At 41.0% G+C, this 57671-nt stretch carries 52 protein-coding genes (2 of these 52 only partly in view); 19 read left to right on the top strand and 33 right to left on the bottom strand.

Annotated elements, in window-relative coordinates:
• The 5 genes from PTQ21_RS10215 to PTQ21_RS10195 form a co-directional block, all read right to left on the bottom strand.
• On the bottom strand, positions 1–1031 hold the 5' portion of the coding sequence (locus PTQ21_RS10215; protein WP_269053490.1) for an ABC transporter ATP-binding protein. The gene continues 811 nt to the left of window position 1, outside the view; only the first 1031 of its 1842 coding nucleotides appear in the window; the start codon lies at positions 1029–1031; the stop codon falls past the left edge of the window.
• On the bottom strand, positions 1012–2775 hold the full coding sequence (locus tag PTQ21_RS10210; protein WP_274569742.1) for an ABC transporter ATP-binding protein: 1764 nt from the start codon (positions 2773–2775) through the stop codon (positions 1012–1014). The genes PTQ21_RS10215 and PTQ21_RS10210 overlap by 20 nt, the downstream gene beginning before the upstream one ends.
• Before the next feature lie 307 nt (positions 2776–3082).
• Positions 3083–3958, bottom strand: coding sequence for a hypothetical protein (locus PTQ21_RS10205; protein WP_274569741.1), 876 nt, complete (start codon positions 3956–3958; stop codon positions 3083–3085).
• 368 nt (positions 3959–4326) lie between these two features.
• On the bottom strand, positions 4327–5061 hold the full coding sequence (locus tag PTQ21_RS10200; protein ID WP_063565963.1) for a nuclease-related domain-containing protein: 735 nt from the start codon (positions 5059–5061) through the stop codon (positions 4327–4329).
• Positions 5062–5308: 247 nt separating this feature from the next.
• Positions 5309–6202 (bottom strand): NAD(P)-dependent oxidoreductase, encoded by an 894-nt coding sequence (locus tag PTQ21_RS10195; protein WP_269053487.1) that lies wholly within the window; start codon positions 6200–6202, stop codon positions 5309–5311.
• Between the two features lie 196 nt (positions 6203–6398).
• Here PTQ21_RS10195 and PTQ21_RS10190 point away from each other — a divergent pair, with 196 nt between their 5' ends.
• From PTQ21_RS10190 to PTQ21_RS10180, 3 genes are read left to right on the top strand one after another with little or no spacing between them, the layout of a single operon-like run.
• Positions 6399–7535, top strand: coding sequence for an endospore germination permease (locus tag PTQ21_RS10190; protein WP_274569740.1), 1137 nt, complete (start codon positions 6399–6401; stop codon positions 7533–7535).
• Positions 7492–8997 (top strand): spore germination protein, encoded by a 1506-nt coding sequence (locus tag PTQ21_RS10185; RefSeq protein ID WP_269053486.1) that lies wholly within the window; start codon positions 7492–7494, stop codon positions 8995–8997. Before PTQ21_RS10190 ends, PTQ21_RS10185 begins: the two co-directional genes overlap by 44 nt.
• Positions 8994–10157 carry a Ger(x)C family spore germination protein gene (locus PTQ21_RS10180; RefSeq protein WP_274569739.1) on the top strand — a complete coding sequence of 388 codons (1164 nt, stop codon included), beginning with the start codon at positions 8994–8996 and terminating at the stop codon, positions 10155–10157. Before PTQ21_RS10185 ends, PTQ21_RS10180 begins: the two co-directional genes overlap by 4 nt.
• Before the next feature lie 154 nt (positions 10158–10311).
• Here PTQ21_RS10180 and PTQ21_RS10175 read toward each other — a convergent pair whose 3' ends face one another.
• The 3 genes from PTQ21_RS10175 to PTQ21_RS10165 form a co-directional block, all read right to left on the bottom strand.
• Entirely contained in the window at positions 10312–10641 is a 330-nt protein-coding gene (locus tag PTQ21_RS10175) for a hypothetical protein (RefSeq protein WP_063565967.1), read from the bottom strand.
• A gap of 192 nt (positions 10642–10833) precedes the next feature.
• Positions 10834–11205, bottom strand: coding sequence for a hypothetical protein (locus PTQ21_RS10170; protein ID WP_274569738.1), 372 nt, complete (start codon positions 11203–11205; stop codon positions 10834–10836).
• A 29-nt stretch (positions 11206–11234) separates the two neighbouring features.
• On the bottom strand, positions 11235–11381 hold the full coding sequence (locus tag PTQ21_RS10165) for a hypothetical protein (RefSeq protein WP_274569737.1): 147 nt from the start codon (positions 11379–11381) through the stop codon (positions 11235–11237).
• A gap of 97 nt (positions 11382–11478) precedes the next feature.
• On the opposite strand from PTQ21_RS10165, the gene PTQ21_RS10160 reads away from it, so the two are divergent.
• Both PTQ21_RS10160 and PTQ21_RS10155 read left to right on the top strand, forming a co-directional pair.
• Positions 11479–11823: a hypothetical protein gene (locus tag PTQ21_RS10160; protein WP_063565969.1), complete on the top strand. Its 345-nt coding sequence runs from the start codon at positions 11479–11481 to the stop codon at positions 11821–11823.
• Between the two features lie 239 nt (positions 11824–12062).
• Entirely contained in the window at positions 12063–12593 is a 531-nt protein-coding gene (locus PTQ21_RS10155) for a hypothetical protein (protein ID WP_063565970.1), read from the top strand.
• Between the two features lie 106 nt (positions 12594–12699).
• Here PTQ21_RS10155 and PTQ21_RS10150 read toward each other — a convergent pair whose 3' ends face one another.
• Together PTQ21_RS10150 and PTQ21_RS10145 are read right to left on the bottom strand one after the other, a co-directional pair.
• Positions 12700–12996, bottom strand: a complete 297-nt coding sequence (locus PTQ21_RS10150) for a WXG100 family type VII secretion target (protein ID WP_274569736.1) — start codon at positions 12994–12996, stop codon at positions 12700–12702.
• A 40-nt stretch (positions 12997–13036) separates the two neighbouring features.
• Positions 13037–14404, bottom strand: a complete 1368-nt coding sequence (locus tag PTQ21_RS10145; protein ID WP_274569735.1) for a lipase family protein — start codon at positions 14402–14404, stop codon at positions 13037–13039.
• 170 nt (positions 14405–14574) lie between these two features.
• Here PTQ21_RS10145 and PTQ21_RS10140 point away from each other — a divergent pair, with 170 nt between their 5' ends.
• On the top strand, positions 14575–14820 hold the full coding sequence (locus PTQ21_RS10140) for a hypothetical protein (protein ID WP_274569734.1): 246 nt from the start codon (positions 14575–14577) through the stop codon (positions 14818–14820).
• Positions 14821–14857: 37 nt separating this feature from the next.
• Positions 14858–15190: a DUF1433 domain-containing protein gene (locus PTQ21_RS10135; protein WP_274569733.1), complete on the top strand. Its 333-nt coding sequence runs from the start codon at positions 14858–14860 to the stop codon at positions 15188–15190.
• 42 nt (positions 15191–15232) lie between these two features.
• Here the strand turns inward: PTQ21_RS10135 and PTQ21_RS10130 are convergent, their stop codons facing one another.
• The 5 genes from PTQ21_RS10130 to PTQ21_RS10110 all read right to left on the bottom strand — a co-directional run bounded on the left by PTQ21_RS10130 (position 15233) and on the right by PTQ21_RS10110 (position 19149).
• The gene (locus tag PTQ21_RS10130) at positions 15233–15484 is read right to left on the bottom strand and encodes a hypothetical protein (RefSeq protein ID WP_274569732.1); all 252 of its coding nucleotides are present in this window, start codon (positions 15482–15484) and stop codon (positions 15233–15235) included.
• Between the two features lie 245 nt (positions 15485–15729).
• Positions 15730–16011, bottom strand: coding sequence for a hypothetical protein (locus tag PTQ21_RS10125; protein ID WP_099855497.1), 282 nt, complete (start codon positions 16009–16011; stop codon positions 15730–15732).
• Between the two features lie 295 nt (positions 16012–16306).
• Positions 16307–17605 (bottom strand): galactokinase, encoded by a 1299-nt coding sequence (locus tag PTQ21_RS10120; protein ID WP_274569731.1) that lies wholly within the window; start codon positions 17603–17605, stop codon positions 16307–16309.
• A 163-nt stretch (positions 17606–17768) separates the two neighbouring features.
• On the bottom strand, positions 17769–18380 hold the full coding sequence (locus tag PTQ21_RS10115) for a hypothetical protein (RefSeq protein WP_274569730.1): 612 nt from the start codon (positions 18378–18380) through the stop codon (positions 17769–17771).
• A 28-nt stretch (positions 18381–18408) separates the two neighbouring features.
• Positions 18409–19149, bottom strand: a complete 741-nt coding sequence (locus PTQ21_RS10110; protein WP_274569729.1) for a hypothetical protein — start codon at positions 19147–19149, stop codon at positions 18409–18411.
• 135 nt (positions 19150–19284) lie between these two features.
• On the opposite strand from PTQ21_RS10110, the gene PTQ21_RS10105 reads away from it, so the two are divergent.
• The 4 genes from PTQ21_RS10105 to PTQ21_RS10090 all read left to right on the top strand — a co-directional run bounded on the left by PTQ21_RS10105 (position 19285) and on the right by PTQ21_RS10090 (position 22357).
• Entirely contained in the window at positions 19285–19749 is a 465-nt protein-coding gene (locus PTQ21_RS10105; RefSeq protein WP_274569728.1) for a hypothetical protein, read from the top strand.
• 199 nt (positions 19750–19948) lie between these two features.
• Positions 19949–20875: a DUF2268 domain-containing putative Zn-dependent protease gene (locus PTQ21_RS10100; protein ID WP_274570473.1), complete on the top strand. Its 927-nt coding sequence runs from the start codon at positions 19949–19951 to the stop codon at positions 20873–20875.
• The gene (locus PTQ21_RS10095; protein ID WP_274569727.1) at positions 20850–21617 is read left to right on the top strand and encodes a MerR family transcriptional regulator; all 768 of its coding nucleotides are present in this window, start codon (positions 20850–20852) and stop codon (positions 21615–21617) included. The genes PTQ21_RS10100 and PTQ21_RS10095 overlap by 26 nt, the downstream gene beginning before the upstream one ends.
• Positions 21618–21685: 68 nt before the next feature.
• The gene (locus tag PTQ21_RS10090; RefSeq protein WP_274569726.1) at positions 21686–22357 is read left to right on the top strand and encodes a metal-dependent hydrolase; all 672 of its coding nucleotides are present in this window, start codon (positions 21686–21688) and stop codon (positions 22355–22357) included.
• A 70-nt stretch (positions 22358–22427) separates the two neighbouring features.
• On the opposite strand, the gene PTQ21_RS10085 is transcribed toward PTQ21_RS10090, so the two are convergent.
• From PTQ21_RS10085 to PTQ21_RS10065, 5 genes are all read right to left on the bottom strand, one after another.
• The gene (locus PTQ21_RS10085) at positions 22428–22754 is read right to left on the bottom strand and encodes a nucleoside triphosphate pyrophosphohydrolase (RefSeq protein WP_274569725.1); all 327 of its coding nucleotides are present in this window, start codon (positions 22752–22754) and stop codon (positions 22428–22430) included.
• A 228-nt stretch (positions 22755–22982) separates the two neighbouring features.
• Positions 22983–23486 (bottom strand): hypothetical protein, encoded by a 504-nt coding sequence (locus PTQ21_RS10080; RefSeq protein WP_338020323.1) that lies wholly within the window; start codon positions 23484–23486, stop codon positions 22983–22985.
• 8 nt (positions 23487–23494) lie between these two features.
• Positions 23495–24529: a WXG100 family type VII secretion target gene (locus PTQ21_RS10075; RefSeq protein ID WP_274569723.1), complete on the bottom strand. Its 1035-nt coding sequence runs from the start codon at positions 24527–24529 to the stop codon at positions 23495–23497.
• A 161-nt stretch (positions 24530–24690) separates the two neighbouring features.
• Positions 24691–24921 carry a hypothetical protein gene (locus tag PTQ21_RS10070; RefSeq protein ID WP_274569722.1) on the bottom strand — a complete coding sequence of 77 codons (231 nt, stop codon included), beginning with the start codon at positions 24919–24921 and terminating at the stop codon, positions 24691–24693.
• Between the two features lie 187 nt (positions 24922–25108).
• A complete protein-coding gene (locus tag PTQ21_RS10065) occupies positions 25109–25528 on the bottom strand; it encodes a HEPN domain-containing protein (RefSeq protein ID WP_274569721.1) in 420 nt (139 codons plus the stop codon).
• 192 nt (positions 25529–25720) lie between these two features.
• On the opposite strand from PTQ21_RS10065, the gene PTQ21_RS10060 reads away from it, so the two are divergent.
• The 6 genes from PTQ21_RS10060 (at position 25721) to PTQ21_RS10035 (ending at position 32399) form a co-directional block, all read left to right on the top strand.
• On the top strand, positions 25721–26068 hold the full coding sequence (locus PTQ21_RS10060; RefSeq protein ID WP_274569720.1) for a helix-turn-helix domain-containing protein: 348 nt from the start codon (positions 25721–25723) through the stop codon (positions 26066–26068).
• A 194-nt stretch (positions 26069–26262) separates the two neighbouring features.
• The gene (gene dndB, locus PTQ21_RS10055) at positions 26263–27357 is read left to right on the top strand and encodes a DNA sulfur modification protein DndB (RefSeq protein WP_338020314.1); all 1095 of its coding nucleotides are present in this window, start codon (positions 26263–26265) and stop codon (positions 27355–27357) included.
• Positions 27358–27432: 75 nt separating this feature from the next.
• Positions 27433–28851: a DNA phosphorothioation system sulfurtransferase DndC gene (gene dndC / locus PTQ21_RS10050; RefSeq protein ID WP_274569718.1), complete on the top strand. Its 1419-nt coding sequence runs from the start codon at positions 27433–27435 to the stop codon at positions 28849–28851.
• A 17-nt stretch (positions 28852–28868) separates the two neighbouring features.
• Positions 28869–30875, top strand: a complete 2007-nt coding sequence (dndD, locus tag PTQ21_RS10045) for a DNA sulfur modification protein DndD (protein WP_274569717.1) — start codon at positions 28869–28871, stop codon at positions 30873–30875.
• Positions 30872–31249 (top strand): DndE family protein, encoded by a 378-nt coding sequence (locus PTQ21_RS10040; protein WP_076332997.1) that lies wholly within the window; start codon positions 30872–30874, stop codon positions 31247–31249. Before dndD ends, PTQ21_RS10040 begins: the two co-directional genes overlap by 4 nt.
• 16 nt (positions 31250–31265) lie before the next feature.
• Positions 31266–32399 carry a cysteine desulfurase family protein gene (locus PTQ21_RS10035; protein WP_274569716.1) on the top strand — a complete coding sequence of 378 codons (1134 nt, stop codon included), beginning with the start codon at positions 31266–31268 and terminating at the stop codon, positions 32397–32399.
• A gap of 36 nt (positions 32400–32435) precedes the next feature.
• Here the strand turns inward: PTQ21_RS10035 and PTQ21_RS10030 are convergent, their stop codons facing one another.
• The 11 genes from PTQ21_RS10030 to PTQ21_RS09980 all read right to left on the bottom strand — a co-directional run bounded on the left by PTQ21_RS10030 (position 32436) and on the right by PTQ21_RS09980 (position 51986).
• On the bottom strand, positions 32436–33719 hold the full coding sequence (locus PTQ21_RS10030) for a hypothetical protein (protein ID WP_274569715.1): 1284 nt from the start codon (positions 33717–33719) through the stop codon (positions 32436–32438).
• A gap of 29 nt (positions 33720–33748) precedes the next feature.
• The gene (locus tag PTQ21_RS10025) at positions 33749–35038 is read right to left on the bottom strand and encodes a DGQHR domain-containing protein (protein WP_274569714.1); all 1290 of its coding nucleotides are present in this window, start codon (positions 35036–35038) and stop codon (positions 33749–33751) included.
• A gap of 67 nt (positions 35039–35105) precedes the next feature.
• Positions 35106–40328, bottom strand: coding sequence for a DNA phosphorothioation-dependent restriction protein DptH (dptH, locus tag PTQ21_RS10020; RefSeq protein WP_274569713.1), 5223 nt, complete (start codon positions 40326–40328; stop codon positions 35106–35108).
• Positions 40309–41697 (bottom strand): DNA phosphorothioation-dependent restriction protein DptG, encoded by a 1389-nt coding sequence (gene dptG / locus PTQ21_RS10015; protein ID WP_274569712.1) that lies wholly within the window; start codon positions 41695–41697, stop codon positions 40309–40311. Before dptG ends, dptH begins: the two co-directional genes overlap by 20 nt.
• Positions 41698–41701: 4 nt before the next feature.
• The gene (dptF, locus tag PTQ21_RS10010) at positions 41702–43483 is read right to left on the bottom strand and encodes a DNA phosphorothioation-dependent restriction protein DptF (protein ID WP_274569711.1); all 1782 of its coding nucleotides are present in this window, start codon (positions 43481–43483) and stop codon (positions 41702–41704) included.
• Positions 43484–43918: 435 nt separating this feature from the next.
• On the bottom strand, positions 43919–44299 hold the full coding sequence (locus PTQ21_RS10005) for a hypothetical protein (protein WP_274569710.1): 381 nt from the start codon (positions 44297–44299) through the stop codon (positions 43919–43921).
• A 34-nt stretch (positions 44300–44333) separates the two neighbouring features.
• Positions 44334–45461: a hypothetical protein gene (locus tag PTQ21_RS10000; protein WP_274569709.1), complete on the bottom strand. Its 1128-nt coding sequence runs from the start codon at positions 45459–45461 to the stop codon at positions 44334–44336.
• A 446-nt stretch (positions 45462–45907) separates the two neighbouring features.
• A complete protein-coding gene (locus PTQ21_RS09995) occupies positions 45908–49045 on the bottom strand; it encodes a DUF3427 domain-containing protein (RefSeq protein WP_274569708.1) in 3138 nt (1045 codons plus the stop codon).
• Between the two features lie 231 nt (positions 49046–49276).
• The gene (locus tag PTQ21_RS09990) at positions 49277–49936 is read right to left on the bottom strand and encodes a hypothetical protein (RefSeq protein WP_274569707.1); all 660 of its coding nucleotides are present in this window, start codon (positions 49934–49936) and stop codon (positions 49277–49279) included.
• Between the two features lie 395 nt (positions 49937–50331).
• Positions 50332–50814 carry a hypothetical protein gene (locus PTQ21_RS09985; protein ID WP_274569706.1) on the bottom strand — a complete coding sequence of 161 codons (483 nt, stop codon included), beginning with the start codon at positions 50812–50814 and terminating at the stop codon, positions 50332–50334.
• Positions 50814–51986, bottom strand: coding sequence for a WXG100 family type VII secretion target (locus PTQ21_RS09980; RefSeq protein ID WP_274569705.1), 1173 nt, complete (start codon positions 51984–51986; stop codon positions 50814–50816). Before PTQ21_RS09980 ends, PTQ21_RS09985 begins: the two co-directional genes overlap by 1 nt.
• 309 nt (positions 51987–52295) lie before the next feature.
• Here PTQ21_RS09980 and PTQ21_RS09975 point away from each other — a divergent pair, with 309 nt between their 5' ends.
• The gene (locus PTQ21_RS09975; protein WP_274569704.1) at positions 52296–52682 is read left to right on the top strand and encodes a VOC family protein; all 387 of its coding nucleotides are present in this window, start codon (positions 52296–52298) and stop codon (positions 52680–52682) included.
• Positions 52683–52810: 128 nt separating this feature from the next.
• Here PTQ21_RS09975 and PTQ21_RS09970 read toward each other — a convergent pair whose 3' ends face one another.
• Entirely contained in the window at positions 52811–53278 is a 468-nt protein-coding gene (locus PTQ21_RS09970; RefSeq protein ID WP_274569703.1) for a DUF4362 domain-containing protein, read from the bottom strand.
• A 313-nt stretch (positions 53279–53591) separates the two neighbouring features.
• Between PTQ21_RS09970 and PTQ21_RS09965 the strand changes: the two genes are divergently transcribed.
• Positions 53592–55052, top strand: coding sequence for a stalk domain-containing protein (locus PTQ21_RS09965; protein WP_274569702.1), 1461 nt, complete (start codon positions 53592–53594; stop codon positions 55050–55052).
• Positions 55053–55183: 131 nt separating this feature from the next.
• On the opposite strand, the gene PTQ21_RS09960 is transcribed toward PTQ21_RS09965, so the two are convergent.
• On the bottom strand, positions 55184–57671 hold the 3' portion of the coding sequence (locus PTQ21_RS09960) for a glycoside hydrolase family 2 TIM barrel-domain containing protein (RefSeq protein WP_274569701.1). Its footprint extends 992 nt past the window's final position; 2488 of the gene's 3480 nt are visible here — the last part of the coding sequence; its start codon lies off the right edge, out of view; it ends in the stop codon at positions 55184–55186.

Raw genomic sequence — 57671 nt, 5'->3', positions numbered from 1 at the left:
TCTGCCCCGGCAATCGCAGACAGCAACGTATTCCACTGGTTGGCCAGATCGTTGAGCGGACGGGTAAACTGACGGGCATATTCTACGAAGATGATAATCACGCCGACTGTAACGGAACCTTGAATCGCCAAGATCCCGCCGATGCCTGCGACAATCGCAAAGCTCAGGTTGTTCAGGCCATTCATCAGCTTTGGAATAAAACCGGAGATGGTCTGCGCCCAGAAACCGGACAACCGGATCTTCGTATTTCGTTCCTCAAAACCGCGAATGACCCGCTCTTCCTGCGAGAAAGCCTTGATAATCTTCTGTCCGGACAATGTTTCCTCAATGTACCCATTAAGTTCGCCGAGATTACGCTGACGTTGTTTGAACAACGGCCCGGTTCTACGCGTAATCCAGCGCATGCCAATGGCCATCAGCGGTACCACGATAAATGTAAGCAAGGTCAGCAGCGGACTTAACCAGAGCATCACGCCAAACGTTCCGATCAGAGTTAACACACTGGAGAAAATCTGGATGGCCGAGCTGTTCAGCGTACCGCTGACATTCTCAATGTCGTTGGTAACCCGGCTCATGATCTCCCCCTGCTGACGCTTACCGAAGAATGGAATCGGCAATTTGTGCAGATGGGAGAACAGATCATACCGCATGCGGAATACGGTCTCCTGTGCAATTTCAATCATCCAGATATTTTGAAGCCATGACGACAAGGAGAAGAGAACATAGACTGCCAACAGGCCCAATAAAAATGTCGTCCAGCTGGAACTCGTTGCTTCTCCATCAATGAATTTATCCACAGCTACACCGACCATATAAGGTCCAAGCAAAGCGAGCGCGGAACTGGCAAATACCATCAACAGCACCATCGTCAGCTTGACCTTGCGACGGGCCAGATACGCCCAGATCCGGCCTAACGTACCGGACCAGTTCTTCGCCCGTGCCTTCGGCTTACGACCTCCACCTGCCTTCAGCGTCTCGGGATCAATCGGCGGTGGGGGCTGACGGAAAGGTTCAATGAATGCTTTGAACATGTGGTGTACCCTCCCCGTATTGTGATTCATAGATTCGGCGATACAATTCAGATGAATCCATCAGATCCTCATGTTTCCCCTGTCCAATCAGACGCCCATCGTCCAACAACAGAATCAGATCGGCAGAGGTGGTTGAACTGATCTTCTGCGTGATAATAAACGTTGTACACGATAACTCTTCCAGTGCACCCAGCAGCCTTGCTTCCGTGGCGACATCAAGAGCACTTGTACTGTCATCCAGAATCAAGATGCTTGGACGACGAATCAATGCACGAGCAATCGAGAGCCGCTGTTTCTGTCCACCTGACAGATTGACTCCCCGCTGACCTAGCTGTGTATCATAGCCATTCGGCAGGTTCTCAATGGTCTCGTGTATCTGGGCACGCCGCGCTGCTTCCTTAATCTCTTCGAGCGTTGCGTCCTCCCGGCCCCAGGCGATGTTATCGCGTACTGATCCGGTAAAGAGGACCACTTCCTGCGGCACATAACCAATAGCTCCGCGCAATGTGGAAATGTCCAACCGTTCTGCATCGTTACCATCTATACGAACCTCGCCTTGATCTTCGGTATAAAGCCTTGGAATGAGCTGTACCAGTGAGGATTTACCAGAGCCTGTCGCTCCCATGATGGCGATACGCTCGCCTCGTTTGGCTGAGAACGTAATGTCTTCCAGCACGGTAATTTCACTGCCTGGATAGCTGAATCCTACACCCTGAAAATCAACTGCACCCTGGATAACAGGATTCCCTTTCATAGCTTGTGCAGAACGATCTGTATTCAATGTTTGTGCTGATTCCGAAACTTCCTCCGTGTCAAAAACTTCGTTAAGCCGCTGTGCCGAAGCACTCGCTCTGGAGAAGGTAACCAGAATCCAGGACAGTGCAGACATGGCGCCAATGGTGCGAAGCAGATAGTTAATAACTGCGACGACTTCACCCACGGTTGCACTTCCGGTAGTGATGTCACGTCGTCCAAACCATAGTACGGCGATGATACAACCATTCATCATGAGCAGCATGAATGGCATCGTCGTCTCCGTCAAGCGCAGCGCGGAGATCGTGCCCTTCATCAGCTTGCCGCTATATCCGGCAAAGCGTTCAATCTCGTGGCCCATCCGGACGAAGACACGGATTAGCCGAATGCCTGCCAGATTTTCCTGGATGACTCCGTTGACGGCATCCAGTCTGCGCTGCACATTGCGGAACAGCAGCGCTGCCTTTTTGATCATCCAGATGACAAACACGAGCAGCACAGGCACCATCACAACGAGCAGCAGACCCAGCTTCGGATTTACCACAACCGCCATAATCATGCTCCCAATCACCACCAGCGGCACACGTGTCATGAATCGCAGACTCATAAACACCGTATCCTGCACCTGTGTAACGTCCCCGGTCAATCGGGTAATCAGGGATGATGTGGCAAAACGGTTAAACACCGCATAAGAGAACGCTTGCACTTTATCATACAGCTTCTCCCGCAGATCGTAACCGAAGCCGAGACTCGCATGTGACGCAAAAAAAGAACTCGCAATACCCGCGACAAACGCCACGACGGCACTGCCCACAAGCACCCCACCCCATAGCCAAACCACTGACAGATCTCCTTGCTGGATACCGTTATCAATGATCTTCGAGATCAAATAGGGTTGAGCCAATTCAACCGTCAATTCAATCAGCATCATGACCAGTGCTGCGATGGCGGCGACTCGATACTTCTTCAAGTAGTACAACAGCTTGATCATAACCATTCCTCCGGCCCAGAGCGTTTAATCTTCGTGACGATTTGGTATGTTCACGCAGCCAGCTCCGTTAGTCTCTTTCCATAACTCTATGTAAAATTTCACGTATCCAATACGCTTATTATATCGCATTTTGAACCTTCAAATCGCTAATATCTTCTTTCCTTCTGATTATTAACCTGAAATAGGCGGTGAGAGAACATGCATCTGCAACAAAAAAACCTGGGCAGACTGCCCAGGTGCGATGATTTTGTTTTCGATTGAAATGTTCCAGTTACAGCAAACTTACTCTTACAACGACAGATCACATTTATTTGCCGTACGTCTGTTCCAAACGTTCTTCTTCATTGGTGGACAGCAAAATGTTTAGCAGCCCCATCACGTTATTCGCTTCTGTTCTGGCTTCCGTATACTTCTCGGCAAATGCAGCTTCGTCCTGTTCCGGATCTATTGCAGCCAGTTTGGCCCACGACTCGCGGGCTTTATCGTAAAGTTTCGTTAAAGTGATGTCATACGTATGCTGCGCGACAGGTGCCATGGAGTCGAACTCCGCTGCATTCTTGAAAAATTCCATCGAGTCCGTAAAGGACTGACTGGTGTAATCCTTGTTCTTCATGGCATCCTCCGTAAGTAGCAGCGCCTGACGAGAGATAAACAACGTCTTTACCATGGCACGCTCCAGATTGGTTGCTTCTTCCCATGATACATAGGACACTTCTGGTGCCTGAACGGTTGTGAAAAAAGGAAAGGCATCATCGATCAAACGCTGTGAATCGGAATGGATTGGAATACCTGTGTTCATATTCACTACCGCATCACTATAGTTGGCGATATTAATATTTTTGGAGCCTTCTTCACTTACCCTGCGTACCGGATGATCATTAAGCGGCACACGGATATAGCCAAGCTTGTCCGCATACTTCTGCTTCAATTCCTCCAGTGTAGAGTCCACTCCGATCTTGCCTTCTTCAGATGAAGCCCCTGTTGTATCGGAAGTTGAGGAGGTGTCCGCAGAGTCTTCAGCATTCGTATCTGCAGCCGACGAGTCAGCCGTCGATGTGTCCGAGCTATTGGTCGCTGTTGCTACTGTACCAGCATCCTGGAATGGCTCCTTCGTTGTTGCTTCCTTCGCCCCACCGCCACATGCGGTCAGAACGGCAACCAAGCTGAAAATGGCCGTAAACATTTTGATTCTATGATTCCATCTCATATCGTATAATCTTCCCCTTATCTTCTGTATGTACCTGTATTACATCCACCTCTACTTCAATCCATGAACAGTTCACTCCATAAATATCCTTTCGGATAACATAGATAGATCACTATGAAATCTGGTCTTTATTTTATCATAAGTTAAATACTGGGTGTATAAGACAATGTGCCTGCATGCTCATGCTCATGCTACATTTCTGCCTGTCCTATTCTCACTTACGGAGAGAACAAAAAAACACGGTCATCCATGAAGGACAACCGTGTTGATAAGTCTGACTGGCTATGTTGCATTATTCGTTTCAATTCATCGCGCATGGATGTTGCCACAGATTCAGATTCCTCTTATTTAATGCCTTTCGCCTTCTCCATATGATCAGCCCGAATCTGGGGATCCGTGGAATTGACTGCGGACAGCATGTTGTAGATCGCCTGAATATCCTGTTCTTTATACAACGTTTCGGGGACTTCGGTCTCAAGCCTTTCCGTTTTGCGCAGAATGGTCTCCACCAATTCATGATCATAGATAATCAGTTCATCCGAATTGACATATCTCACAGCGGGATCAACACTGATCCGGCAGCGATTGGTGAAGGTCACCATGGAGACGAGACGAACCCTTTTATAATCGCCGAGGTGTGCCTGAATGGCCTCCACATGCCCTCGGTGTTGCATCAATGGGTTGTACATCTTGATTCGGCTGCTGCTGACTGTCCAGTTGGCCTCTCTTCGGCCGCCACGAATCTCACCCGTCGTCAGGTTTCGTGTCTCAATCACGAATATTCCCCGCGGACCGATGACGACATGATCAATCGATGAGTAACCCGAGCGGGACTTGGTATTGGCAACAAGCAAGTCGTTCAGCACTTTGTATTCACCCGGAAGAGCATGCAGCTGCTGGGCAGTGCTTGGTTCCTCTGGCTGACGGGTCCAATCTCCATCTGATTTCGTTTTTTTGCGTCTACTGCGGACCATACGCGTGGGAATGGGGGCCGTTGACGGTAAAGATGAAGCGGAAGCTGTGATCTGGTTCGCGAGCTCTGGCTGTGACTTGAACAGAGACAGGATTTTTTTGAACATGGGCAAGCTCCGTTCTATGTAGTGTGGGTTTCGCACATCCATTATGTATACTTCTATTACTTATGTCGGATAAAGAGGGGCAAAAATAAAGGGAAGAGGACCAAAAATCCATTGTTCAACTAAAGTATATACCAATATTTAACCAATACTGTGACTTTAGACGCATACGGGAAGGAGAATTTTTATAAAAACAGCGTATTCCTTTCTATTGAAGAAAAAGAACACGCTGTTGTCTTGGTTGTGAGGATTAAGCCTGTAAATAATATGTGTAAAGCACCTGTGTACCCTTCTCATCCAGACCGTTGCTGGATATTTCCTGATACAAGGATTCAGCCAAGGCCAGCCCTGGCGTCTTCATACCCATGGCTTTGGCAGATTCGAGAGCGATACCCATGTCTTTGATAAAATGTTTCACATAGAATCCAGGCTTATAATCGCCTGCGATCATGCGCGGACCGAGATTGCTAAGCGACCAGCTTCCGGCTGCACCGGTAGCGATGCTTTTCAGCACATTCTCCGCGTCCAGACCGGATGTCTTGGCATAAGCGAGTGCCTCGCAAACACCCATCATGCCTGAAGCAATGGCGATCTGGTTGCACATTTTGGTATGCTGTCCTGCTCCGGCCTTGCCTTGCAGCACAATATTGGTGCCCATTTGCTCGAACAACGGACGAACCGCTTCAAAGGCCTCCGTACTACCACCTACCATAATGGACAGTTTGGCATCCCGTGCACCGATATCCCCACCGGAAACCGGTGCATCCAATGCATGCAGTCCATTAGCCTCCGCGGCTTCATAGATCCGTTCAGCCAGCAGTGGACTGGATGTGGTCATATCAATCAGGTACGAGCCCAGTTTGGCGTTTGCCACGAGACCATCCTCACCAAGATAAATCTCCTCGACATCCTTCGGATACCCCACCATCGTGATGATGACATCACACTCGGCTGCCAGTTTGCCTGGTGTGTCATGCCATACGGCACCTTCCTTCACCAACGCTTCCGCTTTGGCGGCCGTGCGCGTATAGACATGCAGCGGATAGCCTGCCTGCTGGATGTGCCCTGCCATGCTTTTGCCCATAACGCCTGTACCGATAAAGCCAACTTTCGTCTCTCCAGGTGCCTTCGTTGTATTTGTCATCGTAGGTTTCCTCCTATTTCTCTATACTTCGTTTGGAGCTTGTCTTCTAAACTTGCTATATCTGTATGTTAATGCTTTCTGTCTCTTCCGTCTATCTTGTTTCGTCTTCTATTGTTCAAAAAAATAAAATAGGAATCGAAAATCCATTTCCTGTACAACCTAACGGAAACTTCCTTGAACGGAAAGGAGGATTCCCATGAGCCGTGAAAAGGGAGAAATCACGATATGGCTGTCCTTTCCCATCATTTTGTTAAGTGCAGGCCTCGTGTGCCATGTTCTGTCCATTCCAGCAATTCTGGATTATGCAGGCAGAGATGGCTGGCTATCGGTAGTCGCTGCTGCTCCCTTCTTTTTGTTATTTCTATGTATGATGTTCGTTATTATCCGGCGGGTACGCGGACAGCGTTTGACGGACTGGATCACGCGGGAATTTGGCGCAATTCCTTCATGGATTTTCCGTATCACTGCCTCACTCATGCTGCTTGCACTTGGATCACATACCTTATATGAAACAACAAACTGGACGGTATCCACCTATCTGCAATTCACCCCACCCTATGTGCTCGCAGGCGTGGGAGCACTGGTTGCTGCCTGGGCGGCTGCCAAAGGTATCCGTTCCATTGCCATGACTTCAAGTCTTCTGCTTCCGTTCGTGATCCTGCTTGGATATTTCGTGATGTCCGCCAACATGAAATATAAAGACTATGGTCAGTTGTTTCCCATCATGGAATATGGTTCCGGCCCCGTCCTAAGGGGCATGATCTATTCGCTTGCTGGACTGATGGAAATCTGGATCTTGATGCTGTTCCAACACGATATCAAAAGTAAAATTCGCTGGTGGCATCTTCTGCTGCTCGGGTTATTCATGCTCAGTATGGCGATTGGTCCAACGCTGGGAGCCATCGTTGAGTTCGGTCCGGAGGAAGCAGCAAAACAGCGAAATAGTCCCTATGAGCAATGGAAGCTGGTGAATATCGGGAAATTGCTCCAGCACGTGGATTTCCTGTCCATCTATCAATGGCTAAGTGGTTCATTTGCCAGAGTGGCGATCTCCATCTATCTTATCGTCGATCTGCTCGATTTTCGCAGACCCAAGAAAAGGTATGTTGCCGTCCTAATCGTCACCTTCATTATGTGCGCCATAGCTGTACAGTGGTGGAGAATTGATTACGTTGACTATTATGTAAACCATATTCAATTTCCCGTGATGCTCGCTTATGTATCCACGGTTACAGTCCTGTTGACCCTCGCCGCATTCATACACAAAAAAGATAAGGAGGCTCCCGCTCATGCCGCTCACAACCACACCAAAGAAGAACCCCCATCTGGCTGAACCATTCCGAATCAATGAGCATAATCTGACGACGTTTTTTGCAGGTTCAGACGATGTGATCATCAGCAGCCATATGATTGGGGAGTCTCCGCAGCAGATTGTCATTGTGTATTGCAGCGGTATGGTCGACAGCAAATCCATATATGATATTATTCTTCCCGAATTGACGCGAACGTACGAGAGTACTCACTTTGTTCGTGCATCGGATATTGAGAAGTCCATTACCTTGCAATGGACAAGTATAGACATACAGAACAACCCACTGGGAAAGGAACTCATGTCCCTGCGGGTGTTTGAGGGACATATGCTCATCTGCATTCCTTCCATCCAGAAGATGTGGAGTATGGATATATCCAACATACCTACACGGTCGCCGGATGAATCCACCACTGAAGTATCGATCCGCGGATCACGAGATGGCTTTATCGAACGACTTTCAGTCAATATTGCATTAATTCGTACACGCCTGCGTACGGCTGAATTAGCCTGTAACATTGAATTAATCGGTTCTCGCTCCGTGACCAAAGTCGCCCTGATGTATATTAAGGACATTGCCAATCCCGAACTGATTGATGATGTCAAGAATCAGCTGCGCAAAATCGACATCGAGCGCATTATGACCGCTAATGAATTGGAGGAATTATTGTCCCCTTCCAAAGTCACATTGTTTCCGGTAACCCATTACACGGGCAGACCTGATTTTGCGGCGGAATGTCTGCTGAACGGTCGTTTCGTCATTATCGTGGATGGCAATCCCAGTGTCATCATCGGACCCGTTAATTTGTTTCTGCTTCTCAAATCACCCGAGGATGCCAGCTTCCCGTTTCTTCCGGTGAATGTGGGCCGCATGCTGCGTTTTATCGGGCTATTAATAACCGTATTCTTGCCTGGTTTCTATATTGCGCTGACTTCTTTTCACATGGACCAGCTACCCTTTCCGCTTGTAGCTACGATCTCGGTTGGGCGTATGGGTCTACCTATGGAGTCTGGTGTGGAAATGTTTCTCATTATGCTTCTGATGGAGCTGTTCCGGGAAGCAGGAGTGAGGCTTCCCAGCGCCATTGGTCAGACGCTGACCGTTGTTGGAGGATTGATTATTGGGGATTCGGCCATCCGTGCAGGCATGGTTTCCCCGCTCATGATTGTCGTCATTGCCGTAACCGTAGTGGCCGGCGCAACGATTGTGAATCAGGTCATGACCAGTTCTGTTCTGATTCTGCGTTTTTTCTGTTTTGTATTGGGGGCATCCCTTGGCATATACGGGTTCATTCTGTCCATTATCCTGTTCCTGATCTATCTGACCGATCTGAAATCGTTCGGCATTCCTTATCTGACGCCGCTCAGTCCGCTTAATTTCAAACAGGCACTCGCCTCCTTGTTCAAACTTCCGAAAGGATGGATGAAACGTAGACCTGTCTATCTGGAAACGCAGGAGCCGCGTAAAGAAGGGAATGAGCGATGAAGCGGCTTATACAACGATGGTTGCTAGGGCTGCTAAGTCTCTCTCTTTGTTTCGTGACCAGCGGGTGCTGGAGTGCATATGAGATCCAACAGGTGGATTATGCCAAAGCGATCGGGATCGATTACAAAGACGGGTTGTACCATATGTATGTTCAGAGCATGGACTTTACCAGTGTAGCCAAAAGCGAAAGTTCAACCAAAACTGCGGAAGCTCCACCTGTATGGGTTGGACATGCTTCGGGGAAAACATTGAATCTGGCGGTAAACGAACTGTTCCGAAGTTCCCAGCTGCATATCGCCTGGGGCCATGTGACGGCCATTGTCATGGCCGAAAGTATCCTGACAAGCAAGCATATTAAGGAAGTGTTTGACATGCTTGGACGTTTTCCGGAATCACGTTACACAACCTGGGTATACGGCACTCGCGATCCACTGGAAAATATTCTGAGTGCCACGTCCATATACAATTTGTCGCCGCTGGATAGCATTCTGCATAACCCTCTTCCCTCGTTCCTGGAAGAATCGCTGTTTCCTCCGGTGCTCAGTTTCAAACTCATTGCCACCCATAACAATGCGTCCACGACAACTTATCTGCCTTGCATCACCTTGAACAAGGAGCACTGGTCGCAGAACAAAAAGAATTATGAGCTGTTTATGATTGACGGTGCTTTTTTTGAAAGAACCGGGGATGACTTTGAATATTTGCCCCATAGCAAGCTTCCTGGATTTCACTGGTTACTTAAGGATATGCGGCGTGCGCCATTGATCATTGAAAACGAAGGAACCATCTATGGCGCGCTCAGCGTTGGTTTGCCCAACGTCAAAATTGTACCCGTCATTCGTGGGAATGAGGTTCATTTCAACATCGATGCCAAATACCTGACCGCCTTGTATGAATATCTCAGCCCTGTTTCCTATGACGAGATGGTCCGATTCAGCGAGAAGACATTGCGGGAGCAAATCTTGCAAACGTATCGTGAAGGTCTGAAACGTGGGGTCGATGTCTATGGACTTCAGGAGAAGGTTTATCGCAAAAATCCAAGCCTGTGGCGCAAGCTGTCCAACAACGGTACAAAGATGATCCTGACGGAAGATTCCATTCAGAAGCTGGACATTCATATTACCATTCCATATACGGGAAAATTCCGTAGGAAAGTGTAGCCACAGAAAATCCCCTACCGTATGAAACGGATAAGGGGATTTTTTGGTTGATGCTGCAATTATTTTGTGTAGGGGTTGAAACGTTTCATAACATTCGTCAGATCATCTAATCTTCGTTGTCCAGGGATGTATGCAAATGCAACCTTTCTTTTCTTTAAAAGCTAAATTTTAATCCTAAATATTCAACTACGATCCATGAAACAGGCCAAAGTAATGGAACATGAACGACCCAGTAAGGGGCTTTATATCGCCCGTTCTCGTAACTAATCCCACAATAAAAAATCGCGAATAATACACCCAAAGGATAGGTGAAAAGAATTTTACCCATTAGATCACGGGAAGTATCATATGTGTGTGGATACGGTGCCGATAAGGACATACCAAGTCCAAAAAGAGCCATAGGCCAAATAAACAAAGTAACTCCATATAAAATCAAAAATAATAATAAATAATTGTATAACTTCTCATTTTTTCTCTTGCTCATATGCCCTCCTGATTGCCTGAACGTAATCTCCCAACTTGAATAACCTTATCAGAAGATTTTACAGGATGGATATGGAAATATAAATAGTTTATTCCTTACTGATTAATAAAAAGACCTCCAACCATACAGGTTAGGAAGTCATTAATGATGTTAAATTATCGTATTTACCCTATGCAGCGACCGTCTATCAGACTATTTTCCATTCTGCCTATAGTACTCCATTATTCGCATACGTGTGGTCAAAATCAGGGTCTGTGGCAGTAGCACCACAAATATAAAAAGCGGCACAATCATCACCAGATGAGCGGCAAAATTCTCTGCACCAAACGATGGTTTGGGAAGCTCAATGAAGTACCACCAGCACGGGATGGCAACCAACCAGGTCAGTCCAGTCGAGATGAACATATCCTTTACATCACTCCACAGAAAACAGAACAACGCGACAAATACAATTGGAACAGTCCAAGAATCTAATATTGGCCCCCAGCTCTGGAAGACAAAGATAATGGCAGGATACAAAAGATTAATGGTCCATCGCCAGATCGGATTGTGGTAGATAAACATAATACCTCCTTGCTCGGCAAGTGCACTGATTAATAAGGAGACGGCGCTTTACGCCGATCTTCGTGGTCTGCTTCTTCCATCTTCCTTATATATCGTTTTAATTGCTCTTTGTGTTCTTCTAACTCTGCTAATTTGGATGTAGTCCCTTCAAGAAAAGTCGACATTTTTGCAGACAAGTTTACTGCAGACTCTCCCTTCCAATCTTGCAGCCTTCCATAATATGCACTAAAGTGTCTTTAGAGTTTATTTCCATAAAAGGAGAATTAATGCCCTATGAAAATAAAACCTGTAGCTCTGATCTTACTTATTTTTTTATTTTTATTAGGAGGATGTTCAAGTATGTCTACCTCAGATAAGCAAAATATTTTAGAAACAGCTACACCAATAAGTGTTCAGTACATAAAGAAGTACTACAATGCGGACTTTATTGTAACAAGTCATGATATTGACGACCCTTCCATCCATTCACGCCTATACCTTTACGGTCATGTTCCAGGACATGAGGATGAACGTATTACCGTTTCCTATAATTATGATACAAAGGAGGTTCTCAGTGTAGAAGGACCAGGCTGGTTTATAGATAGCCGAAATCCGAAAAAGGAAGTACCTTCTTCCTGAGAAAAATCTGCAAAGAAATACACCGATATATTTACACTTCGTTATATAAGATTGGGAGAAAACCTCCCAATCTTTTTTCTTTCAATCTCAATGAGCTAAATATATGGAGTGCTTATAGGACGTTCTTACCAGTCTGATCAGAGATATGCTTATTTCTGGGAAAGAAATGAAGAATATAAGCATGATTATGGATATTATAGCTCATACTACCTTCAGGAAATTATTGAAGGAGTGACAACATGAGGTTAAAAAGCATTATCGCCGTTGGAACGGTGTTAACTTGCTCGACTCTGTTATGGGGATGTGGCAATGCCAATATGAACCATGCTTCGGAGCAGAAGGAGACCGTTCAAACCGAGAGTTGGAACGATCCCAAACGACTGGAGGCTTCCCACCTGGAAGCGTTGGAACGGATGGAAAAGGATCATATTCATCGTATGGTTTCGCTGAATGCGAGCATGGATGAAGACAAAGTAATGACCACCCTTGAACGATCCACCCAGAAGCTGGAGGAAATGAGACCGCTCGCTGAAATGCTGCAACATGAGGGCCATCCAACGCTGTTACAACGAATTCAGGAGATGGCTGGAGATATTCAAGGCTCGAAGGAAGTGGTTGCTGAGATGAAAAAACTGCCTCAGGACGGTAAAATTAAGATCCAGTCTGAAAATTCCGATTCCTTGCACCACATCAGCAGTTTTCGCGATTACCACCAGTACATGCAAGAAAAGATTCAGACTTTGAACAAGGCGAAGTCAGCTACACATTAATCAGTATCGGCAACTCAGATAGCATTGCTCCACTGTTTAAAAAACAAACCATAATAGTTAGGTGGGAAGGTTCATTCCTATCTAACTATTTTCTTGTAAAGAGGTATTACTCTACCCTGCTGCGATCCCTGCGATCTTCTCTGTCCGCTTCCTCCATTTTACGAATATATCGCATCAGTTCTTCTTTATGAGCTTCGAGTTCATTCAGCTTTGCAGATGCCCCATCCATAAATGACTGCATCTTATGTGTCAGCTCTGTTGCAGATGTACCGATCCAGTCTTGCTTCAATCGGCCATGAATGGAGCGCATTTTCTGTTCCTGCTGCATGAGCCGTTGCTGCAACTGCTCACATTGCTGAACAGCCCTTCTTAAATCAGACAAGGATACGGATATTCTGCCCATTTCTCATTTCCTCCTGTTAGTCCTTCTATGTAGAAATGCATTAGTGTTGGTCTGCGATTACAAAATCTTCTCTTTTACGTTCAATATATTCAGCAATTTCGCTGATGGATTCCTGATACCAACGATTGATTGCTTGTAACGTTGCTGTTGCGTTATAGGCGATGGGTGTAAAGGACTGACTTTCGCTGGTAGATATATGTGTCTGAAACATCTGAATCGAAGCCTGGGCATCATTCGAGAAGCCACTTAAACTTAGCCTCATCTCCCTAGCAGCCTGCGCTAACTCTTCCGTTGTTAATTGAATCTTGCCCCCGCCTTTACCACTAACAATTCCTGTAGCTGCTGCGATCAACGGAGGAACAATACCTGCCATCAAATTGGAGAAGGTGGCTAATGCCTCCTGATGGGCCGTCCACCTAGGAGAAATATCAATGGTTTCACCAGTGTTCCGGTCTATTAGTGGTCCTTTTAGATTTCCATTCTCATCAAACTCATATTGATCCATGGAATGATACCCTTTGCCTTCGTCCTTCGAGAATGAATCAAAAAATCTTATAATATCACCAACATGAAGCTTGTCCAGATCCACACCTATTCTTACGTCATGAACTAACATGGGCGAGCCTGCACCCAGAGGCTGAAAAGGAACCTTTAACTGAAACTGAAATTTCCAATTCTGATACATCGCATTAGCGGTGTCAAAGTCCTGACCCTTATACACGGTACTTCCTACGTGCCTGTCATATTCACTTATTCCCCCAGCCCCTACAGAATCATTGGGATGAACCACGTTAACCATTTTGTTATCAAAATGACCCTCATTCACCTTGGACAAACTGACATCATCCAGGAGATTCGTTACACTAGGAGCACTATACGTCATCCCAGACACATCCTGACGAGCAGCTACATATTGAGCTAAACCGCCACCCAGGGAATGACCCGTCAATGAAATGTCTGAATCAGGGTACGCCTCCTTCACCGCCTCATACAATTCCTCAGCTTGGTGAAACTGATTATTTTCCCAATCCATGTTATCCTTCATAAGCTTGAAGGGACTATTTTTAAATATATTATGACGTTCTGGATCGGTTATCGCATCTTCAAGCCTTCTGGTTCTGCCACCTACGACATCGAAGGCATCTGTCTCAATATCAGCTGCTTTTCCAATAATACCTTCAGGTTCAGTACCTCTATAACCGATGATAACTTGATTTGTTTCTTCATTTCGAAAGATAATTGAATCGAAGCCCGAATATTTTTTATGCAGCGTGGCTCCTTCTGGTTCAACTGCTTTCCAATCTTTATATTTAGCATCTTCCGAGATAACGGTACCCACAGAAATGTCATTTTGGTAAGCAATTGTCGATATTTTATGATATAGTTCATCACTGATGTAATCCTGCATAACCAACCTCCTAATTCAATGCATTTTTATTCTTATATGTAATCTGGTTTAAATTAAGTGTCTATAGTATATTTATACCATCATATGAAAGCCGAGGTGCTAATGATTTGAAAAAAAGATTACTTTTCTTTTTAACCTTGGGACTAATTTTTACTATTCTAGGAGGGTGTATGTCTACTCAAGAGAAAGAAATTCTTGCTGATGCAGAGCAGTTTGCCCATAAATACTTATTGGATAATTATGGGTTGGAGGTTGATTTTACTGATCATAAGTTTTCACCAGTTGATCTCGATAAATCTGTAGGAATACATGGCCATGTCAAGGGAGACGATGACCAAAAAGTATTTGTACTTGTAAAATACGATCCTCTGAAGGTAGAAACGCTTTCTCTCCCTGAAGGAACGGACAAGAAATAATACATCACATTTCATTGGTACGGCAAGGAGTAATGAAGTGAATATTCCTAATAGAAAATATCTTACATTAGCGTTCTTGTTTATATGGTTCATTTTTGCTTTCATCGTATTAAGCGGATGTATGTCAAGTGAACAAAAAGACATCCTTCAAAAAGCCGAAGAAGCAAGTCTCACTTACTTTAAAGAAAACTATGGAATTGATGTAGAATTCACAAATCATAAATTCATTCCGGCTGACTTATCTCAAACGGTATCATTGACGGGATATGTGAAAGGCAACAAAGATCAAGAAGTATTCGCTATGGTGGATTATGATACCTATGAAGTCAAAACAGGTTCAGTGCCTGATCATATCAAACCTCTTAAATAAATCGATTCATTTCTCACTAAGAAGTAAGATATTGTTTAGAATTTATTTTTTCTTTTGTTTAAGCAGTTCTTTGGGGACAATGGCTGTTTGGAATTCAAACGTATCATAATCAATAAGAATAGAGATTTCCGTTTCTTTGTCTTCTTTGACATGTCCGCTTAGACTAACATTGTGACTAAGATCTTTTGGCATGAACTTATGATCTGTAAACTCAACTTCCGTATTGTATTGATCTATGAAATACTGTTGACCAATTTCTGTGGCCTGTTCAATGATTTTGTTTTGATTGGGCATAGAATTGCATCCTCCAAGGATAAGTAATAGAAGTATAGATATCATAGATAAACATTTAAGCTTTTTAAAAATATTATTCACCCCCTATATATGTGAACTTATACCAAAAGAAGTAGAATCATTATAGTGCATCTTTGGCCTAATGAAGTTATTAGGCAGTGAATGTACACATAATTCCTCCATACCCACTGCCCTCACTTTAACATGCTAATCATTCAAAGGTATTTACCCTAATATTCCATTGTTCATTCCACCCACAAGGATACCCATATAAAAATGCTGAACAACATTACTGGCATAAGCGCCCCAGTGGCTAACATGATCCAAAGTGTTACTGGCCTTACATTCAGGAAGTATTGATCAAACCAGTGAAATCTTTCTTTCCGCCATTTGGCAAACTTGAGTTGCCTGATCATACGCTTCAACATTTTCTGCCGCTGCTTTCCTTCTTCCACTTCTTCCAGCGTACGTCGCAACTCGTCATACAAACGCGCCTCTTCCTGCTCAGCCAGTGTGGTTGTCGTCATTCTGCATCCCCTCCCTTACCTAATTAACACGGAAACACGTCCAAAGTTTGGAATTATATAGAGAACTGAACTTAAGATTGCTCACGTTCCACAATCATCTTCGCCAACTCCTGATCTGAAGTTATTAATAACGGACCGTTCCCTCAGAAAAAGTCGAGAGCGAGCTATCTCTCCTAATGTAGACAACAAAAAGCGATCCTCCTCCATGACTAGCGTCAATCTGGAGAACCGCTATAATGTACTGTTTAATACTACTTATACAGGTTAAACATCGCAGTGTGTTACACCGACAAGATTAACCCACGTTTTCGATTAATGTGTTCAAACATACCGCACCCTGCGCACGTACATTAACCACAATAATTGGCGTATTCAGCATACCGTGCATCCAGGACATATACTCCTCAACCTTTTCGTTGGGAAGAATCGTCAGAATGACCCCTGCAAATCCACCGCCGTGAATACGGCAAGCGCCATCACCCAGCTTTTGTAGATAATTTTCAGTTAACGCCAGTGCGATACCAATCTCCTGTTCCTTCACCGAGCCGCTCTGGTATACATTCTGGAGCCACTTCCAGGAAGAATTCCCGGATGCCGTAATCAGATTCAGGAAATCAGCAAAACGCCCTTCCCTCAAGGCCTGTACCTGACCGTCCACCCGATTGTTTTCCTCCAAGAAATGCAGCGCACGCAGTACCGCACGATCCCCCGCTGCTTCACGTACCTGTTTGAGATTGGCATACATCGCCTCGGCCGTAATTTCTCGGACATACTCGCTGCCCAGCGCTTTAGCAACCGCTCTCATCTCATAAGGAACTGCAGCATAGTCCTCAGTCAGATCCGCGTGATTCCCACCTGTGTTTACAATGACCAATGAGTAGCCGTTTTGTTGGAAATCCCATTGTACAGGCTCAATTACAGGCTCGGCCGGATTCTCAAAATCAATCGCAATCAGCCCACCGTAGGCACAAGCCATCTGATCCAGCAGACCGGATGGTTTATTCCAATAGTTGTTCTCCGCATACTGACCAATCTTGGACATAACCACCACATCCAGTGATCCATCATTGTAGAAATGATTCAGAATCGTACAAATCAGCATCTCGAACGATGCCGACGAGCTCAGCCCGGACGCCGAGAACACGTTACTGGAGATGTACGCCTGGAAGCCGCCCACTTTGTATCCGAACTGCCCAAATCCCGCAGCCATACCACGGATCAACGCCGTAGTGCCGTCGTCCTCAGCCTTCGGTGCCAAATCTGTGAGATCGATTACATATTTCTGTTCATAGCCTTCTGAATAAAAGGTAATTACCGAATCCGTCGTTGGCGCAGCCACCGCTATCGTATCCAGCGTAATACTGCCCGCCAGCACCTTACCATGGTTATGATCCGTGTGGTTGCCCCCAATTTCGCTACGTCCAGCCGCGCTGAACAATTTGCTGCCCTCTTGTACGCCAAAATACTGTTCGAATGATTCATTGAGCTTTGTGTAACGTGCTGTCTGTTCTTCTAGTTGTTGCTGACCGTACATTTGGACAAGCAACGCTTGGCCTGAAGTGGATTGGATCAGTTCCAGTGGTTGTGTAGTCATTGATAATCCTCCTATGGATATGCAGCATTTATTCTTTTGACGTAAATGATGAACAATACGGGGAACAATTTATGCCCCTTTACTCTCCCATTATCTCAGCTTCGTTTCGTAAAAGGTAGGGTAGAATTGAAAGTTTGTAAGCGTTTTTTGAAGACATTTTATCTTATTTAATAGGTTTAAATTTAATCTGATTAATAATAAATTCATTGTCGACTTTATCGAAGGTATACGTGATATTGAAGTCACACACATATGTAGGAGATATACCAATAGAGCCTGGAAGACTTAATTTAATTTTGTGATTATACAATGTATAAATAACAACACCACCGAAAGCAAGCTCATCTTGATTATAGTCTGGTGCTGGATCGAAATCATAATTGAAATTATCTACTTGCCCTTGTGAAATCACTGTAATAGCTAATGTACCATCATCATTTTTAGATATACGCGATTCAATATGCTCAGCAACAATATCCTCATAACGCTGTACTTTAATTTCAGATAAGTTATCGGAGTTAACGACATGAATTTCATAGTTATCCAAGCCTGTCCCTCGACCAGTCTGAATGATTATTACAGCCTCTTCCTTACCATCACCGGTAAGATCGGTATAAAATAACTGCGGCTTCGTTCCCGAATGATGAGAAATGCTCCAATCAAAATCTTTTGCGCGCCCATTTATATCTAGAGTTACTCTTTCAATTGCATCTTCAGTTTCTTTAATTGCATAAAGTTTTACCTGTTCATCCTCAGAAGATCCGATTAATTTCAATTTTGAATTTGTTTCTGATTAACAAAAATTAATCCAATGAATTTAACCGAATGGTTACCTTCCTCGTTTCACGATCATTGGAATCAAACCAATCCTTAATTACGTTATATTCACTTGTTTCTAATGCTGCTGTTTCAATCGTGAAATGGTTATTGTCCATCCATTCATAAGAGATGATGGGCCAGGTTGGTTTCAACATGAAAGCTTCTTCCAAATCAGTTGATGTATATGGGATGATTTCTAATTTTTTGAGATCCACGGCAACAAGGATTTGTCTCTTAACCAGACCGCCTTCATCATAAGCATATCGAATTAACACCTGCTGATAGTCAGAGGAAAGTTTATAATCTTGTAAAATGCCCTCAGGCATCGGCAAGCTATGCGTCCCTCTATCATCAGTTTTCACCAAAAGGGTATAGCAAGCTTTGTTTCCACAGCCATACTTCAGCATTGAATATGTTTCCGAAGAAGGCACCTCCAATACTTCCACATGTGTACGATCTATTTCAGTTTGGAAGTCCTGTTCGTTCATCAGGTAGCGCCTATACTCTGGGACGTCGTTAAGAGGTAATTGCAGGGTTGCTTCTTCATTCGTGATTTCAATGATATTGGGTAATGAAGATGCCTTGTTATACAAGCCTGAAGAGTTGGTATCGTTATCATTTTCCACCTGATATGCGGGAGGTTCTAACCTAGAAAACCATATCATAATTACCGCTGAAGTAACGAGTACTATAACTAGTAGCAAAAAGAACATTTTCTTTTTCATAGCACTCCTCCTTCGTGCATGGTTTCGATCCAGAACCAAATGGATTATACTACAAAGATATCCATTTTTGGTGTCAGATCGGTTTCAATGTTATTTTCATGAGATAACCCACTATTCAGGTTAAGAGGTGAATCTATGAACGTTATTTTAAACAAACAACCAGATAAACGTCGTATAAACGTAGCGATGCTTATGTATCTCGTACTAATGATTTTATTTTATGGCATTTATGTTTCCTTGGAATCGGATCGGATAGCTCAATCACAACAGTGGACTTCCGGTGGTTCCATAAGCGACCAAGCGATCGAGTCAATGAGTCAACTGGGAAGATGGACGTCAATCACTGAATCGCTGTTTCTGATTCTTTTCATACTCGTGATGATCATGATGATTACGCGGAATCGAAGTAATGTAAGAAGATTACTCCCTTTTGCCTTATGGAATGTCGCTTTGTTTGTTGGGGTTGGTGCGGTCAGTTTGGTGGGTTCACAGGTCACGTCAATGTCCGTTGGCAACCTGGCACAACCCATTATCGTACCTGCGTTTCTATTGGCTGCGTTGTTCATATATGTGGTTTGGGGATTAATGAAACGTGGATAACGTGTGTGAGGCGATTATAAACGTTCAAAAACTTTGGTTTTTTTCTCCATAGATATCTGGATTGCAGCCAATTTTTTTTACAACTTATCTTAGAATCGGATCGATTAATGCACTTAAACGTATCGCAAATTCCTCCTTGACTGTTACGTAAGGTCATACTTGATAATGGGCTCAAGTTCACCTAAAGGAGAGATTAATGATGAAGATTACCGCGTTACGCTCAGATAAAATCTATAAAGAGATCATCAAGGCTGCACCTGATGACAAATTGGAGTTATACCGCGAGCACATGATGAGTCCTTTCATGAACAAATGGAACATTCAACAGATTCCATTTCGATCAAGCGAGCCTCACGGCTTCGACGTGATCATGATGAATAACTTTATGAACATCGCTCCCGCAGATATCACGACCGAGATTAACGAATCGTTAGCAGCGATTTCGTCTGAAATATTTTGGCAACAGTGTCATGAAGCCGTTCGTACGAGTCTATCTACCTTTACAGATCATGGGATTGAGCTGTCTGTCTCCGAATATCTATATACGATTTTGTTAGGCGATAAGAACAGTCCATCACTCACCATGAACGAAGGCATCAGCGGAGATGGTGGAATCCCAGGGTATATTATTGTGAACCTGATCCCCAATAGGTATACTCTACCTCGTATTCAATCCGTGTTATCCCATGAATGCAATCATAATGTGAGATATCAATATATCCAGTGGGATCCACAGATTACGCTCGGGGAAATGATTGTTAGTGAGGGGCTGGCCGAGAGCTTTGCGACATCCCTGTATGGAGAAGAGTTGCTAGGCCCCTGGGTAGCCAAAACGGATATGGAGACTTTGAACACCTTCATTAAACCAAAAATGAAAGACCAGTTGCATGTCACCGGTTTTGACCAGATTAATCCCTATCTATACGGCGATGGACTTGCAAGATTGCAAAACTTCATACCCGTAGGTATGCCCTATGCGGCCGGCTATGCCTGCGGTTATCACTTAATCCAATATTATTTGAACAAGACAGGTACACCGATTACCGAAGCAACCATCACTCCGGCAAGTGTTATCCTTGCTGAAACAAAGGACTTTTGGAATGAAGACACCCTATTTCACCGTTAAAGATATCATTCAGATCACTGGAATCACCAAACGCGCATTACATTATTACGATAAAACAGATCTATTAAAACCGAGCAAAGTCGAAGACAATGGCTATCGGTATTACGATCAAGAGGCACTGGGGAATCTGCAGATGATTCTATTGTTTAAAGAAATGAATTTCTCATTAAAAGACATTGCAGCCATGATGCAACTCTCCAAAGAAGAACAGAAAGATATCCTAAGAAAGCACCGCAGCACACTCGTTCAACGCAAACAAAAGCTCGAAACCATCATCGATCAGTTGGACGAGTATGTGGATGGGACGATTATCTCTCATCTTCATCTGTTTGACGACTCTTCCATTCTGTCCATTCAAGAACAATATGAATCCGAGGCGAAGTTTGTATATGGAGACACCGAGAAATATCAGGAATTTGAAGCCAATGTGAGCGAGCTGTCTGCGGATGAGCAAGAACAAGCTTACCAGCAGTTCTCGATTAACATGGAGCAGGTATTTCGGGAATTGGCGAAGCATCAGGATCTGTCCCCTGCTTCTGGTGAGGTGCAAGCGTTAGTGCGTGAATGGAAGAGTTGCTTGGAACAGTTCATGGTCTGTGATGCTGAGATTCTGAGGTGCATCGCAGAAGCCTATACGACGGATCGTCGCTATGTGGGTTATTTTGATCAGTTTGGCGATGAGGAATTTGTGAGGTTTTTGTATCAAGCGATTATGGTTTATGTGGAGGGGGAGGAAAAGTGACTTTGTGTGAAGTGAGAATCCATCACTAAAAGAATTAAATGTATGAATCAGGCTCAGGAGGTAACTCGATGCAAATGTTTCTTCATATGGCTATACACTTGATTACGGGCGGAACAATTCTATTACTTTTTCTAAATAAGCGGTTATCTCTTACTAAAGACTATATAATCACTATTGTTTTGGGATCTATTATTGCTATCACTCCTGACATCACTAAGTACTTTGGTGATATATTGTTACATTCTCTTGCTATGGTTCCCTTAAATGGAGCTGCATATGGCTGGATCATCTATAAAACCTTAAACGTTCGGTTCTTCTGGGCATGGATAAGTACGATGGCCACATTATTCATCGGGCATCTTCTTATAGACTTTCTTGGTAATGGAATTAATTTGTTCTATCCTTTTACGAACCAAGAACAGAATTTCGCGATCTTGGGATCAAATAATGAACTCATCATTTCTGCGTTGTTAGCCCTTGCCACTGCAATCACATTAATTTATAAAAAGGTTAAACCCATTGCAATAGTTTCATTAGTACTAGCGGCTTCATTTGTTGTAAGCTTAGGAATTTCTAATGCAATAATAAACTACTCTTTGCAACAACGTTACTCTTTCAAAGATCCACAATATATTATTGTCTATCCAGATAATACCCCATTTCAATGGAACTATTATGTAAGAATTGATGAACTCACTATTATTTCCGGCAAAGGAAGTTATTTCACAGTGACAAAATAATCCCGGACGCATGATGCATCCGGGTGATCAGTTCATCAGCCAAGTTATTTGTAATGAGTTGAGTTTAACGTTAAGCTTCGTCGACATCGATCAGATACACCCGTTCCTGGAATCCACCGCGCTCCTCGGTTTTGTCAGCCCGCAGCTTATCCAGCTGCGCCGCATTCGCCCCGTGTACCTCTGCCAGCGCTCGGATCACTTCGAGCATGTCGGCCAGTTCTTCTAGCGCTTCCTGATCACTCGCTGCACTCATGTATTCTTCCGATTCTTCGCTCAGCTTTGTTTTTAATTCTTGCTTATATTCCTCCGGGTCCAGAATGCGTGTGCGGCATTCCTTACTGCTGGATGTGATGATATTTGGAATCTTGTCCCGCACCAATTTGTTGTATGTAGGCATGTGGTATAACATCCTTTCTGCTTTGGAGGTTTTCCAGCTTCACGTCAGAATCTCCCTTTTTGCCATTATACCCTTTGCTATGGAAGGAGCTAGGTTAATTTTGTAAAGTGGTTGGGATGGAACGAGGAGATAAAAATAACCCATGACTACTCGTATTCGAGTTGAAATGGGCTTTCTGCCATTATTAATGTCTAATTGTTCTGCATCAAAATCTGGTTCAGAAGGATTCTAAGCCAACATTTTCGAGACAATAACATTCGTATCCATCATTTCTTTATCAATCTCGATCAAGCAAGTGTCATCATCCATAGCTGGTTCATAACCGATTCTAACCTTCTCAATTGCATACTTGTTCTTAATATCAAGAATATACTCTATTAACTTCTGAGCTTTTAACGCTGTCTCTGAAGTTTCTCCGCTGAACAATTCCTCTTCAGGAAAATCAATTACAATATCTCCAGATTCCTCATCAAATGAAAATACAATCATCACGTCGTTAAAGGTATGGCCCAGGTTAAGCTGAGACAATAATATATTCCCCGTTCCCTTAGGAGAAAGAATCTCTTCAAGGCTCTCTATTTGCTGAAATTCAATATCGTTTTCACTACGGTTATCATAAAAGTGAGAACTTTTGATCCGATCCACCTGAATGTTCAAATCATTTTTAATGAATTGATCCAGATTATTTTTGTTAAAATCAATTAAAATGATTTCTAAACTTTCCAAATTCACAACCTCCATCATTGATCGATAAATCCTTTGAATGAACCATCTTGGTTAAGCCTTGCTCCGCGACCATCAGGTAAATTCTTTTCGAGGAAAGTAATACCTCTATTATTTGTAATTTTCTTGAATTCACCTGGAGCATCAAGTATATCCTGTAAATGCTTTTGAGCTACTTGATTAATTTGTTCAGGCCCACCTCTAACTCTTCCCCATATATCTGGGTTTCGCCCTGCGTGTTTCTGCAAAGCATGTCCTACAACGGTTTCTCCACCTTTTTTGGGAGCAGTAGCAGAACTAATAACGGTATCTCTGTTAAATATCACAGGGTTTACACCATTCAAGTTATCTAGCTTAGACTTTGGAAACTTCAATCCTCCAGTCGGAACCTTATAACCCCTATTATACGTTCCAGTAAAAGCCAACACGAGCTTAGCAGTCTGTAAACCTCCTATAGAAACTGCTGCTTGCCATGCTGGTATGGATTCTCCAGTTACGGGATGATGACCTTCCTTAAATGCATTGATCTGTTCATCATATATATCTCCACCACTAGACTCCGGTTGCTTCGGTCCAGCCCTCATTTCCTCATAGGTACCACCCTGTTCCCAATACTTAACAAACTCCTTTTGCCCTGGCATCCCATCCTCTGCTTCGCTGGCAGGCATGTTAACTCCAAACAAAGGATTATATACCATTCGTCTTTGTTCTTCTGTGTTACCTATATTATGGTTCATCATTGTATGGGCAGCAATCTGTCCAGCAACAGCTCCCAAGCTCACCTGTTCCTGATCTGCTTGTTCGAATCTCTCGGCAATCGCGAACAGATCTTGGGATGACTTAACCATACTTTCCAGTGCTAGATCCAGTACAGAACGTGACTGTTGAAAATCATAGAAAAACCGTTCCTGCGTTGCTCCCGCCCACTGAGACTCGATGAATCCGATCCGTGCGGTCAGGTCATTACGTATACCCTCCAACTGCTGCCTACCCTGCTCGATCTGTCTGGATACATGCAGCAGCTGCTCTGGTGTTACTTTAATTGTACTCATATCATTCTCCGCCGTTAGAATTAGGATTTTACCATGTTAGCAGAAGCTTGGTGTATATACATCCTTCTAACATCCTGATTTTTCCTTTCTCACCCTAACAATATCTCCAACAACGTACTTCATAGGTCCTAATTTAAAGGAAATCTTCTTAATCTTTTGATTTAATAGAAAATAATTAACAAACACACCAACGGGCACGCCGTCAACAATGCCGCTGCAAAACTGATCTGTGCCGCGACTCGTCCTCCGGTAAACTCTTGCCGTGAAAAGAACATCCAGATCGAGAGGTACGTAGCGCCTAGTGGAAATGAAATTATCCCTTTAAACGTACTCGGTTCCATATACCCATGCATCATGCTTTTACCAATGAGGATTAGAGTAACCAATTCCAATATAGATAATATGAAAAACGCGATAGCAATTACTCTTTTCAAAATGTACACCTACTTTCCAGATGCAAAGCAAAGAGCATCCTTTGTAATCTCTGCATCATATATCCTTTATTTGGATGATGTCATCTTGTAAACGTAACATAGATCAATCAAACATTTAACCGAAATGATCAATTAAAAAAATATCTTACTCTGATGAATTATCATTCAATCGAGTGGCTAACTCGTCCAATATCTCTTCTGTTCGTTGAAGAAGCTTTTCGATGTTGTTCAGTTCTAGTGGCTGGTCATGTGGGTAATCTGCTAGGGATGACATATGTTGCATCGTACCGATGAACAAAGCGATATCCAATCCGGGTTCAGTGTCCGTATGCACTAGTGGCAAGATTTCGTTCATGGTGAGTTCCTTGGGTGGATGTGCTGAGTGATACTTATAGATATATAGCGCCTTGATCATGGAGGCTAGAGCCCAATCGCAGAGAATGAGGCAGGCTTTGAACTGATTGTGATTACGCATAATTGCAGCAAGTTTGATGTGATACTGGGAAAGTCGTTGATATTCAAATTCATCATTCTGCCGATTCGTGTAGGAGTAAGCGTGATTCAAGGTAATCAACTCCTCAATATTTTAGTTTAGAATCCACACTACATTTGAACACTCTGCATAATTTTTTTAACTTTTGGGCAAGATACAAACAAATATTACTACATAGTAGTTTTAAATACAAATTACTTATTATCTATCGGTTAATTAACGATGATTCTTTCTCTACACTTCTAATTAAAGAGAGGTGTTCATATGTCCGAACTTTTAGAATTAGTGGGCGCGAGAATAAGAGATCTAAGAAAATCTAGAGATCTGTCTCAAGAAGCATTAGCTGAAAATGCGGGGTTTAATCCAAGTTACATTGGTTTTATTGAACGAGCAGAACGAAATATATCTTTAAAAAATCTTGAAAAGATTGCTGCCGCTTTAGATGTCGGGGTATATGAACTGTTTACATACGTTAAGGAGCGTGAAGATCTCTCGCAGGATGATTCCAATATTACTAAGATCATTTCTCTATTAAGAACCCATGAACCTAAGCACATTTTAATGGCGCTTAATATAATTACTGAAATCTTCGATACTTATGATAAAAACTAAAATAACGAGGAGCACGCCGATCGTAAACGACCGGAATGTTACCTCGTTATTTTCATTATTCCTTCATCTTTTATTCACGTAATTACGTACTATATTTACTTTATTATGTAATTTAGACATTGAACATTTGTTCGTCTTACGATAAAATCAATATACATTCTACGTTATTACGTACGTAAAACAGGAGGATGCCTATGAACTTTAGTTATAGTTTTCCAGCGATTCGCGGGATCCAAGCTGGAAGAGATTTTTATACAGTAATGTGCCCATTGAAATTAATACCTAGGATATTCCTTTTTGATGAGGAGGAAATTCCGGCCGACCACCGTGCACAACGGCTAATGAATAAATCAAGAATTCCGGATATTACGAACTATATTCTTGAGAATCCTAAAGATTATATTTTCTCTTCGTTAACTGCATCAGTAAACGGCGAGCTAATTTTCCAGCCACAATCAGAAGAGTTTAAGGATCTTGGTTATTTAAATATTTCTTTAGATGCTCAATTTCTCATTAATGACGGTCAACATAGACGTGCAGCTATTGAAGAAGCTCTCAAAATTTCGCCTGAACTTGGTGACGAAACGATATCCGTAGTATTCTTTCATGACCTTGGACTTCTGCGCTCTCAGCAAATGTTTTCGGATTTGAATCGTCATGCAGTGAATACCACATCTTCAATCGGAATTCTATACGATCACCGTGATCAACTATCTTTGATCACTAAAAGTTTAATTAATGAAATTCCTTTATTGGAGCGATATACGGATCGTGAGAAAGTGTCGTTGTCCAAAAATTCTCCTAAATTGTTTGCTCTGAATCACATTTTCAATACGATCTGTAAACTGTTAGGTAAGCGCAAAGGTGAGTTAATCTCAGAACCCGAGAAAAAATTTGTTTCTGAGTTCTGGGCTCTACTTTGTGTTTCTATATTGGAATGGCAAGATGTACTCAATAAGCGAACCTCGCCAAGAGATCTTCGTATTGGTTCGGTTGTAGCGCATGGTGTATTTCTCGAAGCTATTGGTATAGTCGGCCACTATCTTTATCGTTATCATGCAGATCAATGGGAATTGTACGTAAAAGAACTATCCAAAATCGACTGGAGCCGCGATAATAAAGCGGATTGGTTAGGCCGTGCTTATGGACAAACCGGACGTATTAACAAGACAAATGAGACCATTCAATTGACTGCAAATCTCATAAAATTTAAACTAGGGCTCCCCTTAACAGAAGCCGAGCAGAAAATTGAAAATAAAATAAAAGAAGGTACATCTACTGATGTTTAATATATTTAATACTGGAAGCAAGTTCGTTGAAGCCAAAGAACTAGTCAAAGAAGTCTATTTAGCAGATGAGAAGCCTTGGGTCGTAGGTTTCAGTGGGGAAAAGACTCAACGGCAGTTGTACAGCTAGTCTTTCAAGCCTTATCTGAGCTAGAACCTTCTCTTCTGAAGAAAAAAGTGTACGTCATTTCATCAGATACTCAAGTAGAAACTCCTTTAATTATAGACAAAATCACGCGAACTCTTGGACGCATACAAAATAAAGCACTCGCTGTAGGTTTGCCTATTGAAACACACAAGGTACGTCCAAAAGTTGAGCAAACCTTTTGGGCCTCTATTATTGGAAAAGGTTATCCTACTCCTCGTCAAAAGTTCAGATGGTGTACGGATCGTTTGAAAATCGAGCCTGCTAACCGCTTCATTCTTGATAAAGTAGATCAGTTTGGTGAAGTGGTTATGTTACTAGGAGTTCGAGATTCCGAAAGTTCTACAAGAGCAGGAGTAATGCAGTCTCATACTATAGAAGGTTCAAATTTAATGCGTCACTCTACACTTCGAAACGCATTTGTTTTTGCTCCGATCCGCTCCTACACTCTTGATGATGTATGGGAATTTTTATTGCAGTATGAGTCACCATGGGGCGATGATAATAATGAACTGCTTCAGCTCTATCAAGATTCAAGTAGTGAATGCCCTCTCGTAGTAGACAAAGAGATAAAAGAAAGTGCAGGTTCTTGTGGAAACAGTCGTTTTGGTTGTTGGACATGTACAGTTGTTAATGAAGATAAGGCGTTGAGCGGATTTATTAATAACGGTGTAGATTGGTTACGTCCATTATATGATTTTAGAAATTTCCTTGTTCAAATACGTGAAGACCGTACGAAAAGACAAAAACATCGTATGAATGGCGAAGTCTATCTGACAACAAATCTAGGTGGAATAGATCCTGATGATTTGAGTCACCCTAGAATCTACAAATCTGAAATGAAACATTATATTGAAGAAAATAAAATTAACCTAGCATCTGTGGAGGAATTGGATATTTTGATCATTGATGATGAGAATCCAGATGCTCTTCCTAAACGTTTTGGCGTCGGTCCTTTCACAATGAAAGCTCGGGAAGAAATTCTTCGAAAATTATTACAAACTCAAGAAGAAATTCGCCAAATGCATGACCCTAACGTTGAATTAATCACATTTGAAGAGCTTAAGGCAATTCGGAAATATTGGCATGACGACCTACAGTGGGAAGATCGACTTCCTCTGATCGTCGAAGAAGAAACAGGTATAGTTTACGATTGGCATCAAAATGATCGTCCTGTATTCAAAGAAGACCAAGTTACCGATCTTGAATCTCTTTGTCAAGAAGAAGGAGTCAACCTTAACCTTCTTAAAGAATTAATATCTGTTGAGAAAGAATACTCTGGTGTAAAAGTAAGAAGAGGACTATTCCAGGCATTTGATAAAACACTCAGACAAGATTTCTTACATTTATAAAGGTGGATAAATAATCAATGCACATTCAAAAACTCGCTCTCCGAAATATAGGTGCTTACTATGGAGAGCTCAATAAATTTGATTTCCGTACAACGGCTAACCGTAACGTAATACTACTTGGTGGGAAAAATGGTGCTGGTAAAACGACAATACTAGAATCTTTAAGAATCGTTTTATTTGGCTCTATGGCATATGGTTTTGTTACTGAGAATGAACCCTATTATCGTAAAATTAGAACATTACTTAATCGTAAAGCAATTAATGAGAATGTGACTGACGCATTTCAGATTACTCTTGATTACAGTTCCACTGAGGATTTCGAATTACATGAATATTCATTAGTAAGAAGCTGGCGAATAAAAAATGATCGTATTCGTGAGAGTTTTGCAGTTAAACGTGATAATCAATTCTTATCTGCTCAACAAACTTCTGATTTCCAGAGTCGATTACGTGAAGAAATGCCTCCAAAATTATTTGAACTTTGCCTTTTTGATGGTGAGGATATTTCGCGTATTGTTTCTGAAGAAAAAATTCCAGAGTACTTGAAAGAGTCAGGTAAGATTCTATTTAATCTGGATCTATTCGTAAATTTGGAAAAGGATCTGAACACATACCGAATACAATATGCTCAGCAAAATGCCAGCGCAGCAGAAGAAGTTGCTCAGTATGAAAAACTCGAGATGGAGATTGATCAACTCAAAGCAACAATCGACGAAAAACAACAGCTTACAGTGCTGCATGAAGAAGAGATAAACAATCTGAATGATGCTATTAAACAAGATAAAAAGGATTTCGAAATTCACGGTGGCTTACTTCAGGAAAAAAGACAAGAAATTGTTTCTAGAATAAACGTCATTGAGAACAACCGCAAAACGAATTCAGAACATGTACGGCATTTCGTCTCATCTCTTCTTCCCTTCTTTATAGCGAGGAAACAACTCAGACAAGTATATGATCAGTTAAATGGAGAAAAACAATATGAGTCATACGATTATGTTGCAAACTCACTAGTAGAGGAAAAGCTAGCTTCTCTTCTTAATAATGTACTTGGGCCAAGTAAAGAGGTTGATGAACGTGAAGTGACATCTGTATTTGAAGGTCTACTGAATTTAATAAAACCCGATCAAACCAAATTAATTCATCGTGCATCGTTTGAGCAGCGTAGCGAGATTCATAATTTGAATAAACAAATTCAAGCACTTAATGTAAGTGAATATGTTAGCCGTTTTGATGAAAATGCTATCTTGTTAAAAGAATCTCAAGAATTAAGGACTCAATTAGAAACGAATGATCAAGCCAGCGAATTCAAAGAACTTCTGGAACGAATTGAACAGAAAACAAAACAAGCTGAGCAACATAATATGATGATGGAACAAATTGAGTTTGAAATTCAAGCCCTGTCTGAAAGCTTGCATGCAAAAATACTGCAAAAAGAAAAAGTAGAAGACAAGATTAGAGAATATCATAAATCTGAAAAGTCATATGAAATGACTGAGAAATTACTAAAAGTTAGTCAACGTTTTAGAGAACGCCAATGGCGTAAAAAACTTGATGATGTTGCTAATGAAACTGTGCGTATGATTGACGTACTCTTCCGTAAGAAAGATTTCATAAAACGAATTCATATTGACCACACGACTTTCGAATTAAAGCTATATAACTTGATGAACCAAGAAATATCAAAAGAACGTCTTTCTGCTGGCGAAAAAGAAATGCTGATGTTAACAGTAATACTAGCTATGTTTAGAGTGTCAGGTTGGAAACTGCCGTTTGTATTCGACACCCTCATGGGAAGACTTGACCAGGACCACAAAAAGTCTCTTATTCAACATTTTATCCCGCGTTGTGGAGAACAAGTCCTTATGTTCACAACAGATTCTGAAATCACTTCAGAACAGTTTCATGTGATTGAAGAAATTACGGCTCGTTGTTACACGCTAGAATATGATGCCTCTCAAGAGAGTGCAGTAATTGTGAAAAACCGCTACTTTGATATCGTTAGAGAGGCGGGACAAAATTCATGAATTTTACATTAAAAACATCCAAATATGCTAAAGAGACACTAACACAACTTCATGCCTCAACCGGTATTACTCCCAACATTTTGATCCGGTATGCAGTTGCTCTATCTCTGAGAAATAATGACTCAAGTAATCCAATAGTACCTATTACAAAAGATTTTACAGATGGTCTTGTATTGAATCGGAGCACAGTTACAGGAGAGTTTGATTACGCCTTTCGTGCAATGGTTACACAAGCCGCTGGTCGCGAATTAACAGATGAAGAATTCTTCCCTTCTTATTTTAACGCTCATCTGGAACGCGGCATACGCACTTTAGCTTCAGAGTATAAAAGCGCAGGAAATTACGAAAAATTCATTCGTAATTTGTTAATCTAACGAAAGTAGTGATCCCATGTTATACCTGGATAATAGCGCCACAACTAAGATCCATCCTGAGGTTTTGGAAGCAATACTTCCCTATCTTCAAGAGGAATATGGTAATCCATCCAGTAAGTTTTATTCTCTGGCAGAGAACGCTAAAAAAGCTGTAGCCACAGCACGTGAACAAGTCGCTCAACTATTAGGATGCGATCCAGACGAGGTTGTATTTACAAGTGGAGCTACTGAAAGTAACAATATGATTATTAAAGGTGTAGCTGATTATTACAGTCATAAAAACAATTCTTCTAAGTATCTACTAACCTCTTCTGCTGAACATCCTTCTGTAATTGAGACAGTAGAGTTTTTGGGTGAACGTGGTTACAAAAAGAAGTTCCTTGACGTAGATACTTTTGCAAGGGTAAATGTTCAGAATGTTACTGAAACAGTTACTAAGATCCAGCCTCTGCTTACTTCATTTATGTGGGGAAATAATGAGATTGGGTCATTAAATCCGATTAGCGAACTTTCCGAGTTTTTCGAAGCTAATAATTTTTTCTTCCATACTGATGCAACTCAGGTTATAGGTAAAGTACCTGTTAATTTGCGGAAGCATAGTGGAATTCGCTTTCTCTCCATGTCAGCACATAAAATAGGCGGCCCCAAAGGAATTGGAGCCGCCATAATACGGAAACAATCGAAGGAGATTTTCACTCGTCTAACCCCTCTTCTTCATGGGGGAGGACAGGAAAATAACTATCGGAGTGGAACTCTTGCTGTTCACAATATTGTTGGATTGGGAAAAGCTGCTGAGCTAGCATCGCAGAATGTAGAGAACAATGCCAAACGTCTAGCTCAATTGGAGAACTATCTCGTCGATATCCTTAAGGGAAATTTCGGGGATAGGATTGCTTTCAATAGTGATATAAGAGATAAAATCCCAGGACTAATCAGCCTTCAATTCATCGGTGTAAACAATGAGTTGTTGCTCAAAAAACTTTCTAATTTCATGGCTCTATCCTCTGGATCAGCTTGTAGCTCCAGTAAACCAAGCCATGTTTTGAGCGCAGCTGGAAAGTCACTGGAAGAGGTAAGACAGACGATTAGAATCACTTTAAGTGCTGATATAAGTACAGAAGAACTGGATCTGTTCAGAGAATTTAAATGAATTAACTTTTCCCCATCTTATAGGATGGGGAAAAGTCTAATTATTTCCAGGAGATAAGATCGCTTTTAGATAGTTATGGTGATCTTCATTAATGAAAACCAAACCTTCTCCAGATTCATTTTCGGTTTTGACATTGAATCCATTCTGTTTCAAATTTTCTATTACTTGTTGAAGAATATCCTCTGTAATTTCTTCTAACCAAGAACTCATTTCCGTGTTATCAAACAGTGCATTAAACAAATAGGGATTTTTAGAATAAATAGTATTTATACTCTCTATAAATTCTTTTTTATACTGAAAAAGAGTACTGTAAAATTTATGGATATCAGTATAATCTGCCTCCATTTTAGAAACATATAAAGTTTTTTCTTTTACTTTAAACTTTATTTTTATCTCACAATGAACTACTTCATTCTCGTATTTACTAACTGTAAATCGAATTCCAGTTCCATTATCAAAATCCTTTATTCTTTCCATTCCAAGAAGCGAATCTACGGTCAGTTCGACTAATATTTTTTTATTAATCCTAAGTCTTAATCTTTCATATTCACTGTATTCGGTTTCGGTCATGAGAAAAATATTATGGGCCCAATAATTTCTGAAATCATATATTCGGTTCCATTCTTGAACCAAGTCTGGCTTAATATGTGAATAAATGTCTTCAGAGAATAAATTAGAATTACTATATATTGATTTTTTCAACTCATCAATTTCTTCAATTATCTTATCAGTTATTTCTGAAAAATCTATATTACTTTTTTTATTTCTGAATTCTTCAATCTTATTATCTAAAATCTCTAACCTTTCAAATATTTCATTCTTATTTTTCCCAATATTCTCTTTAACAAATCCCCCTAAATTTTTGAAATTATAATCATCTAAGGGATTAGCGAGATATTTAAAAACTTCGTCCTTTCTTCCTGTTTTTCTATCAAAGGTGCTATCGTTGGGTGTTAGATATTTACTACTCCAAGATGTCCCTACTTTTCGGAGCATCTTAATTTCAATTAAATTCCGAAAATTCCTTTCCAGTTCATAAATAGAAGAAGATATTTTTTGTAAATGTTTAGCAGTTTGAGAATCGTAGAGTATTGTTAGATAAAGTCCATCTATCCTGCCTAGAATCTCTATAATTTTTTTCTTATTCTTCTCAAAGTTTTTTGGGATTTTCATCTTATCGTATATCACAAAAAAAATATGTTCTTCTATTAAGTTTATATGGTAGTTGATATCAATATATTCCTTGAGTATTTCTTTCAAAGTTTCAGTACCATAGTTACCTTGAAATTGAAGTATAAACTGAGTGTAGTGTTGTTCCAAATTCATCACTCCATATTCTTATGGTTTTTTTAATTAACTTCGAGCGTTGTAGCTGCTTGTTCTAGAGAGTCATTACCTGCTGATTCTACTGAAATTTCTTTAAGCAAGTTAACCATGTCTCTCTGATTTAATCCGGATTCCTGATACCCGCTTATACTTTCATCAACTACTATTAGGTAATTGGAGAATTCCTCTATAGAACCCTTTTCTAACGAGAAATAACCATTATTATTCAAAAAACTTTTATGGATGATTTTAGATAATAACTTGTTAAACAATTGTTTATTGTTCAAGCTGATATTTTGTTCATTTAGATTTTTATTACATTTTAAGTAATCTTTAATCGATTCACTACAGTCTACTGACTTATTAACTCTGAATACATAATCAAATATTAGAGTATCCGGAAGTAAGTTATCTAATATTTCACACATTTTTTCGATCAAATTAGTAAAACTCCAATCCCCCATCACTGAATCTTCTAATTCAGCAAGCATATGCTTTGCAATATTACTCAATACAACTTCCTTTACATAAAAGCTTATATCGTGTGGATTGGTTCTGATCTTGTTAAATATATAATCCCAAAATGCAACAAAAACTCCATAATAACCTGCATCTTTATAGTAGTACTCTTTATCTTCTACTGTAATGGGATCTATCTCCTCTAGAGCGTCTTTAAATTTTTCTTCTAAGAAATCTTCAATTTTCTCTATACAATTTAACATGTGTGAATATACAATTTTCTCCTTTGACTGCTTTCCCTCCCATTCAATCATATCTTTATTTTCTAAATGTTCAGAAACGTATCTTAACCCTATCAAGTTACTTGTAGTTGTAGAGAATCTATCTGAAACATTATTTTGTACTTTGGTACTCTTATCATTAATTGTATGAAATAATTTCCGATGAAGCTCAGGACTAAGTTCCTCAATGATTAGAAAAGGAATTTTTATTTTATCAAAATCATTCATGCTATCTGGATCTTCAAGTATCTCATTAATAGCTTTTATTCTATGTTGCCCATCAATAATCGTTAAGCTTGACTGCTCAATTTGCAATTTATATGTTGTATGATCGTATTTAAGCTTACCTGAACTATTCATTATTACTGGTGGAAAAAATATACCATCCCCTTCTTCTTTCATATATTTTATTATTAAATCAACACTAGCATCATTAATTAATCTATTCATAGATTGATCTTTTACTAAGTTAACATATCTTTTAACATCGTTGTAAGACATAAACCCACTATAACAATTCTTTGTATTCCAACTATATACAACCGCTGTTATTTTATTATTTTTGTTTGACATATAGACCCTCTCTGACAATTTGATGGGAACTGCTAATATCTATTAATAATTTTATCTATCCCCTACCCTACGACAATTCCCAAAATGCCTTATCCCGCATCCAAATCGGTTGTCCCGAACCAGCCTTCACGATACTATAATGTTTTTGCAACGATTTAATCCTGCTCATTATGTTATCCTCTTCTAACTTACTCTTGGTGCTAAACACCATTCGAATTTCCTTGGCAGACATTTCGGACACATTATGCACAATCCAGGTCAAAATGTAATTCGCATAGTCGTTATCCGACGTTGAGAAGTGGCTTAGGAATTGTGTAGATAAGATAGTTCCTACCCCAAATTCGCGTCCTTCTCTCAAAATCTTCTTAATGGAAGTAAAGTCTTTGCTGAGGAAATTATCTGCCTCATCGACTAGAATCATTCGTGTAATTTCACGATAGGCTCCATTAATTGCGCTATGTCCAAACATTTGCATCTGACTGTAGAAGACATCCAACGTAATGGAAACTACCAAGTTCTGAATGCTCTCACTGTAGCCAGATAAGTTAATTACGGTTATTCCATCAATCATCTCGAAAAGAGAGATCGTTTGAGACGAGTCTGTTTCAAACACTTCAGTTTCATATAACTCTTTAAGTGCTGCATACAGAGAATCAACTTTGGTATTTTCTTTTCCAACATATAGTTCATATACATCACTCATCGTTGGAGCGGGCAAATTCCAGGTCGAAGAATCACCTTTAACAATGCCCTTCTTAGCATAAGCTTCCATCATAATATCCTTTAAAGTAATGGCTTGAACTTGTCCAAGGTTAAAAGACCGCACAATGGTATCTGTAAGAGAGTTGCTTGTATGAAGAGGCAAAAATGCTTTAAAAGAGTCCGCCATATACAAAGACAATGGGTTAAACGGCAAATGGTGTAAATTAAATACCTTCGCATTTGTCTTTTCAGTAAAATCAGGCTTGATATAATCACCTTTATAATCGAAGATCAATATGCCTATTGGTGTTTGATTAACATTATCGTAGCTGTTACGACTTAACTGCGTAATCAATGATTTCGTGAATTGTGTTTTCCCCGTTCCCATCGTTCCAATGATTCCTGTATTGGTGTGCATAATCTTATCCGTTGAAGTAGGGAACCATTTAACCTCTTCATTCGAAGTTGCATTATGTCCAAACAAAACTTCAAGCGGCTTCATCGGTTCTTGATAATTCATAGAATTATGATGATTTTCAGCAGGTTCTAACTCAACTGGTTGATCATCAGATAAGTGCATGGTAGCTGCTACTTCACCAATTCCTGTTTCATAATGCTCACGAGTTTCAGCAGCAAGTAACTCCTGGTCAGTAACCTCAGTTATTTCAAACTGTTTAGAGGAATCATATAAATTACTCAGTAATTGCTCAGGAGACAAATCCCCTTGATTACTCTGTATATATTCCTTCATCTCTTCAACACTTTTGAGTATAAATTCATAACCACTCTGTTCAGGATAGTCATAAACCATCACATTTTCGTTCATTTTGATATCGGTAAATACGACATCCTTCTTAAATGAGATTACTGAACCTTGACCAATATACTGATCTAACGTATCTACAATCGTATACTTATCATTAAGAAGACGTTCGCGAACATCATGGTCCGTAATTTGACTCCATGATTGTTCAGGCCACACTGAATAGAGCTTCATTTTCTCCGCACTTGCAATCGCAAGTTGAATAAAGAAATTACGATATAGTACAGCTTGAAAATTCTTCTCATCCCCTGTTAAGAACTCCATTAATAGCTGCTTGGTTTCTTTTACTTGTTTTATCGCTTTATCTTGCACGTTAGCCCCGTTATATCCTATTTTGACCTCAATGGGGTAAAAGTGAACAAACATCTCTTGTTCAGAAGGTTCGACACCAATCAATAACAGATCATCACTATAGGAACCGAATCTACCCAATTTTTTAGCAGAAAATAAACCTTCGGATTGTCTTAGGCCAGTTCCACCTGAAATTCTAAGAATTTCTTCCATTGATATTGGAATCCATATAATATCGCTATGTGCATATGCAGCAAGGGATAATTTCACCGCAGAAAGAATACTGATTTTTTCCTTTGGAAAATAATTTTTCTGAGCTAACAGACGAAGCAGCCAATTCCCATTAATCGCATTAAAGAAATTGATAATTGGAGGCAACAGATGATCGTCTAAATAAAGCCTCTGATGTCCAAGGAATTCTTTAATTAATCGCTGATATTGTTTAGATCTTCTGGTAACAGTGATCGCATCAAAACCACTAGAAGATGTATATTGATCACTGTAATGAATTACAAGCAACTCTTTTTGAGCATCACTATTCTTGAAAAAACTCAGGTCTACTTTTGGCTCAATAAAAGTAACCCAATGGGCTGAATCGTAGACTTGATCTAGTTGCTGTTTATGATCAGCAGAGATCGCAGTAACAATATTAATATCCTCTTGGTAATTATCAAGAGTTCGGGCAACTCTCAGTAAAGAATTTAATTTCGGTACCATTTTCAATAGTGGAGCTTCTTGTGTCGGATAATATCTCGTTCCGAATCCCGTTTTGTAATCTTCGTTGATGAATACAGAAGGAATACCTGAAACAAGTCCGAATAATGAAACTCCCGTAATCATCTCCGAAGCATTGCTCGTAGCAATCTGCTCGATTTTATTCATCTGATAGAAAGTAACATGACTATACTCGTAACGATCCGTATCCACATTTTTAGAATAAAACTTCACTTTGTCTCGGAAAACATTTAACAATTCTTCTGCGTGATATCCATCCAATTCCAATTTGAGATTGAACTGTTTGGCAATCTCTTCTGCATCTGTATATTGTGACATCTCCTCAAAGACATTGATGATTCCTTTTTCAGCATAGATGTGAATTTCAATAGGGAGTAAATTCCCTTTTTCCAAGTTATCTTTAAGTTGCTTCTTGTAGTATTCAAAAAGACCTTGAAGGATTTCCTGACAGTCTCCCATATTAATTGTATTAATTTTGAGGGGAGCACGACGATCTAATTCAAAAAGATATCCGAAATGGCCAGTAAACTCCTCGATTTTTTCTTGAACCAATTTACTTACAAATGTTTTGGATGACTCGAATCTTGGTAAACTTTGATCCATGTAAGAAGCCCACTCATATGAATCAATCATTTCAATTGCCTTGTATAGTTTGGAATTAAAATTAACATAAGGCAATAAATTCGTAGGTCTCATGGAATGCAACAATTCATCATTGATTGACTCGTCACCAACCAATTGATTTAATTGCATTTGGTAAGCCAAATGTAGAGGATGTAATGGTGTGAATAGCCATTCTGGGTTTATATGATTTTTCTGAATCGTTCCAATTAAAACAAGATCTCTTTGGGTCTGGTTTAATGACTGACCGTTTTGTAATTGTTCAAGCTCCTGTAAATACACATCTATATAGTTACGTGCTAGCAAAGTATAATCTTCATCGAAATAGGCTAAACTTGGGAGTAAATCGTTAGTTCTAAAGTAACGTAATAAATCGCAATATGCCTCTTTTAACGGTTCAGAAACTGAAATAGCTTGCGGAACAATCTCTCCTAAGTTATCTTCGAGAAAATACAAATGATTGGTTTCTAAGAGTTTACGTTCCCTCTCTAAATTACGTTTGAATTCTCCTTGAGCAAAAGTTTCCCTTGTTCCTTGCACGATTTTCATCTTTTCATTCTCTATGCGATAGGTAAAGTGCTCTTGCTTTTCACGTTTCAGCTTCCACACACTAAAACCACCAATAGGAACAGGTCGTTCAACTAAATCCTGCACAGCAAATGGAATACTTGTATGAGGAAGCTGAATGTTAAAATAAATCATTTCTTCATCACTATTATTTTCATCATTACGGGAAACAACTAATTCCTGGTCCTCAGTAATGTCAAATGTGCTGTGCGACTCTGTTAAATTAACTTTGGTGATTTCTGAAGCATCTTTATTGAAAAACCAATGCTCCGCATCTGAATTAATTAAAAGATACGAACCCTTGGATTTTGATAACGTGATAGCATAAGACGTTTGTATCGTCTGAAGAAGCTTGGATTGTGTCTCAACCACTGTAACTCTAAATTCATAGGCTGGAGACACCTCTGTCTTGTATTTCACACCATAGAATGTAGTCTGTCCAACTTCATGTTTTAAGTGTACACGGATCTTCTTTCCTGCTTGTTCCACCTGTATTGGCTGTTTAATTTTAGTTTCATTGATATACTGATTTTTGATAAAATCATTAAATGTAAACTCTAAAGCGATATTCTCTTTTTGATCAGGATTGAATACGATAATGTTTCGTTTACGTTGCTTACTCTTTGTCTCGCCATCGGCTCTCTCCCAATACTCTAACCCTTCCAAAGTGAACTTCTTACCAGCCTCTACGTACTCCAAACCTTTTCCTTCTAATTTCTTTTGATTCGATCTTCGTACTGAACCAAAATCAACTTCCTGCCACGTTTCAGACTCCGATAAAATCTTAACCCCCTGATCATCAAAGTGCCGCTCCAGACTGACTTCAGCAGAACCATATTGATGGGCTATTTCAACGTCATTATAGAGTGAATGGTTTTCCTTCAGTCTCTCTTTAATTTCCTTAGGAGTTCTAGGCGTATTAAAAAGTTCGGCATCATAAAAAAGTCCAAAGTTTTTATATTCATGCTTTTCTAATTTCTCATTGTTAAGCACAGTAAGTATATTTTCGTAATCAAATAAGTTTACTCTTTCATGAAGTCCCTGCTGGGCTTTCATTGACTCAATTGAGAAGTTAAGAATTTGTTTCTCTTCTGAGGATAGATTGGTTTGCTTCATCATTTCTTGCAAGTCTTTTTCAATTGAATCAATATGAAAAGGCATACCTTCTTTTCCAAACGAAGTCATTCCCTGAACCAAACTATCTAAATTTGAATTGTGGATTAAAAGCATAGCCAAATCTTCAAAAGGATCTTCATGTGTGCCAACTTTATTCCGTAATGTTGTAAGAAAGTCTGGCGTGATCTCCTCAATATTTGATGCGATTAATACCTTGGATTGATCATAATTTAAAGTGTGAGATTGATAGAATCCATCCTCAGTTGGCATTGAGAACGGACTAACTCGATTAATATCCTTAATTTGATTCACCAGATTTACGACTTGCTCTTCACGTTCAAATTGAATATGATATTTTTCTCCTGCTTGAATATTGACCTCGCTCAAAAAACGATCTACGAGATGAGCAAGATAACTATAAAAATGCTTTGACATAAATAGCATCCCCACTATCACTTTTTTTCTCTAACAAATTCAACTTTTCAAAATACTCAATGATGGAACCTTGAGTATCTCTATCATAAATAATTCCTCTTACTTCGAAATGTTCAAATAGTTTCTTCAATCTGATTTTAGGCTCATCTTTAATGATAACTTTAGTAAGGAATAATAAATAATCTGTATCCAGAATTAACATCTTTCCAGATCTCCCCCTAGATTTGAGGAATGTTCTCTGACAAAAATGAGTAAACCACATCTTATATTCGTTATACGGTTTGGAACGAAATGAATTATTAAACTGGTAATCAATCATCTGAAATAACGTAGACAGCTTATTTAATACCGTTAGGTCATAATTGGCGGGATTTAAATTCATTTGATTCCACTTCACATCGGATAGACCCTCACCATATTGTTCGATCACCTTATCTATAGCTTCTTCAATCCTAGAGATTTCTTCATATGTACCTGAACGAAGCATTTCAGCAATCTCATGATAGGAAAGCAACTCGCCTGTTTCCTCTACTGAAATATTAAGCATCTTCAGGAAGTTCACATGAGTAAACATACGATTAATCGATCTTTCAATGTTTTTCCAACCATACTCATAACTGACTCTTGTTTTCGATAGTTTTTCTTCTTCTTCAAACGTAAAATAGATCGGCACTACACTCTTCTCATATGTGGCAAACAGTGCTTCATTTCTACGTGACAATTGAGTTACATAGAAAAAATAATAGTAAGACAGGAGTTTTTCAAATTGTTGAGTAAATAAATCCTGTTTTGTGGAGAGCCATTCAAAATCTATAGCAAATAATTCCGAAATTTCTGGTATTAACGCAGAAAATTTCTGGGATTGTGACTCCTCACTTTTCAACTCCGGTAAAGCTTTGAATATCAACGAACTCATCAAGTCATCTGTTTGATGCTCGTCTTTATTAATCTCCCATGCAGCTCTCCCATTCCACAGAACTGCATAAAGAAATTCAGCCAGCTTTCTGTTCTCGTTTTCAACGGTATTGATGTAATAAAGGGTCTGCGGATGGAATAAAAAGAGTTGGTTGTTCTCGTCAATGAATAACGTTTTAATCATCTGCTTGAATTCATTCTTTTGATTTATATCTTTAAACTCAATTGACTTTAGTACAGTTTCGATTAATTGTTCTGGGTTAGTTTCTGAGGATATTTTCTTTTGTCCAACCAGACGCAAAAACTCACTTACTACTTCCTTAAGATTAAATTGAACTTCTTTAAATTTTGTATTATAAGGTAGGATTTCAACAGGTATTTTGGGATTATGCCTAATAGAAGAATTAAATTTAAACTTATCTATGATGGTTTCTAAATGAAACTTATACTCCATATTTTCACATCTCCGTATATGAATATTGGTCGAATAAATCATCGTAAGTCAGTCTATACCGCTGGGACTTACCAAACTTTTTGCTTTCAAAAATAAGCTCGTTTTTGTCATTTCCTCTACTACTCAGCTGGTCTATAAATTCAACAAATTTGATGTATTGAAACTTGTCCTTCTTATTGGGTCGATAACCGTTCTTGATCCTAATCAGCAATGAATATAAGGAATAATCAATATCGATCTCGACTGGATTTCCCCCTTTGGGTCTAAAGGCGATTGTTAACATTGGCAAAAACTTCATCAATATCTCTTCTACCCTTGGTTCAACTCGCTCAAGTGCTGGTTCAATTTCAAGTTTTTGTAAAGCGTAATATTGTGTCTGTGGTTGTCCGATTTGAACATAAATAAGCCCGCCATGTCCCTCACCATTCCATTTATAAATGGCATCTCGAACGTCTTCTCTGTAAAGTTTGGATAGCTTACTCCAAGATCTTTTATTCCAATAAAATAAGTACTGCATATATTGATCATAGACCCGATCTTTAAATGAATCGTGTTGTTCTCTAGGTATTAAATAATATAGGTATACAAACAACTTAACTAATTCATTTCGAAAAGAATTATTCTTTTTGTCTTCCTCTTTCCACGGGGAGTGTGGAACAAGAGATTTTGTAAAATACGATGTTCTATTAACGTCGATAAATTGACTAAACAAATACGCACCGTCTTTTTTAGATTTAAAATCTATTAAGTGCTCGTCGAGTAACTCAGTTCGGTATTGTGTTGGATTAATATGATTTATAGCTTGATGTATGGCAGATGCATCCTCACGGTCAAATAGCTGAAAAGGAAGTAGACATGACGTATAAGATTGAAAATCTTGATTTTTGATTACCTGCATCAACTTCTCATGCTCTATGTTATCCATCGAAGCAGGAACAATGATATTGTAAATAAAATCGAGAAGAGCACGAGTCGAAATAATGAGCTTTTCTTTAACCATCGCTTGAATCAATAAATCAATAATCTTGTCTTGAATATCCTCATACTGTAATAACTCATAATTCTGAAAAATAGGATTCTTTAAAGTCAATTCAGGATATTCAGCCTTCTCTCTGAGATAAGCCTTATAGAACGGATTATGTTCAGTATTCTGAGTAATTCTTTGTAAAATCCCTCTAATGTAACTAGAACGGGGGCCATTTTCTGTTAACTCATACATATGATAATCACTAAAATTCACATATTTGAAAATGTGATCATCCTGAGACACTTCTTCTGTAATCACAGCTTCCATAATCCTCTTTGCATGTACAAACTCTCTGAGCCGAGTGAACTCTTTTCCTTCTTCTGCATCAATAAAATTATTTAGAGCGCCAAGATTAATGGCTAAAACAATAGTTATATTCCCACTCTTACCAATCTCTTGATCTGAAAACGGCTTTAGTACCTTAGCCAACGTTTCAATTGAAGTTTTCCGAGGAGAGAAACTCTCCGTTGCATCATTATGTAAATAAAATCGTTCTGGATCAGCTAAGAAATCATACTTATCTTTTAAGTAAGATAAGATATGTGATTTACCATCGCCCACTCCGCCACACACCAATATTAACTGTGGTTCATTTGTTTGATTGGCTTCTAAAATATAGTTTTCAAGTTCCTTTTCCACTGGTCTTTGAACATGCATATATTTTTTAAATTCACTGAATCCCTCAAGATTCTCTACAGCTTCCTTCGAAGACTGCTTACAGCGCTTAAGAACATCAATGAAATGAGTATTTGTAGACATGCCCCATCCTCCAAAACACATTTTTATAAATCTCCACAAAAAAAGACATAGTTCTCCTGTAGGAACCATGTCTGTCATCATACGCTGTTTACTGTGTAATAGACCATGCTTTGGTCCCGCATACATAAAGTTAAAAAAGAAATAATTCGATACATGCAATAATGCGAAGCACTAATCTACAATAAATGACTATTTATAGGATAAATATACCACACTTATGGTTCTTAAGGTACAAAATTAAGATTTATAGGTATTATTTCCAAGCTGACTATATTTCTTTGAATATGATAAAACAAAACTGCATTTGACAGTCGTTTCCTTACTCAAGCTCCTCAAACAATATAGATAAACTTATTGACTTCTTAAGATACTCAAAAACAAACTATATATGAAAAAAACCTTGAAAGGCATTTGCCCTGCAAGGTTTAGATAATTCTACTTTTCTTTCTCGTAGAAGCGAACAATTTCATCTGGTGTTTGTGCTTCCAAGACAATCTGATTCTTTTCAAATACAATGATATGCGGATAAGTTTGGACCTCGAAAATCTCCTCAAAATTATACTGTTGCTTCTCACTAACATCAATATAGCTCACATTCGCAATAGGATTATCTGTTCTCAAGTTCTCATTGATGAATTGGAGATCTTTTTGCAAATCTATGATGTAGGAACGCTCAGATGGCTTATCTCCAAAAACGATGACAGTCACATCATTGGTTTGATTCTTCACAAGATAATCTATAGCCTTTTCTCGGTCATTTGAACTGCAACCAGTAATCAATGTAACTAGCAATGCCAAAAGAAATAGTTTTTTCATATTTCCTCCTTAGAGCTAAAGCTCGTTAAGGTAATTATTGAACTTTAGCAGTTATATCATGTGTGTAAGTATCTGTAAATGTAGTCCACTGAGCAGGCTTATTACCGAAGGAATAGAATGCTCCAATTTTAACATAGACACCTGCTTGAATTTTCACATTCTTCCCTTTACCCGTAATACTTGTGACACCTTGTATTGTATATTTTTCAAGGTCTCTACCACTTGAGTCTTGAAGAGGAATCGACATACTTTTTAGATCCCATCTAGCAGGGTTTCCTTCATTACTTGTGTTACTCGAACCAATAGGGATCTGGAATTCAGTACCTATTCCTGCATAGGATATAGCAATCGGAATGGAGCGCTGACTCGACGTCTTAACAATAGGTCTGGTGTATGCAATAGCATATGTCGAATTAACATCGTAAGATTCATAACGAGTTAAAATCGTATGGATGTCGGATTGTTTCTTAATGAGCTGACCTGTACTCCCATTCGGTGCTTTCCATGTCGCCAGATTAGAAAGTAAAGGTTGGAATTTAATTTGCATGTTATTATCGTTATTTGACATCAAATTCGTTGTATTCCACTGTACATTCGAGAACGTATATTTTCCATATTTAGAAGACTTAACAACAGGCAAATTTGCAGCGGCCATTGGTCCGATCACAGACGGAACTTCTCTTGGCTGTTCATTAGTCTGGATTCCTTCATGCATCTCCTTTAAAGAAATCCATTCATTATTATTGAAACGAATAAAGGTCTCTTCAGGAAATTCATTTTCCTCTGAAGTCGATGTAATAATAATGTCTCCGTTAGCGTTCTCCTTCTGATCGTAACCTAACTTCAATACAAAAGATTTACCATTTTGCAACATCCCACTAGCTGAAATTAAAGTTGTATTCGATTCGCTATCATAATTCATATCATAAGCAATATCAGTCACATTTAAAATTTCTTCTCCTGTATCCAAAACCATGGATAAGCTATTATCTGACGACAGTTCCACGTTTAAATGATCATACTGTTTAATTTTATCATACGTTTCATTGTTATATTCATATACATTCTTTATTTTAAATTGATCATCAGTTGCAGCATATGTTAACTTAGGAAACAGAGTAACAAGCAAAATCACAGCTAAAAACATTATACTTTTTCTCATTGGATAAACCTCCTGAAAAATAAAAAATACAGAAACTCTCTAATTTTGTATGCTGGCCAGCTTAAGAGAATCTTAGCCCACATTTGAAATTCGCCCTTTAATTACTCTCTTCAACTTCCAAATCATTAAACTTGTCAATCTTATAAAGACATATAGTATTGATAAAGAGTAAATATGAATTGTTAGACGAATTATTTCTAGTGAGCTATCATTGTTATAACACAAATGAATATTACTGATTTCAGGTTTATATCGCAACGGTTATCATTAAAAATGAGAAAAAAGACCCTGAAATAATGATTTTTAATATGACTTTTGAATGAATAGTCTGGATAGCCTATTCCAGATAATTCGACATTTTCTTTTCAAATAATCAAGAACTTTCTTATGAATACAATTCAAACAAAAAAACCTGCTACCTACAGCAGGTTTTACCCTCTACTAATTCAAACAATACACTTATTCGCTACCGCCACCATCTTCGCAGGCATCTCTTCCCTTAATCGCCATACAAAGCTCATCGGTTTGTTCCCCTCATGACTCACATAATCGGCTTCACCCAGGAAGACAAATGGAGACGTATTATTATGCTCCTCCTTATACTCACGGACAAAGAGGGCAATTCGATTACCTTTATCTCTGTGTTGAATATAACGCTGCGCCGTAGCCGTATGCTCCGACACCCGACTCTGAGTCTGCCAATGGAAGAGACGCTCGTTGATCGCATAATCCTCATACAGCGTAGATGGTGAGAAATCTTTGTCCGATTTGTTCAGTGTAATGAAGAAGATATCGGTCTGTTCATCGGCAAAATACTTCACGCCTTCACGGAAGGCGGGTGATTGCTCAGCGTTCCAGTAGCCAAAGGCGGCAAGCACTTGGTCGATGGAGTACATACAGTGGATATCCAATGGACAAGTGTACGGGAACGAATTACTTTTATCCACAAATCGCAGATGAGCCAGATTATATTTGAAAATATCCACAAGTTCTTCTCGAAAAGCCTCACAAGACAGCACACGCTGCACACCCTCTTCAATGCTGCTCAGTCCTAGTTTCTCGGGCGCAGCCCGGTGGAAGGTGTAATAGAACATGATCAACATGCGCCGTTCATCGGCGGTGGTTGCTTCTTTGCCTTTTTCAATAAAGTCGATCAGGAACGTCAGCCAGCTTCGGGAGTTGATCGTCAGCACAGATGGCAGTCTGCGGATATACTCATCCTGCTCGCCCTCGATAGGCGCGGTTAGTCCAGCTTCGGCCAACAGGCCGCGGAAATACCTTTTGCCCGTACGTCCACCATACAATTCATATAGTGTCATCCCGTGATGATCTACAAAATGAGCCAAGGTCAGCGGCAGTCCGGTGTCTTGCTGGAACGTTTGAAGCTTCTGGATCAGCGCTCTGCGATTACGACTCATTTGTTTGAGGTTGCGCATGATGTATTCCTTCGCTTGCTTCTCTAATTGAATGAACGTGCCGCGTGGCAGGTTTGAAAAGCCGTTCTCGACGTAGTACGAGATGGAATGTTTGGTAGCGCCAATCAGGGCGCGGAATTTATCCTGGAACCTGTACTCCTGATGCGCTTGCCCGATGAAGTCGAGCACGGTCAGGCACTCTTTACCATCCGCCATCCGTAGTCCACGGCCCAACTGTTGCAGGAATACGGTCAGGCTCTCAGTAGGACGCAGGAACAGGATGGTGTTCACCTCAGGGATATCCACGCCTTCATTGTACAGATCAACGACAAAGATCATGCGCAGTTCCCCGCTCACCAGCTGTCCTTTCGCAGAATGACGTTCCTGTTCGCTCGACCCGCCATGCAGGGCTATGGATGGAATGCCGACTTCGTTAAATATTTTTGCCATATACATCGCATGATCCACCCCAACACAGAACCCAAGCCCCTTCACATCGTCCAGATCAGTTACGTATTTGTTCAGACTTTGGATGATCTGGTTGGCACGAATTTTGTTATGGGTATAGAGCTTCTCCAGTTCGTTCAGATCGTAGCCTTTGCGCGACCACTTTACCTGGGATAGATCGACAGTATCGGTGACGCCAAAATACTGGAAAGGACTCAGTAGTTTCCGGTCAATGGCATCGGTTAGACGGATCTCGGCGGCAATCGTATGATCGAAGTAGGTGGTAATGTCTTTGCCATCCATCCGTTCCGGAGTTGCAGTGAGTCCCAGCAAAATCTTCGGTTCGTAGTGGGACAACAGCTTCTGGTACGAAGGTGCAGCGGCATGGTGGAATTCATCCACAATGATGTAATCGTAATAATCTGGGCTGGTGATCTCCGTCAGCTTCATAGCGTTAAGGCTCTGAATGCTAACAAACAGATGATCCAGCGCCTCTGCTCGGTGGTTCCCTACATGCAGCTCACCAAAGTTCATATCCTTCAGGATATACCGGAACGAGTCCCGGCTTTGCTTCAAGATTTCTTCCCGATGGGCGACAAAAAGCAGCTTTGCTCCCACATGGCTTGCCCGGAACCGCTTGTAGTCGAAGGCAGAGATGACCGTTTTGCCAACGCCTGTGGCGGCGACGATCAGGTTGCGGGTTCTTCCATACAGCGTACGCTCGGCGTCCAGCTGTTCCAGCACTTCCTTTTGATAATCGTAAGGCTGGATGTCGAGGTGAAAGTGGCTGGACTGATCTTTTTTACGATTCAGAGCCGCCTTCAACTGTGCCTCATGTCCCTCATCTTCAGCCACATATCGCGTGAATTCGCGGTCATTCCAGTAACTCTCGAAGGTCGCTTCAATCTTGCGCAGCACATCGAGTGAATCCTTCTCCGTCACCTTGAGGTTCCACTCCATACCACTGGTCAGCGCCGGGTTGGACAGGTTGGAAGAGCCGACATAGGCTGTAGTGAATCCAGTATCGCGGTGAAAAATGTACGTTTTGGCGTGCAGCCGAGTCACTTTGGTATCATAGGAAATCTGGATTTCGGTGTTAGATAATTTGCTAAGTTCGGTAATAGCCTTGAGGTCGGTTGCCTCCATATAGGTGGTTGTGATGATCCGCAGCTTCCCGCCGCCCGCCGTGAATTGTTGAAGCTGTTCCAGAAGCAGGCGAAGCCCGCTGAATTTGATAAATGACACCAGCCAATCGATTCGATCGGCGGTCACGATCTCCTTTTGCAACTCCAATAACATACTCGGTTCGGACTTTGCACCTGTGAATAAAGAGCTTTGGCTGATAGGCGTATCTGGACGAACGATTCTGGTATCCCTAACCGCACGAATGCTGTTCAGCTTGGAATACACATGGGTCAACACTTCCCCCTGCTCATCCAGTTGCAATTCGTTGTACTCTTCTTCCCCTAGTGTGCCTTTGAGAGTAGCAATAATCTCATTACACGTTCGGATCTGCGCCAACACTGCCGTCTTATCTTCCGTCTGTTCCCGCACAATCTTGAGCGCTCGTCGGGTCACAGCCGCCAAATATGTAGACAGCAGTTTACGTGCTTCCTCTGCATCCAACTTCTCGGTCCCAATGTTATACACATCCGGGTCCAGCGCCGAAATCTCCTGTCTGGTGATTGTGTTGATAAGCTGTTCATATATGCCTTGTTTCATGAATGTACCTCGTGTTGGTGTAGGATGGTTGTGGATCGTTCTCTATGTATATCGTTAGCTAAATAATTGGTATAACTAAGTATTCCTTCTACTATATTATCGTCCAGTATGGGAATAATTTCATTAGTTGTTTTGATATAAAAAAGTGGAGTTCTTCCTATTGCCTCTAAACTGCAGGAGTACTCCACTTTGAATGTGTATCTCATATCTAGTATCAAGTTTTATTCTTAATTACCACTCATATCTCGGATTTAGTGAGTCTCTCCACACTTCATCAACGTGATTGACACTTTGTTCTTGAAAATAAACTCTATTCTCATTCTCAAGATCATTCAAAAATTGTGGCCAATCCTTTTCATTAATTTCCGTTGATTCAGGATCCCCAACTACTTTCAACCATCGGTTGTTTAACTGTTGATACTCCATAATTCTTGCTTTAAGTTCAGGTGTTAAAGGGTAATTTGTGGCATCCAATCTGTCGAATGTCATTAGCATACGTTGAAGCGTTAGGGGCAACGTGTCACTTCGATCTAGTTTGTCTATTAATGATTTGGCAGGTCTGGCTAGTACAGTCATTTCTTCATTAAAGCTTTGATTCATCAAATTATTCTTATTAATAATCTGAATCATATTCATCAAGTTATAAGATAGCTGCCTCGCTTGTTCTCCATCTTCTATCATCTCGTTCGTTATTTTCTCTTTCTCCAGTATGCGTTTAAAATAGGATTCATTGTTTAAAATCGCACTCTTCATATCAACCATATCTTGTCGTACATTCATCGTTAAATACTCTTCGTATATTCTTTTTTCTTTATAAAAACTATAGGTTAGAACGAGTAGCACTGCAAAACCTAAACATCCAACGATTAGAAATCGTTTTTTCAGTCTCATGATTTACATTCCTCCTCCAACCTCTCTCTTGAATCATCTAGAAACCACTAATCCTGATTCCATGTGTGTATCATCTATTATCCTTGGAAGATATGAATTAGAGTGATGTCATCAGCATTTTCTTTCCAACCTTCTGCCCCCCCCCGCCGCATACTCAAATTAGTACCATTCGGTGAAACAGTTCTTATTTCAGCCATATTAAAATCTACTGTGGTAGCTATATCCTCAAGGCTGAAAGGCCCGTTAGTTGGATGGTTATGAGTAAACACCATTACCAAGGAGTTATACTAACGCAACTAACCTTGAATCAGATTATATAAATAAGCCTGTTCCTACTTAGTAACCAAGTTGGAATAGGCTGTTTAATATTTCTAGATGTCACATGTTAATAATCTTTAGGATCGCGGATTCTTATAACACCAATCCGGGTCGTAAGGTAGATCTTTTAATTTTTTCATATCCTCCCAACTGTAAACCCAGTCATAGTCTGCTACCCAAAAATAATCATTAGGGTTTAACTTGAGGTAGTGGTAAATAAATTCAAAAACAAGTTCCTGAACACCGTATATCTCTTCTATGCAGCCAACCTGAAAAAGATCTCTGTCTGCTTCTAGCCCAACATCATCATTATAGTAAAATTCCAAACCCGGATTATCTGTTGCATCCACGTAGAAGATAAACGAATAGTTATTTTTTTTGATTAATTTATGGCTTATGTTCATGGTAGTTGAGAGGAAATGTCCATCGGTTGAATAATTTTTACTATTATGAAAGTTAAGCATAGCATCTGCATTAAAAGCTGCAACTATAGAATCTGATAGTAACTTTTCAGTTGTATATTTTTTTCTCTCCGTTAATATAAATGCGGAAGTTCCCATTATTTTAATACCCCCTTTAATTCTTCCAATGAATTCACAACAGTTACACCTTGCTTTTCAATGCGTTCTAACATTTGTGAATGTTCTGATCTCAATTTGGTTAACGGTTTATCAATATATAGAATTACCTGCTTTTGTTCTGGATTAAAGAATAACTCGTGGTTTTTATCCATAAATTTATTGAATTGATCTTCTTTTACAGCTTTAATTGAAGCCTTCACCTCAATAATTGCATTTTTGGTAACTACGTCTAGATCGCCCGCCGCTTCGCCATTCTCCTTTAAGATCTTTTGCCCAAATGCTGTAACTTGCTGCTCTTTGTTGATAAAGTCGGCAACCTTGGCTTCAGTGGCTTTACCTACGTCTGGACTTTTCAAAAAGTTAACAACATCACGATCAATATTTTTAGGGTGTTGGTCAACAAACGTCAGCTCATTACCAGCAGGATTCGTATATTTTGTTTTGTTTCCATCCCTAACTATACTACCAAAATCGCCCTCTTTCCCCTTCCCACCACCCAGATCGCTATGCTTATTCTCCACCGAACGAAGCGCCTTGCCAACAAAGGCATAGGCCAACACCTGACCCATCATGGAGCCACTGTAATAACCAAGCCCGTTCTCATCCACCTGTTTCTTCTGCTCATCCACAAATTGACCTACATCAGACCTGGCTGTTCCGTTTCCCCAGGCTGCATCCCAAGCAAACTTAATGCCTCGCCCAACATCGACCACCTTACCCAAAGTCAGCCCATAGGCCACACTAGCGACCGTGCCGAATGGATCATAAAAGAGCGCCTCCGCCGTCTGTCCCATTCCGGTTACTGTTTCTCCCACCGACTTGTCCAGCAGTCCAACACCGAAATTTCGTTTCAGTTCTTCAGGTATATATAGAGCAACCTCACCCGAACCATCGGCTGTTCTGAAATTCTTCGCTATAAAAATAAATTCATTCTGAATTTTATCCAAAAGACCCAGTGTAGCAGGAAAAACTTCTTTCACCTGCATAAAATCCCAGAAGAACCGCTCTCCAGTGACACCAGACCATTCGGACTGCAACAGGTAAATTGACTTTTCCAGTTCACGTACCATTCGCTCCAGTTCCAGCTTCTTCTGCTGGACGAGCCGGGCTTTTTCCTCTAATACATCGGGATGTACCTGAATACGCTGCATTCTATCTTCACCGCCAACCTGACCGTAGTATATGTACCTAAATTTTAACAAGTTAGAATGGGGATTGGAATCAAACGGAGGATTCATTTTCACATAGTCTAACTGGAAGTTGGTAAAGATCCTTAGGCAGATATATTGCGCATTCGTGCATGTTACTCCAAAATTCGATCAATTGGTTAATATGTCCGAAGGCTCGGCGTTGCTAAACCGATTACCCACACCAAGCTCTAAGGTATAATAAATGACATACTATTATATACAACCCTCGTTTTACAGGAGCTAATATTCCATTTCAAAGGAGGCTCATCCATGAAAATAGAACGACTCGATCATCTCGTGTTAACCGTGGAAAATCTGGAAGCAACGATTGCATTTTATACGAATGTATTAGGCATGCAGGTAGTCGAATTCGGCCAAGGCCGAAAAGCGTTACAGTTTGGACAGCAAAAAATCAATCTGCATGAACGTGGCAAAGAGTTTGAACCGAAAGCTCATATCCCCACACCGGGTTCAGCAGATCTTTGTTTTTTGGTCAGCACACCGCTGGAGGAAGTCATTGCGCATTTAACACGACAGAACACGAAGATCGAAGAAGGACCAGTCAAGAGAACAGGTGCACTGGGGCCAATCTCTTCGGTGTATATACGTGATCCTGACGGTAATCTGATCGAACTATCCAATGCTTTGTATGCATAAACCATCAGCTCTCACTCTCCATATGGCAGCAAAAAGATCCTGAAAAGCCTCGGCTTCGCAGGATCTTTTTTGATTTACAGCATGAATAATTACATAGCTCAACTATTTACGGTTAGATACCGCTCTCATCACTTGGGAATCGAAAAGGTACTGCCTGCCTTCTCACAACCGGTTAACACGTTAAAAACACGTCCTTGCTCACTCTTCGTACCGATCCCTTGGCAGGTGTTGGTCGTGATCCCCTGTTTGGAGCCATAGGCATCCCTAGAGTTATCATAAGTCGCTTGAATGGCTGAGCCATCGTAAATCAATTCATGGATAATGGCCCCACCTTCAATGGTATACATCGTCACACGAACCTGATCCTGCTGTTTGTTCTTCACATTCTTCACAAATGTTTTCCACTTATCCTTGTTCCGCATGCCTTCGAGAAGCACAACGGCATCCCCACTTTGCTCCGCTTGCTCAGGGTTATGGGGCTCAATAATCTCTGGAAATGAATTCAAAACCACTGGAGAATCCACTGTCGGATCATTTGCCTCACAGGCTGTTAACATTATTAACGCTAACAAAAGCGTGAGCAGTACTCTTTTCATCCAATCACCTCATGAATTAAGACGCTAAATTCTCCGTACATGTTACCTATGTGCTGTTAGAAATAACGTAAACACACTCAGCACGGATCTTCAATGTAAAGGGATTTTTATCATTTGTATGTAACTCCAACCCACCATAAAGTGTTTATATAGCAATGCATCATTTACGTCCATCTCATCTGAAAAAGAGGCGATACACATGCGTTCGGTTAACCCATTCGATGACATAGCAAAAGAAAAACGACGTCCCACTTCACGCTTGAATCATAGACCTAATAGTAAAAGTAAATCGTCCCGACGATTCGCCATTGCAATGGCTACAGCACTAGTTGCGTCCAGCTTGTTGTTGGAACTGACAGCTGAGCCAATTACTCATGCAGCCCCTAACGTACAGCATTCCGCCAGTAACACTTCTGTTCAATCGAATGCAGCAAATACAGCAGTGAAGAAACTCCACTATACCGCTGTAGAGGGAGCTTATTATTACACAGTCGCTTTGAGAAGTGATGGTTCGGTCTGGACCTGGGGCCGCAATCTGTTTGGAGAGCTGGGTGTGAGCGAGAACATTCGATATCGTCACACATTTAGTCCCATCCGCGTACCGGAACTATCTAATGTAATAGCTATTTCAGCCGCCGGTGGTGGAATCAACGCAGCCGTTCAGGCAGATGGAACGGTCTGGGAGTGGGGTGCTGGCAAACTACCAAGCAAAGTCGAAAGCATCAACTCTGCGAAGGATGTAGTGACTGGTTCTTTTACCGTCGCCCTTCTCCAGAACGGGACAGTCTGGTCATGGCAGCGCCCTAACGCTCAAGGAATCAATTCAGATGATCTCATACGTAAACCGCATGAGATTAACGGACTGAAAGATGTTATCCAGGTTGGATCCGCAGGTCTCCATGGATATGCTCTGAAGAAAGATGGCTCCGTATGGACGTGGAACGAGCCCAACGAATCCGGTAAAGTCCTGTCCAAACCTACCAAGATAAAAGGTCTGACCAACATATCTTCGATCACAAGAACAGATACGTCCCTGCTTGCACTGGATAAGAACGGGAAAGTCTGGGGTGTGGACGAGACAGGGAAAGCATTCGCCATTCATTACGACTTCAAGGTGAAGAAGATGGATGGAAATACGCAATATATGTTATTACTCACGACATCCGGTGAGGTGTACAGCTACGGAAGGAGCGTGAACGGTAAAGAAGGAAAAGTAAACCATTTATCCGGTATTACCGATATTTCAGCAGGATATTACCATAGTCTTGCCTTATCCTCGGATGGAACCGTCTGGGGCTGGGGAAGTGATAAATACGAGGAAGCGGGTGCACCTGCAACGTCATCTGGAGGAATGGTCTACAAACCCGTTCAAGCCAAGATTGGCACAGATGTATATCTGAACGGTGAGCTGTTCCAATCAATGTATGCCGCTGTTGAAATGCCTAAGACCGTGCAAATTCCAATAAAATCAATCGCCACAGCACTCGGAGCAAAGTTTGAGATTCTTAAGGGAGAAGGTAGCCTGGACTACTATACGTTGAAATATGACAATCGGACAATCACAATCCGACCTAACGAGACACAGTATGTTATAACCTCCGCCGATTCCTCTGGGGAGCGAGTCGTGCAGATACCTGAACCCATAAATAATTACTCGGGAGCAACTACAGTGCCTTTTGAGGTATTGCGGGGTTTGGGATTGAACGTGTCCTGGGATTCAGAGAAAGCAATGCTGACCATTGACGATGCTGATAAGAAAGATTCAGGAAGCTAAACGAATCGTTTAACATACAAAAAAATCCCCTTCAGGTAAACGTCCTGTTCTTAAAGAACACCGTTTACTTAAAGGGGATTGATATAAATCGTATAAATCATCTCTATCCCTGAACTACTATATCTGGCGTCCTACTTCTCGAACCGGAACCAGCCAAAGTCAAACTGACTACCCGGCAGGAAAATAAAGGTCACCTTCTGCACACCTTTAACCTGCTCAAGCTCAAACACTCGCTCCTCATATCCATCGGACTGTGTGAATTCGACCAGCTGATTGCTCTGTCCATCCTCACCTGCAAAGCGGATATGGATCGTGTTTTTATCGATTGTTGAACGTCCATAGATCACAAGCTTGGACGTGCCTTCTGCTGTGAAGTCCATATTTTCAAACTCCAACGACACATTGTTTCCGATCCCCTCGACATGATCACCCTCGATCTTGAACGTATCCCCGTAGAGATGATCGCATGATGCAGCCGTATTCTGTTCAAATGCCCGGCTTTGGCGCTCGAATGAGAAGCCTTTGATATGAATCTTCTGCTTCAGTACAAAACAGATCGACGTAATCCCGCTCAGCCGCTTGGACAGTTGATACGTCTCTTCCTGATACACATTCCATCTGGATTCTTTGTCATACACCACATCTGCCAGCAGTGTACTTCCCTCTTCATCTGGCATACCTTCCCAGATCTGAATGAAGTACTCTTCACTGGACAACGCAAAGATTGGAATCGTAATGGTATCGGAGCCGTACGGCCCGAAATCGATATTGCGGAAGCCCACATGTGTCTCCCCGTCCCGGCTTGTCGCTACCCCTCGCTCATTGCCGTTACCGACATCCCCTTTGGTGTAATCGTACAGTCCGCCTGTAATAAAGCCGTATGGATCTTTGTAAGCCGTACCCAGACCTGTTGCTTTGAACTCCAGTTGAGAAATCAGTTTCGTTTTATCTGTACCATTACTGCTCGTCGCACGAAGACGGAATTCCCCATCGCCCAGAGCGGATACGTTGACTTCCAGACCGTTGGCTTCGACCTTGGCAATGTTGGATTCGATACCTGCGTCGTTCACAACTGCCCACTCAATATCCCAATAGGATGTGTTCTCCGGATACAGCTTGGCGCTGACCGTCATCTGCTTTTTCGATGGATCGAATAGCTGTCCACCTTCGCTGATAATCTCGATTTTCCGCAAAGGAATCTCCTGCGGACGTCCCGTCAGAACCGGACGTTCTGTATTACTCATGAGTACGATATGCTCCTGACCTGCAGCGGCCTCGGAATCACCTAAGGTACGATCTCTTGCGCCTGCAACAGCTCGTGATTCGAACTCGGCAGCTGCACTTTCCAACCCTTCCGAAGTCACCTCAATCCGCACGGTTCCCGATTCGTTCGTTGCCCCGATAATTGCCATCAGCTTGCCGCTGAACAATCTTCTACTAAGACCTTTGTATGGATCATAGTCCGTACTGTCCCCGTTATCGAGACCCAACAGACGACCTGCACCTGTCACTTGGACCTGCACACGGTTGTTTGCATTTTGCACGGGATTACCAGCTTCATCTTCCACTTGAATTTCCACGAAAATAAGATCTGTACCGTTCGCTTGCAGCTGCTCCCGATCGGTTTGCAGACGAATCTTCTTCGCATCTGTAAAGGATTTTTGCACATCCGTTGCAATAACGTTGCCGTGTTCATCATAAGCGATGGCTTTGAGCTCACCTTCTTCATATGGCACTTTCCACCAGCCTGACAGCTGGGTTCCCTTTGCGTGATCGATATCATACGTGCCGATTGTTTTGCCATTCAGCTGCAATTCAATCTTCGGCGCATTACTGCACACGCGTACATCGATCAGCTGACCAGGACTGAAATCCCAGTAAGGGAACAGGTGAACCATCGGACTTTTCTTGTAATCCGTCCAGGCCGCTTGGTAGATATAATAGGAATCCTTCGGGAACGTTGCTGTATCCAGCTGTCCAAAATACGAATTCTTCGTATGATACGGTGTCGGCTCTCCAATATAATCGAATCCCGTCCACAGGAACTGCCCCAAGGAATACGGCGTATCTCGTTCTGCCAAAATGCAATATTCTGCTGACTTTGCGCCCCAGCTTGTTGTACTATTACCCAAAGCTGAGCACTGCTCGTCATCGTCGGCCAGAATAGATTGCTCGAACGGGAAGTGATAGATTCCACGGCTCTGCACCACAGACGATGTTTCACTACCATAGATAATCCAGTCCGGATGTTCTTCGTGATGTTTGTCGTAGTATTTTTCCGCGTAGTTATAACCTGCGAGCTTCACGATGTCGGCGCATTTTTGTGCGTTTTCCCACGGCATGTAGTTCGAACCAATGGTCACGCCTGCGTTCCCTTTTGGATCGAATTCCAGTACATAATCCATCAGCATGCGGGTTATTTCTTGGCCCCGCTCATCCGCATGAGTATCATAAATTTCGTTACCAATACTCCACATGATCAGACTTGCATGGTTACGATCACGCTTCACCCAGCTCTTTACATCGGTATGCGCCCATTCCGGGAAAAATCTCGCATAGTCGTAAGGGGTTTTGGCTCTCTCCCACATATCGAACGCTTCCGAAACGATCAGCATTCCC

Source organism: Paenibacillus marchantiae (assembly GCF_028771845.1).
Taxonomy (GTDB): Bacteria; Bacillota; Bacilli; order Paenibacillales; family Paenibacillaceae; genus Paenibacillus; species Paenibacillus marchantiae.
Note: the sequence above shows the minus strand (reverse complement) of the source record. Positions and strands in the feature narration are given on the sequence as shown.

Coding starts and splice junctions, on each gene's coding strand:
- dptG (WP_274569712.1), bottom strand. CDS start 41,697: ATGGAGTATAAGTTTCATTTAGAAACCATCATAGATAAGTTTAAATTT.
- PTQ21_RS10125 (WP_099855497.1), bottom strand. CDS start 16,011: ATGACGACAACCACACTGGCTGAGCAGGAAGAGGCGCGTTTGTATGAC.
- PTQ21_RS09970 (WP_274569703.1), bottom strand. CDS start 53,278: ATGAAAAGAGTACTGCTCACGCTTTTGTTAGCGTTAATAATGTTAACA.
- PTQ21_RS10180 (WP_274569739.1), top strand. CDS start 8,994: ATGAAGCGGCTTATACAACGATGGTTGCTAGGGCTGCTAAGTCTCTCT.
- PTQ21_RS10060 (WP_274569720.1), top strand. CDS start 25,721: ATGTCCGAACTTTTAGAATTAGTGGGCGCGAGAATAAGAGATCTAAGA.
- dptF (WP_274569711.1), bottom strand. CDS start 43,483: ATGTCTACAAATACTCATTTCATTGATGTTCTTAAGCGCTGTAAGCAG.
- PTQ21_RS10035 (WP_274569716.1), top strand. CDS start 31,266: ATGTTATACCTGGATAATAGCGCCACAACTAAGATCCATCCTGAGGTT.
- PTQ21_RS10195 (WP_269053487.1), bottom strand. CDS start 6,202: ATGACAAATACAACGAAGGCACCTGGAGAGACGAAAGTTGGCTTTATC.
- PTQ21_RS10075 (WP_274569723.1), bottom strand. CDS start 24,529: ATGAGTACAATTAAAGTAACACCAGAGCAGCTGCTGCATGTATCCAGA.
- dndB (WP_338020314.1), top strand. CDS start 26,263: ATGAACTTTAGTTATAGTTTTCCAGCGATTCGCGGGATCCAAGCTGGA.
- PTQ21_RS10205 (WP_274569741.1), bottom strand. CDS start 3,958: ATGTTTACGGCCATTTTCAGCTTGGTTGCCGTTCTGACCGCATGTGGC.
- PTQ21_RS10160 (WP_063565969.1), top strand. CDS start 11,479: ATGAAAATAAAACCTGTAGCTCTGATCTTACTTATTTTTTTATTTTTA.
- PTQ21_RS10200 (WP_063565963.1), bottom strand. CDS start 5,061: ATGTTCAAAAAAATCCTGTCTCTGTTCAAGTCACAGCCAGAGCTCGCG.
- PTQ21_RS09965 (WP_274569702.1), top strand. CDS start 53,592: ATGGCTACAGCACTAGTTGCGTCCAGCTTGTTGTTGGAACTGACAGCT.
- PTQ21_RS10140 (WP_274569734.1), top strand. CDS start 14,575: ATGTCTACTCAAGAGAAAGAAATTCTTGCTGATGCAGAGCAGTTTGCC.
- PTQ21_RS10090 (WP_274569726.1), top strand. CDS start 21,686: ATGCAAATGTTTCTTCATATGGCTATACACTTGATTACGGGCGGAACA.
- PTQ21_RS10185 (WP_269053486.1), top strand. CDS start 7,492: ATGCCGCTCACAACCACACCAAAGAAGAACCCCCATCTGGCTGAACCA.
- PTQ21_RS10040 (WP_076332997.1), top strand. CDS start 30,872: ATGAATTTTACATTAAAAACATCCAAATATGCTAAAGAGACACTAACA.
- dndD (WP_274569717.1), top strand. CDS start 28,869: ATGCACATTCAAAAACTCGCTCTCCGAAATATAGGTGCTTACTATGGA.
- PTQ21_RS10150 (WP_274569736.1), bottom strand. CDS start 12,996: ATGGGCAGAATATCCGTATCCTTGTCTGATTTAAGAAGGGCTGTTCAG.
- PTQ21_RS10095 (WP_274569727.1), top strand. CDS start 20,850: ATGAAGACACCCTATTTCACCGTTAAAGATATCATTCAGATCACTGGA.
- PTQ21_RS09995 (WP_274569708.1), bottom strand. CDS start 49,045: ATGAAACAAGGCATATATGAACAGCTTATCAACACAATCACCAGACAG.
- PTQ21_RS10105 (WP_274569728.1), top strand. CDS start 19,285: ATGAACGTTATTTTAAACAAACAACCAGATAAACGTCGTATAAACGTA.
- PTQ21_RS10120 (WP_274569731.1), bottom strand. CDS start 17,605: ATGACTACACAACCACTGGAACTGATCCAATCCACTTCAGGCCAAGCG.
- PTQ21_RS09975 (WP_274569704.1), top strand. CDS start 52,296: ATGAAAATAGAACGACTCGATCATCTCGTGTTAACCGTGGAAAATCTG.
- PTQ21_RS09985 (WP_274569706.1), bottom strand. CDS start 50,814: ATGGGAACTTCCGCATTTATATTAACGGAGAGAAAAAAATATACAACT.
- PTQ21_RS10190 (WP_274569740.1), top strand. CDS start 6,399: ATGAGCCGTGAAAAGGGAGAAATCACGATATGGCTGTCCTTTCCCATC.
- PTQ21_RS10155 (WP_063565970.1), top strand. CDS start 12,063: ATGAGGTTAAAAAGCATTATCGCCGTTGGAACGGTGTTAACTTGCTCG.
- PTQ21_RS10100 (WP_274570473.1), top strand. CDS start 19,949: ATGAAGATTACCGCGTTACGCTCAGATAAAATCTATAAAGAGATCATC.
- PTQ21_RS10005 (WP_274569710.1), bottom strand. CDS start 44,299: ATGAAAAAACTATTTCTTTTGGCATTGCTAGTTACATTGATTACTGGT.
- PTQ21_RS10210 (WP_274569742.1), bottom strand. CDS start 2,775: ATGATCAAGCTGTTGTACTACTTGAAGAAGTATCGAGTCGCCGCCATC.
- PTQ21_RS10110 (WP_274569729.1), bottom strand. CDS start 19,149: ATGAAAAAGAAAATGTTCTTTTTGCTACTAGTTATAGTACTCGTTACT.
- PTQ21_RS10130 (WP_274569732.1), bottom strand. CDS start 15,484: ATGCCCAATCAAAACAAAATCATTGAACAGGCCACAGAAATTGGTCAA.
- dptH (WP_274569713.1), bottom strand. CDS start 40,328: ATGTCAAAGCATTTTTATAGTTATCTTGCTCATCTCGTAGATCGTTTT.
- PTQ21_RS10170 (WP_274569738.1), bottom strand. CDS start 11,205: ATGTTTATCTACCACAATCCGATCTGGCGATGGACCATTAATCTTTTG.
- PTQ21_RS10085 (WP_274569725.1), bottom strand. CDS start 22,754: ATGCCTACATACAACAAATTGGTGCGGGACAAGATTCCAAATATCATC.
- PTQ21_RS09990 (WP_274569707.1), bottom strand. CDS start 49,936: ATGAGACTGAAAAAACGATTTCTAATCGTTGGATGTTTAGGTTTTGCA.
- PTQ21_RS10000 (WP_274569709.1), bottom strand. CDS start 45,461: ATGAGAAAAAGTATAATGTTTTTAGCTGTGATTTTGCTTGTTACTCTG.
- PTQ21_RS10025 (WP_274569714.1), bottom strand. CDS start 35,038: ATGTCAAACAAAAATAATAAAATAACAGCGGTTGTATATAGTTGGAAT.
- PTQ21_RS10145 (WP_274569735.1), bottom strand. CDS start 14,404: ATGCAGGATTACATCAGTGATGAACTATATCATAAAATATCGACAATT.
- PTQ21_RS09980 (WP_274569705.1), bottom strand. CDS start 51,986: ATGCAGCGTATTCAGGTACATCCCGATGTATTAGAGGAAAAAGCCCGG.
- PTQ21_RS10175 (WP_063565967.1), bottom strand. CDS start 10,641: ATGAGCAAGAGAAAAAATGAGAAGTTATACAATTATTTATTATTATTT.